The sequence below is a fragment of the Pseudomonas linyingensis genome, assembly GCF_900109175.1.
Taxonomy (GTDB): Bacteria; Pseudomonadota; Gammaproteobacteria; order Pseudomonadales; family Pseudomonadaceae; genus Geopseudomonas; species Geopseudomonas linyingensis.
Map to the genome: position 1 here is coordinate 1 of NZ_FNZE01000024.1, position 55,202 is coordinate 55,202.

Annotated in this window: 56 protein-coding genes, 2 pseudogenes and 1 other annotated feature (1 of these 59 running past the window's edge); of the genes and pseudogenes, 28 read left to right on the top strand and 30 right to left on the bottom strand. The window is 63.8% G+C overall.

Annotated elements, in window-relative coordinates; translation table 11 throughout:
• Positions 1-39: 39 nt before the first annotated feature.
• Together BMZ19_RS20450 and BMZ19_RS20455 are read right to left on the bottom strand one after the other, a co-directional pair.
• Positions 40-1,268, bottom strand: a protein-coding gene (locus BMZ19_RS20450; RefSeq protein WP_090313436.1) for an IS3 family transposase whose coding sequence is annotated in 2 segments (ribosomal slippage) — positions 40-986 and positions 986-1,268 — 1,230 coding nt in all. Because the reading frame shifts where the segments join, the coding sequence is not laid out codon by codon here.
• Positions 874-990: a sequence feature (AL1L pseudoknot), on the bottom strand. (Overlaps the previous gene by 117 nt.)
• 71 nt (positions 1,269-1,339) lie before the next feature.
• Positions 1,340-1,999 carry a carbonic anhydrase gene (locus BMZ19_RS20455; RefSeq protein WP_090313438.1) on the bottom strand — a complete coding sequence of 220 codons (660 nt, stop codon included), beginning with the start codon at positions 1,997-1,999 and terminating at the stop codon, positions 1,340-1,342.
• A gap of 110 nt (positions 2,000-2,109) precedes the next feature.
• On the opposite strand from BMZ19_RS20455, the gene cynR reads away from it, so the two are divergent.
• Positions 2,110-2,997: a transcriptional regulator CynR gene (cynR, locus tag BMZ19_RS20460; RefSeq protein WP_090313450.1), complete on the top strand. Its 888-nt coding sequence runs from the start codon at positions 2,110-2,112 to the stop codon at positions 2,995-2,997.
• Positions 2,998-3,310: 313 nt separating this feature from the next.
• Here the strand turns inward: cynR and BMZ19_RS20465 are convergent.
• Positions 3,311-3,607 (bottom strand): annotated as a pseudogene (locus tag BMZ19_RS20465) (DUF1348 family protein); the annotation flags it as partial.
• Positions 3,608-3,674: 67 nt separating this feature from the next.
• On the opposite strand from BMZ19_RS20465, the gene BMZ19_RS20470 reads away from it, so the two are divergent.
• Both BMZ19_RS20470 and BMZ19_RS20475 read left to right on the top strand, forming a co-directional pair.
• A complete protein-coding gene (locus BMZ19_RS20470; RefSeq protein WP_090313440.1) occupies positions 3,675-4,655 on the top strand; it encodes an IS5-like element ISPst7 family transposase in 981 nt (326 codons plus the stop codon).
• Between the two features lie 143 nt (positions 4,656-4,798).
• Positions 4,799-5,377 (top strand): annotated as a pseudogene (locus BMZ19_RS20475) (ISL3-like element ISPpu12 family transposase); the annotation flags it as partial.
• Between the two features lie 35 nt (positions 5,378-5,412).
• On the opposite strand, the gene BMZ19_RS20485 reads toward BMZ19_RS20475, so the two are convergent.
• The 10 genes from BMZ19_RS20485 to BMZ19_RS20535 form a co-directional block, all read right to left on the bottom strand.
• A complete protein-coding gene (locus tag BMZ19_RS20485) occupies positions 5,413-5,883 on the bottom strand; it encodes a KfrB domain-containing protein (protein WP_090313442.1) in 471 nt (156 codons plus the stop codon).
• Positions 5,884-6,037: 154 nt separating this feature from the next.
• Complete coding sequence (locus BMZ19_RS20490; protein ID WP_003158660.1) at positions 6,038-8,953, bottom strand: Tn3-like element IS1071 family transposase; 2,916 nt, start codon at positions 8,951-8,953, stop codon at positions 6,038-6,040.
• A 390-nt stretch (positions 8,954-9,343) separates the two neighbouring features.
• Positions 9,344-14,080, bottom strand: a complete 4,737-nt coding sequence (locus BMZ19_RS22730) for a zincin-like metallopeptidase domain-containing protein (RefSeq protein ID WP_012478234.1) — start codon at positions 14,078-14,080, stop codon at positions 9,344-9,346.
• Positions 14,081-14,083: 3 nt separating this feature from the next.
• Positions 14,084-14,476, bottom strand: coding sequence for a hypothetical protein (locus tag BMZ19_RS20505; protein ID WP_012478235.1), 393 nt, complete (start codon positions 14,474-14,476; stop codon positions 14,084-14,086).
• Between the two features lie 24 nt (positions 14,477-14,500).
• Entirely contained in the window at positions 14,501-16,561 is a 2,061-nt protein-coding gene (locus BMZ19_RS20510) for a DNA topoisomerase III (RefSeq protein ID WP_011255183.1), read from the bottom strand.
• Positions 16,562-16,575: 14 nt separating this feature from the next.
• Positions 16,576-17,112: a conjugative transfer signal peptidase TraF gene (gene traF / locus BMZ19_RS20515; RefSeq protein ID WP_012478236.1), complete on the bottom strand. Its 537-nt coding sequence runs from the start codon at positions 17,110-17,112 to the stop codon at positions 16,576-16,578.
• Positions 17,109-19,001, bottom strand: coding sequence for a type IV secretory system conjugative DNA transfer family protein (locus BMZ19_RS20520; RefSeq protein WP_014386464.1), 1,893 nt, complete (start codon positions 18,999-19,001; stop codon positions 17,109-17,111). The genes traF and BMZ19_RS20520 overlap by 4 nt, the downstream gene beginning before the upstream one ends.
• 8 nt (positions 19,002-19,009) lie before the next feature.
• Entirely contained in the window at positions 19,010-21,268 is a 2,259-nt protein-coding gene (gene traI, locus BMZ19_RS20525) for a TraI/MobA(P) family conjugative relaxase (RefSeq protein ID WP_012478238.1), read from the bottom strand.
• Between the two features lie 34 nt (positions 21,269-21,302).
• On the bottom strand, positions 21,303-21,674 hold the full coding sequence (traJ, locus tag BMZ19_RS20530; protein ID WP_011255188.1) for a conjugal transfer transcriptional regulator TraJ: 372 nt from the start codon (positions 21,672-21,674) through the stop codon (positions 21,303-21,305).
• A 4-nt stretch (positions 21,675-21,678) separates the two neighbouring features.
• Positions 21,679-21,900 carry a hypothetical protein gene (locus BMZ19_RS20535; protein ID WP_011798730.1) on the bottom strand — a complete coding sequence of 74 codons (222 nt, stop codon included), beginning with the start codon at positions 21,898-21,900 and terminating at the stop codon, positions 21,679-21,681.
• Positions 21,901-22,263: 363 nt separating this feature from the next.
• On the opposite strand from BMZ19_RS20535, the gene BMZ19_RS20540 reads away from it, so the two are divergent.
• The 3 genes from BMZ19_RS20540 to BMZ19_RS20550 are packed head-to-tail and all read left to right on the top strand — an operon-like array spanning position 22,264 to position 23,848.
• Positions 22,264-22,683, top strand: a complete 420-nt coding sequence (locus BMZ19_RS20540) for a TraK family protein (RefSeq protein WP_012478175.1) — start codon at positions 22,264-22,266, stop codon at positions 22,681-22,683.
• Entirely contained in the window at positions 22,683-23,408 is a 726-nt protein-coding gene (locus BMZ19_RS20545) for a nucleotide-binding protein (RefSeq protein WP_012478176.1), read from the top strand. Before BMZ19_RS20540 ends, BMZ19_RS20545 begins: the two co-directional genes overlap by 1 nt.
• The gene (locus BMZ19_RS20550; protein ID WP_012478177.1) at positions 23,408-23,848 is read left to right on the top strand and encodes a conjugal transfer protein TraM; all 441 of its coding nucleotides are present in this window, start codon (positions 23,408-23,410) and stop codon (positions 23,846-23,848) included. Before BMZ19_RS20545 ends, BMZ19_RS20550 begins: the two co-directional genes overlap by 1 nt.
• Before the next feature lie 193 nt (positions 23,849-24,041).
• Here the strand turns inward: BMZ19_RS20550 and BMZ19_RS20555 are convergent, their stop codons facing one another.
• The 13 genes from BMZ19_RS20555 to BMZ19_RS20615 all read right to left on the bottom strand — a co-directional run bounded on the left by BMZ19_RS20555 (position 24,042) and on the right by BMZ19_RS20615 (position 32,222).
• On the bottom strand, positions 24,042-24,677 hold the full coding sequence (locus BMZ19_RS20555; RefSeq protein ID WP_012478178.1) for an IncP plasmid survival protein KfrC family protein: 636 nt from the start codon (positions 24,675-24,677) through the stop codon (positions 24,042-24,044).
• A 29-nt stretch (positions 24,678-24,706) separates the two neighbouring features.
• Positions 24,707-25,054, bottom strand: a complete 348-nt coding sequence (gene kfrB, locus BMZ19_RS20560) for an IncP plasmid survival protein KfrB (RefSeq protein WP_011255193.1) — start codon at positions 25,052-25,054, stop codon at positions 24,707-24,709.
• A gap of 173 nt (positions 25,055-25,227) precedes the next feature.
• Positions 25,228-26,250, bottom strand: coding sequence for a DNA-binding protein (locus BMZ19_RS22855; RefSeq protein ID WP_012478179.1), 1,023 nt, complete (start codon positions 26,248-26,250; stop codon positions 25,228-25,230).
• A gap of 199 nt (positions 26,251-26,449) precedes the next feature.
• On the bottom strand, positions 26,450-27,508 hold the full coding sequence (locus BMZ19_RS20570; protein ID WP_012478180.1) for a transcriptional repressor gene korB: 1,059 nt from the start codon (positions 27,506-27,508) through the stop codon (positions 26,450-26,452).
• The gene (locus BMZ19_RS20575) at positions 27,505-28,269 is read right to left on the bottom strand and encodes a ParA family protein (protein ID WP_013397098.1); all 765 of its coding nucleotides are present in this window, start codon (positions 28,267-28,269) and stop codon (positions 27,505-27,507) included. The genes BMZ19_RS20570 and BMZ19_RS20575 overlap by 4 nt, the downstream gene beginning before the upstream one ends.
• On the bottom strand, positions 28,266-28,574 hold the full coding sequence (locus BMZ19_RS20580; protein ID WP_011255197.1) for a transcriptional regulator KorA: 309 nt from the start codon (positions 28,572-28,574) through the stop codon (positions 28,266-28,268). The genes BMZ19_RS20575 and BMZ19_RS20580 overlap by 4 nt, the downstream gene beginning before the upstream one ends.
• A gap of 120 nt (positions 28,575-28,694) precedes the next feature.
• Positions 28,695-29,105 (bottom strand): DUF2761 domain-containing protein, encoded by a 411-nt coding sequence (locus BMZ19_RS20585; protein WP_011255198.1) that lies wholly within the window; start codon positions 29,103-29,105, stop codon positions 28,695-28,697.
• A gap of 1 nt (position 29,106) precedes the next feature.
• Complete coding sequence (gene kleE, locus BMZ19_RS20590; protein WP_012478184.1) at positions 29,107-29,433, bottom strand: KleE stable inheritance protein; 327 nt, start codon at positions 29,431-29,433, stop codon at positions 29,107-29,109.
• 209 nt (positions 29,434-29,642) lie between these two features.
• A complete protein-coding gene (gene kleA, locus BMZ19_RS20595; protein ID WP_011255200.1) occupies positions 29,643-29,879 on the bottom strand; it encodes a stable inheritance protein KleA in 237 nt (78 codons plus the stop codon).
• A gap of 157 nt (positions 29,880-30,036) precedes the next feature.
• Positions 30,037-30,294, bottom strand: a complete 258-nt coding sequence (gene korC, locus BMZ19_RS20600) for a transcriptional repressor KorC (protein WP_012478185.1) — start codon at positions 30,292-30,294, stop codon at positions 30,037-30,039.
• A 16-nt stretch (positions 30,295-30,310) separates the two neighbouring features.
• A complete protein-coding gene (locus BMZ19_RS20605) occupies positions 30,311-31,519 on the bottom strand; it encodes a hypothetical protein (RefSeq protein ID WP_012478186.1) in 1,209 nt (402 codons plus the stop codon).
• A gap of 11 nt (positions 31,520-31,530) precedes the next feature.
• Complete coding sequence (locus tag BMZ19_RS20610; protein WP_012478187.1) at positions 31,531-31,749, bottom strand: hypothetical protein; 219 nt, start codon at positions 31,747-31,749, stop codon at positions 31,531-31,533.
• Between the two features lie 44 nt (positions 31,750-31,793).
• Entirely contained in the window at positions 31,794-32,222 is a 429-nt protein-coding gene (locus BMZ19_RS20615) for an antirestriction protein (protein WP_011114069.1), read from the bottom strand.
• 172 nt (positions 32,223-32,394) lie between these two features.
• Here BMZ19_RS20615 and BMZ19_RS20620 point away from each other — a divergent pair, with 172 nt between their 5' ends.
• Entirely contained in the window at positions 32,395-32,658 is a 264-nt protein-coding gene (locus BMZ19_RS20620) for a type II toxin-antitoxin system RelB/DinJ family antitoxin (RefSeq protein WP_011114070.1), read from the top strand.
• Positions 32,645-32,926 (top strand): type II toxin-antitoxin system YafQ family toxin, encoded by a 282-nt coding sequence (locus BMZ19_RS20625; RefSeq protein ID WP_011114071.1) that lies wholly within the window; start codon positions 32,645-32,647, stop codon positions 32,924-32,926. The genes BMZ19_RS20620 and BMZ19_RS20625 overlap by 14 nt, the downstream gene beginning before the upstream one ends.
• A 1,385-nt stretch (positions 32,927-34,311) precedes the next feature.
• Here BMZ19_RS20625 and trfA read toward each other — a convergent pair.
• Entirely contained in the window at positions 34,312-35,535 is a 1,224-nt protein-coding gene (gene trfA, locus BMZ19_RS20635) for a plasmid replication initiator TrfA (RefSeq protein WP_011013257.1), read from the bottom strand.
• A gap of 48 nt (positions 35,536-35,583) precedes the next feature.
• Positions 35,584-35,922 carry a single-stranded DNA-binding protein gene (locus BMZ19_RS20640; protein ID WP_011013259.1) on the bottom strand — a complete coding sequence of 113 codons (339 nt, stop codon included), beginning with the start codon at positions 35,920-35,922 and terminating at the stop codon, positions 35,584-35,586.
• 91 nt (positions 35,923-36,013) lie between these two features.
• On the opposite strand from BMZ19_RS20640, the gene BMZ19_RS20645 reads away from it, so the two are divergent.
• From BMZ19_RS20645 to BMZ19_RS22305, 20 genes are all read left to right on the top strand, one after another.
• A complete protein-coding gene (locus BMZ19_RS20645) occupies positions 36,014-36,391 on the top strand; it encodes a transcriptional regulator (protein ID WP_012478190.1) in 378 nt (125 codons plus the stop codon).
• A gap of 314 nt (positions 36,392-36,705) precedes the next feature.
• Positions 36,706-37,671, top strand: coding sequence for a P-type conjugative transfer ATPase TrbB (trbB, locus tag BMZ19_RS20650; RefSeq protein WP_011013261.1), 966 nt, complete (start codon positions 36,706-36,708; stop codon positions 37,669-37,671).
• A 29-nt stretch (positions 37,672-37,700) separates the two neighbouring features.
• Positions 37,701-38,165, top strand: a complete 465-nt coding sequence (gene trbC / locus BMZ19_RS20655; protein WP_011013262.1) for a conjugal transfer system pilin TrbC — start codon at positions 37,701-37,703, stop codon at positions 38,163-38,165.
• 3 nt (positions 38,166-38,168) lie between these two features.
• On the top strand, positions 38,169-38,480 hold the full coding sequence (locus BMZ19_RS20660) for a conjugal transfer protein TrbD (protein ID WP_011013263.1): 312 nt from the start codon (positions 38,169-38,171) through the stop codon (positions 38,478-38,480).
• Entirely contained in the window at positions 38,477-41,035 is a 2,559-nt protein-coding gene (locus BMZ19_RS20665) for a VirB4 family type IV secretion/conjugal transfer ATPase (protein WP_011013264.1), read from the top strand. Before BMZ19_RS20660 ends, BMZ19_RS20665 begins: the two co-directional genes overlap by 4 nt.
• A complete protein-coding gene (locus tag BMZ19_RS20670) occupies positions 41,032-41,820 on the top strand; it encodes a conjugal transfer protein TrbF (RefSeq protein WP_011013265.1) in 789 nt (262 codons plus the stop codon). Before BMZ19_RS20665 ends, BMZ19_RS20670 begins: the two co-directional genes overlap by 4 nt.
• A 17-nt stretch (positions 41,821-41,837) precedes the next feature.
• The gene (gene trbG, locus BMZ19_RS20675; RefSeq protein WP_014386236.1) at positions 41,838-42,731 is read left to right on the top strand and encodes a P-type conjugative transfer protein TrbG; all 894 of its coding nucleotides are present in this window, start codon (positions 41,838-41,840) and stop codon (positions 42,729-42,731) included.
• A gap of 2 nt (positions 42,732-42,733) precedes the next feature.
• Positions 42,734-43,195, top strand: coding sequence for a lipoprotein (locus tag BMZ19_RS20680; RefSeq protein ID WP_011013267.1), 462 nt, complete (start codon positions 42,734-42,736; stop codon positions 43,193-43,195).
• Positions 43,196-43,198: 3 nt separating this feature from the next.
• On the top strand, positions 43,199-44,578 hold the full coding sequence (locus tag BMZ19_RS20685; protein WP_012478192.1) for a TrbI/VirB10 family protein: 1,380 nt from the start codon (positions 43,199-43,201) through the stop codon (positions 44,576-44,578).
• 16 nt (positions 44,579-44,594) lie between these two features.
• The gene (trbJ, locus tag BMZ19_RS20690) at positions 44,595-45,368 is read left to right on the top strand and encodes a P-type conjugative transfer protein TrbJ (protein ID WP_011255135.1); all 774 of its coding nucleotides are present in this window, start codon (positions 44,595-44,597) and stop codon (positions 45,366-45,368) included.
• A gap of 9 nt (positions 45,369-45,377) precedes the next feature.
• On the top strand, positions 45,378-45,599 hold the full coding sequence (trbK, locus tag BMZ19_RS20695; protein ID WP_011255136.1) for an entry exclusion lipoprotein TrbK: 222 nt from the start codon (positions 45,378-45,380) through the stop codon (positions 45,597-45,599).
• Between the two features lie 29 nt (positions 45,600-45,628).
• A complete protein-coding gene (gene trbL / locus BMZ19_RS20700) occupies positions 45,629-47,329 on the top strand; it encodes a P-type conjugative transfer protein TrbL (protein ID WP_425287192.1) in 1,701 nt (566 codons plus the stop codon).
• Positions 47,330-47,347: 18 nt separating this feature from the next.
• Complete coding sequence (locus BMZ19_RS20705; RefSeq protein ID WP_011255138.1) at positions 47,348-47,926, top strand: TrbM/KikA/MpfK family conjugal transfer protein; 579 nt, start codon at positions 47,348-47,350, stop codon at positions 47,924-47,926.
• 1 nt (position 47,927) lies between these two features.
• On the top strand, positions 47,928-48,563 hold the full coding sequence (locus tag BMZ19_RS20710) for a transglycosylase SLT domain-containing protein (protein ID WP_011255139.1): 636 nt from the start codon (positions 47,928-47,930) through the stop codon (positions 48,561-48,563).
• 29 nt (positions 48,564-48,592) lie between these two features.
• Positions 48,593-48,862, top strand: coding sequence for a hypothetical protein (locus BMZ19_RS20715; RefSeq protein WP_011255140.1), 270 nt, complete (start codon positions 48,593-48,595; stop codon positions 48,860-48,862).
• Positions 48,859-49,557 carry a TraX family protein gene (locus BMZ19_RS20720; protein WP_012478194.1) on the top strand — a complete coding sequence of 233 codons (699 nt, stop codon included), beginning with the start codon at positions 48,859-48,861 and terminating at the stop codon, positions 49,555-49,557. The genes BMZ19_RS20715 and BMZ19_RS20720 overlap by 4 nt, the downstream gene beginning before the upstream one ends.
• Positions 49,558-49,572: 15 nt before the next feature.
• Positions 49,573-50,016, top strand: a complete 444-nt coding sequence (locus tag BMZ19_RS20725; protein ID WP_011255142.1) for an OmpA family protein — start codon at positions 49,573-49,575, stop codon at positions 50,014-50,016.
• 102 nt (positions 50,017-50,118) lie between these two features.
• Entirely contained in the window at positions 50,119-50,535 is a 417-nt protein-coding gene (locus BMZ19_RS20730) for a hypothetical protein (protein WP_012478195.1), read from the top strand.
• Between the two features lie 218 nt (positions 50,536-50,753).
• Complete coding sequence (locus BMZ19_RS20735; protein ID WP_012478196.1) at positions 50,754-53,666, top strand: Tn3 family transposase; 2,913 nt, start codon at positions 50,754-50,756, stop codon at positions 53,664-53,666.
• Positions 53,663-53,842, top strand: coding sequence for a hypothetical protein (locus BMZ19_RS22305; RefSeq protein WP_139214721.1), 180 nt, complete (start codon positions 53,663-53,665; stop codon positions 53,840-53,842). The genes BMZ19_RS20735 and BMZ19_RS22305 overlap by 4 nt, the downstream gene beginning before the upstream one ends.
• 67 nt (positions 53,843-53,909) lie before the next feature.
• On the opposite strand, the gene BMZ19_RS20740 is transcribed toward BMZ19_RS22305, so the two are convergent.
• Complete coding sequence (locus tag BMZ19_RS20740) at positions 53,910-54,773, bottom strand: NgoMIV family type II restriction endonuclease (protein WP_090313444.1); 864 nt, start codon at positions 54,771-54,773, stop codon at positions 53,910-53,912.
• Positions 54,773-55,202, bottom strand: partial view of a DNA cytosine methyltransferase gene (locus tag BMZ19_RS20745; RefSeq protein ID WP_090313446.1) — the 3' portion only. Its footprint extends 527 nt past the window's final position; only the last 430 of its 957 coding nucleotides appear in the window; its start codon lies off the right edge, out of view — the gene reads right to left on this strand; the stop codon is at positions 54,773-54,775. The genes BMZ19_RS20740 and BMZ19_RS20745 overlap by 1 nt, the downstream gene beginning before the upstream one ends.

Here is a 55,202-nt window from a genome sequence, read left to right on the forward strand (position 1 = left end):
TGAACCGCCCCGCGTTTCGCGGAGGCTCGTTGGTTTAAGTCAGGCGGCAATGGCTTCCTGACTGGCGATCTGCCTGTAGTAGTTTGCCTCAGCTTCTGCAGGAGGAATATACCCGAGGGGCTCCATGAGCCTCTGGTGGTTGAACCAGGACACCCATTCCAGCGTAGCCATCTCGACCGCTTCCCGGGATTTCCAGGGGCCGCGGCGATGGATGACTTCAGCCTTGTACATACCGTTGATCGTCTCGGCCAAAGCGTTGTCGTAGCTGTCGCCCCGACTGCCGACCGAGGGCTCTATCCCGGCTTCGGCCAGCCGCTCCGTGTAGCGGATTGAGACATACTGGGAGCCTCTGTCCGAATGGTGGATCAGGCCCTCCTTGCCGGCGGGCTGCCGGGCGTAGAGCGCCTGCTCCAGCGCATCAAGCACGAAGTCCGTGGCCATGCTCCGGCTGACGCGCCAGCCGACGATACTGCGGGCGAACACATCCACGATGAAGGCGACATACAGCCAGCCCTGCCAAGTCGAGACATAGGTGAAATCCGACACCCAAAGCTGATTGGGGCGATCGGCCTTGAACTGCCGATTGACCAGGTCCAGCGGGCACGGCGCTGATCGATCCGGAATCGTGGTGCGAACCGTCTTGCCACGGCGCGCGCCCTGCAGCCCCAGGCGGCGCATGAGCCGCTCCACGGTGCAGCGGGCCACCGGTATCTGCTCGCGGTTCATCTGCTTCCAGACCTTGTCGGCGCCGTAGACTTCGAAATTGGCTTTCCAAACCCGCTGGATCTCCGGCTCCAGCGCCTCATCGCGCTTGGCGCGAGCGCTGCGCAGGTCAGGATCGCGTTGTCGAGCGGCGTGTCGCCGGTACGCAGACGGGGCAACCTGCAATGCCTTGCAGATCGGCTCGACCCCGTAGGCGTCCCGGTGCTGATCGATGTAGGCGTTTACGACTTCAGTTTGCGGTCGAGCTCCGCCTGGGCAAAAAAAGCGCTGGCCGTGCGCAGGATGTCGTTGGCTCGCCGCAATTCCTTGTTCTCACGCTCCAGCGCCTTGAGGCGCTCCCGCTCGCTGGTAGTCATGCCTTCGCGCTGGCCCTTGTCGACCTCGTCGCGCTTGACCCACCCTAGCAACGTCTGAGGCACGCAGCCGATCTTCGGGGCGATGGATTCCACCGCCGCCCATAGCGACGGGTACTCCCCGCGGTGCTCTTGCACCATCCGCACAGCGCGCTCGCGAACCTCAGGGGAAAACTGGTTAGACTTGTTCATGGCTCCATTCTCTCAAGAGTTGGAGCCTCCGCGATACCCGGGGCGGTTCAGTAAAGGTGCAGGTACAGGTTTCAGGCGACGTGCCTGGCTTGCTGGGAAACGGCGTGGACTTCTGGGTTTTCCGCGAGAGACACGAAGGTGCCGGTACTGCCATCAAAGGCGTCGATACGTCCGGTCTCGATGTCATAGATCCAGCCATGCAGGGTCACGCGGCCCTCTTCGAGAGCCAGGCGAACGGATGGGTGGGTCTGGATGTTGGCCAGTTGCGCGATCACGTTCTCGCGCACCATGGAGGCGACTTTGCTGGGCTTATCCACGTGATGACGGGCCTCATTAACTACCTTGGCCGAGTCGGCGTACCGCAACCAGCCGGCCACAGCGGGCATGTGATCCAGACATTTGCAGGTGGCGATGGCGGTCATCGCGCCGCAGTCGGAGTGGCCGCAGATCACGATGTCTGCAACGTTAAGTCCGGCGACCGCGTATTCGACTGAAGCCGAAACGCCACCCGGCTCTGGCCCATACGACGGCACGATATTGCCGGCGTTGCGGATTACAAACAGATCGCCTGGCTCGCGTTGGGTGACCAACTCAGGCACCAGCCGGCTATCAGAGCAGGAGATGAAGAGAGCCTTCGGCGCCTGCTGATTGGCAAGGTCCTTGAACAGTTTGACCCGCTCAGGAAAAGCGTTTTTTTGAAACTTCAGAAATCCGTCGATGATCGCTTTCATGGTTGCTGTCTCAATGTCGCTGGGTGTGAGACAAAGATTAAGCAGTGCATGACATAAAGTAAAAGTCTCATTTATTATGAGTCTGATTAGATTATCTTATGGGTTTAGACATGCTCGCTCGACACATCCAGTACTTCCTAGCCGTTGCGGAGCATCTCAGTTTCACGAAGGCTGCAGCGGCGCTGCATGTCTCTCAGCCGGCCCTTTCTCAGCAAGTAAGGCAGTTGGAAGAGAGCCTAGGAGCCCAGTTGTTTGACCGATCAGGCCGCACGACGCGTTTGACTGACGCGGGGGATGTCTATCTTCTCTATGCGCGCCGTGCGTATCAGGAATTGCAGGAAGCCAAAAGGGCTATACATGATGTCAGCGACCTCAGCCGTGGCTCATTGCGTGTTGCCGTAACGCCGACGTTCACGACCTATCTGGTGGGGCCGCTGATCGAGGCATTTCACTTCAGGCACCCCAAGATCACCGTCAACCTGAAAGAGATCTCCCAGGAGCGTATCGAGGAGCTTCTGTTGGCAGGAGAGTTGGACGTAGGGATCGCATTCGATGAAATACATGCACCGGACATCGAAGCCATCCCCTTGCTCAACGAAACGCTCGCTTTGGTTATGAGCCGCAGACACCGCCTGGCCGAGGAACGCTCCATTACCTCGCACGGCCTGAGTGCTGAGTCGTTGGTCTTGCTCAGCACAGAGTTCGCCACTCGTGAGCAAATCGACCGCTACTGCCGCAAATATGAGATTCGCCCTAAGATTCAGATGGAAGCCAATGCCCTAGGCGCAGTGATTGAGATCGTTCGCCGGACGAATCTCTCGACCTTATTGCCTGCCAGAATTGCGTTGGCCCATGACGACCTGGTGGCCATCACGCTGGAGCCGGAGCGCTTGCAGCGACGGGCAGTCCTTATTCGGCGCAAAGACGCCTTTCTGAGCGCGGCGGTGCGAGTTTTCATTGATCTGGCTAAAGAAGTATCCAGCGATCTTGATGATTAAGGCCGTGCGCGACTGCATGTTGCGCGTGCGCAAAGTGGTGCCCGCCAGTACTCGTCATCTGATGATTATCGGGGGAATGAGTGTTGCCGCTGGGGCTGACGCGCAACATGGCGCAGGGGGGAGTGAAAATGCAACGATGATGCCTTGCCCTCCCGACGACGCGGAAAGACTAGAAGGAAAACAAAGCCCGGTATTGGCTTCCTAACCGCCGACGGCGCGCTGATGTGTATCACAAACCGCAATAGGGATTACGCATCGCTTCTGAACGAAAAAACCTGATCCTTTAAGTCAAAAGGATCAGGTTAACGATGACTTACAGGCCGAGCTCGGTCAGGCCTGGGTGGTCATCCGGACGGCGGCCCAGTGGCCAGTGGAACTTACGCTCGCTTTCCTTGATCGGCATGTCATTTACGCAAGCGAAGCGACGGTGCATCAGACCATCAGCTTCAAATTCCCAGTTCTCGTTGCCATAGGAGCGGAACCAGTTACCGGAATCATCATGCCACTCGTACGCGTAACGGACGGCGATGCGGTTATCGGTAAAGGCCCAGAGCTCTTTGATCAGGCGATAATCCAGCTCTTTTTTCCACTTGCGGGTGAGGAAACCTTTAGGGACAGTCTGAAAAAGACTTTCTGATTTTGACAAAATAGCCGAACGCCACCCACCGAGTTTTCTGATGAAGCAGATGACCTTTCCCGATGCCGAGTACGCCGGCAAGCGCAAGCAGACCCGCAAAGAGCTGTTCCTGATCGAGATGGATCGGGTGGTGCCGTGGAAGGGGTTGATTGCCCTGATCGAGCCGCATTACCCCAAGGGTGAAGGTGGCCGTCCGGCGTACCCGTTGATGGCAATGCTGCGGGTTCATCTAATGCAAAACTGGTTCGGTTATAGCGATCCAGCGATGGAGGAGGCACTGTACGAGACCACCATCCTGCGGCAGTTCGCGGGGCTGAGCCTGGAGCGTATCCCCGACGAAACCACCATCCTCAACTTCCGTCGCCTGCTGGAGAAACACGAACTGGCTGCTGGCATCCTGGCCGTGATCAATGGCTACCTGGGTGACCGTGGCCTGTCGCTGCGCCAAGGCACCATCGTCGATGCCACGCTGATCAATGCGCCGAGTTCGACCAAGAACAAAGACGGCAAGCGCGACCCAGAGATGCACCAGACCAAGAAGGGCAACCAGTATTACTTTGGCATGAAGGCCCACATCGGCGTCGATGACGAATCGGGCCTGGTACATAGCGTGGTAGGTACGGCGGCTAACGTGGCGGACGTCACCCAGGTCGACAAGTTGCTGCATGGCGAGGAAAACGTGGTCTGCGCCGATGCGGGTTATACCGGCGTCGAGAAGCGTGCCGAGCATGATGGCCGCGAAGTGATTTGGCAGGTGGCAGCACGGCGCAGCACTTACAAAAAGCTGGGCAAGAGCAGCGCGCTGTACAAAGCCAGACGCAAGATCGAGAAAGCCAAGGCTCAGGTACGGGCCAAGGTTGAGCACCCGTTTCGGGTGATCAAGCGGCAGTTCGGTTATGTGAAGACGCGCTTCCGTGGCCTGGCCAAGAATACTGCGCAACTGGTGACACTGTTCGCGCTGTCGAACCTGTGGATGGCACGCCGACATTTGCTGACCAATGCAGGAGAGGTGCGCCTGTAATGCAGGAAATGGCCGCCGCGAGGTGTTCTAGGCGGCTAGAAACACCGAAATAAGCGGGTTATCTGATCGTTTTTAATCGGTTTGCCGCTTTCAAAATCGGCGGAGGCTGAAGTCAGCCAGAAATGCATGTCTACTTCAGACCATCCCTAGAGAAAGTGCGCAAGGGCCTCAGAAAGGAGCTGAAACCGTCCCAGAGCCGGACTCTCAAGGGAGACCGGAAAATCCTGCTGAAACGCGCTCACGAAGTCTCAGACCGGGAGCGCCTCATCATGGAGACCTGGACAGGCGCGTTCCCGCAACTGCTGGCCGCCTACGAGCACAAGGAGCGCTTCTACGGCATCTGGGACGCCACCACACGGCTCCAGGCAGAAGCCGCCCTGGACGAGTGGATAGCCACCATCCCGAAGGGCCAAAAGGAAGTCTGGAGCGATCTGGTCAGGGCAGTGGGAAACTGGCGCGAAGAGACCATGACCTACTTCGAGACGGACATGCCCGTCACCAACGCTTACACGGAGTCCATCAACCGACTGGCCAAGGACAAGAACCGTGAAGGGCGCGGTTACTCCTTCGAGGTGATGCGGGCACGAATGCTCTACACCACGAAGCACAAGAAGAAGGCACTGACTGCGAAGGTCTCTCCTTTCTACAAGAAAACCATCGGTTACGGACTGCCGGACTTCGCAGAGGAACTCAACTACGGAGTCGATCTATCAACCATCTGAGGGTGGTATCAGATTGATGGGGTGAAGGTGCCCCATCAACCATTAAATCCGTATACCCTGAATGCTTTGCTTCGGGCTTCCCGCTCTATGCGTTGAACAATTTCCTCAGCAGGAATTTTCCCCTTGTCGTAAGCGTAGGTGATTTGGGCGTAGCTGCCGTTGTCAAAATCCCGCTTGGGGCCGAGCGCTTTGTCGTGAATAACGAATCCGCGATCTTCGGATTCCTGCAGCGCGTGGTGCGCCGTTTGATCAACAACCTTGCCACGATAGCTTCGGCCATGCTGGGCCGCGGCTTCTGAAATCGTGATGTTGGGGGCCGAGCCTTTGGCGACCGCATCCAACTGCTTCAGCGAGGCCTGGCGAGCCCGGTATGGGGCCGCAAACTGCGCCTCCACCCATTGCGGGGCATTGGGCTCAAACACCACGTCCGGGCCGTTCTTTGTGACAACGCGAATGGGCGTGGTGCCCGAATTGTCAAAAATCAGCGCCTTGTCGGAGTGCTCCACTGCAGCCGGTAGGGGTCTCCTCGTTTTCAGTGCAATAAGTGACGGTACGAAAAGCTAGCACTGGCGCGGAGGTGGTGTTGGTAGATCGTTGATTTCATTGACTTTCCTGTTCACTTTCAAATCTGCGATTCGTGGCGTCAAACCGTGGTCGGTTTCATCCATTGGTGCCAGTTATCGATGCATTTGGCCGCGAAGGCAGGATTTGGTCAGCATAGCGGTCAACCGGGAAGCGAAACACACCCCGCAAGTTGATGCTCTCCAGCCTGGTGGGCGCAATCTTCCCGATCAGTTCCGGTGGAATGACCTGGCGGCGGTTCGACCAGCGATCCAGGACCGCCTGCATCTGTGAGGTATTCCACGCCATCACGATGTTGGCCATCAGGCTCAACGCATCGGCCACAGCCTGCATTTCATCGACACGTTTGGCCTGCGCCGGGCTGATCCGGCCGGTATAAATGGCGCGCTTGAGGGCGTTAACAGCCTCGCCCCGATTGAGCACCCGGCGCAACTCGTTCCTGAAAGCGTCCTTGACAAAGTAGTCAGCCAAAAACGCCGTACGCAGCAACCGCCCCAATTGCACGCCAGCCTCATAGATTGGATCGCCCTGGGCGGCAGAACCGAACCGCGCAAGAGCTGCCACCGCACTGGCATGTCCGCTCATGACCGAGGCTGCCAGGTGCACCAGACTATCCCAATGCTTTTCGATCAAAGCGACGTCGACATTGGCTTCGCACACCGCAGCGATTTCTGCGGGCACTTTGGTGCCGCGTGGCACAAAGAGGTGGCGCTGTTTGAGTTCCTTCAACCGCGGGCAAAGATCAAAACCAAGCAAACGGGCATGTGACATGGCAAAGTCGGTGTAGCCATGGGTATCCACAGCAAGCTGGCTGGTCTCCAGCTTTTCTTGGCGGATGACACCTTCAATGGCCACGCCCGCCTGGCGCTCATTGAGCACAAAGGGCTGCGCATGGAAGATGCCCCACCGGTCTTTTACATGGGAGTAGATTCCAATGGAAGGTGTGTTGCGCCGAGGATCAAGCCGGGCTTGCCACACCCGTTTGGTGGTCTCCATGGTCATCATGTCAGAAGATGCCAAATCGGACCGCCCCCAGGTGGCGGCAATCGGGTGTCGCTGCATGAATTCCAGCACAGCCTGGCAGGCCTGGCTCAGACGCCGTTCGTCCCGCGCCCAGCGCATGGCCTGGCGAATGCTGGTGGCAGACAATTGCGGAATCATGCGCGCGCATTCGACCGCAGTCAGACTGGTGCCGTGGGCCATGATGCCGGCATAGACCATCAGCAGCTCGTCGGTAGAGCGCGGCTCACGTCCGAGCATGATCCAGCTAAAGCGCACCTGGGCGTCAACGGCCAGAATCACTTCCGGCAATTGAACCTCACCGATGCGGTGATCCAAAGCCGCGCGCAGCTTGGTCACTTCTGGGTCTTCGTCCTCTGCGGGCAATGGCGACAAATGGAGTTCATCATCCACGCGCAGTACGCCACTGCGGGCTGCAGCGGCCACCGCATCGACACCGGCAGTTACTCTGGCCAGCAAAGGCTTCAAGAAAGTGGCAGCCTTGCTGGGTAACGATAGACGGGCATAGTGTTTCTTGGACTCTGCCTGCCAACGCTCGTCCGTGAAGAACAAGCGCGCACGACCCCGAAAGCTCAGGCTGTGCTCAATCCAGACCGAGCCATTGCGCACCGCGCGGCGCAGGGCAAACAGGGTGGCCACCTCCAACGCCTGAAACGCCCGTTCCCGGTCTGGGCTGGAGATCGAAACCTGCCAGATCATTCCCAGACTTGGTGCCACCACTTCAACTGGCAGCTTTCTGGATCCTTTGAGATATAAAGCTTGCAGCTTGGCAAGGTACTCGATGGCAGGATGCTCGCCGGTGGCCTGCCAGGGCAGCTTTGCAATGGCGACGAGCAACGACCGCACGGGGCGAATTCCATCAATCAATCCCTCGCGGACCAGGGAGGCCCTGCTCGGTGGTTTGCGTTTCTGGGTTTCGGTGATCAAGGCTTCAAGACGGGCACGCAACTCAGCATCTGGCACCGCACCTTGCGCGCTCAAGGCAACAAGTTCGCCGAGCAGCGTTTTGTACATTGCGGCCCAATTGACGGTAGCGGGGACATCGGCGGCAGCCTGACGCCACAGATCGGCGATCCGGCGCTGCACCATAAGGATCAACTGGTCTGTGGTGGTGAACAGGCAATACCGAAGAAAGCATGCGACCTCCACGGTGCGCGCTGGCTCTTTGATCTTGGCTCCGGCTGAGGGCGGCCTGGAGACAAGTCGGCGCGCGTAGCGGCGCAAGATGAGATCGGGGATGTCTGCCAGGTGCTTATGAACGTCCAGCGTGTAAAGCAGGTCGATGCGCTCCAGTACCTCGCTGATTTGGCGGGTTGAGTGTTTCGCCGGTGCAGCCCATAGCCAACTCTGCTGGGTTTGTCCATCTGGGCGCAGCTCTGAAACTGAGGCTCGCCAGCGATCAAGTGTTGCTGGATCAACGCTGGCGGCGATGGCGGTGCCTGTTTCAACTTCAAGCTGGGCAAGTGCCGCCGCAATCAGTGTCCGAATTGCCCGCTCGTGCACGATCACCAGCTTGTTCTTGTACAGCCATTGACGCGCCCGCACGAGTAGCTGATCGCGGTCGGCGCAGCGCGCCACTTCGTCGCGCAGTTCACGTACCAGTGAGCGGCGCTGGTGCTCGCTCATCCACTGGAATCCAAGGACCGTGCAGGCTACTTGTTGGTGATCGAATAGCGTGCGCCCGCGTTCATACATGGCTCTCAGCGAGGCGACTTCTGGTGCTGCAATGCCAAGCTCGTTGCCAAGGTGGCGCCACAAGGCTACTGGAATTACCCGAAAGGCACCGAGCAAACGCCCACTCATGCGCAGGAAACCAATATGGAGCGCCAGACCAAGCTTGTGGGAATCACCTCGGCGTGCATTGATTGCGTCGCGCTCGGCACCATCGAAGGTGAAAAATGCCTTCATCTCGAAGTCGCTGATATCGCGGGGGAGCCCACGCATCCCCAAAAACGTTGTGTGCCAACCCTGCATCGTGAACCTCAAAAGTGGGAGGCCACCATACCCGTTTACAAAGCGAACAGGAAAGTCAATGAAATCAACGGTCTACCCAGACCACCCCCGCGCCAGTGCTAGCTTTGCGTACCGTCACTTATTGCACTGAAAACGAGGAGACCCCGAAATGGCGATGCGAGATCCAGGCGGGCAGGGCGGCCGCCATCGTCGGAACTGGCGATGGTCGACCGCGCCGGCGTGCATCGCCGGAAATGGCGATGCTGCAGCTCGACGTGCGCGGGCCTGGTGGCATCGTCGGATGCGGCGATGCTCGAGCAAAAAAAAGCCGCCTCGGGGTGCGAGGCGGCGATGACTGCCGGCGGCCAGGGAGGGAGGAAACCGCGCGTGTGGTTGCAGCCCTCCGGGACTTTAGCCGATGCGTGCCGCGCGGCGCGGGCGTTCCGGCTGCTGCTGTTGCTTCTCCGCACGCTCCTGGCGCTGCTCCTGCTGCTGTCGGCGGCCTTCCTCGATCAGCACCTGGCCCACGGCTGCGCCGACCTGGCGCTTGAGGCCGTCGCGGCCCAGCTCGCTCTTGTTCGCCAGGTCGTTGAAGTCGGTGAAGCCCTTGGGGTTCGCCTGCTGCTCGCCCGGCGCGAAGATCGGGAAGATGGCCTTGCCGCCTACGGCCTTCGCGGCTTCCTCGGCCTTGGCGCGGCCGGGGTTGTGGCCGCGCTCGATCTCCTGGGCCTTGTCGTCGTCGCCGGCGATCACGATGGGCTTGTCGGGGAACTTCTCGCGCAGGGCGCGGGCCACGTGCGGCAGGTTGCCCGAGTCGAACGCGGCCACGGTGGCATGCCCCAGCCCTTCGGCCAGGCTCGCGGCCGTGGCATAGCCCTCGGCGATCACCAGCGCCGGCGCTGCGGCCAGCGCATCCATGCCGCCGACCGGGTGGAAGCATCCTTCCTTCTTGCTGTCCTTGGCGAACCGCTTGGTGCCGTCCTCCTGGATGTACTGCATCGTCCACTGCTTGCCGTCCACGTCGAAGGCGGGGATGTAGGTTTTCTGGCCCTCGCGGTCGGTGAACACGCCGGCGTGGGCCTCGATGCCCTTGGCTTGCAGGTAGGGCGTCGGCTGCTCGACCGGCACCAGGTCGGGCATCTGGCGGCCGACGCGCTGCGCGGTGGCTTCCTGGAGCTTGTCTTGCTCGGCGGCACGCTGGGCCAGCTTCTCGGCCGCCTCGGCCTGGAGCTTGGCCTTCTCCTGGTCGCTCAAGGCGTAGCCCTTGCTCTTCCAGGTAATGTCCGTGCCGGTCTTGTTGTTGATGATCCGGCCGGCCGGGTGGCCGTCCAGGTGGCCGACATAGAAGCCATCGAGCGTGCCCTTCTTGCCGCCCTCGACCGGCACGCGATGCCGCTTGCCGTCCATGATCGGGTGATCGCCCTGGGCGTTGCTGCCGGTGAACAGGCCGGCGCTGCGCATGGCCTCGGCGAACTCTTCCCTTGGCGTCATCGCTGGCCCCTGCTGGGCCTGCACGTTCTCGGGCTTCCACTGTTCCAGCTTCGCCATGTCGGCGCGAGGGCCGGCATACCAGGACTTCGCGGCCTTGTCCCAAAGCGCGCCGGCGGCCTTGGCGGCGTTGCGCTGCTCGTAGGGCACGGCAAGGTACTGCCGGGCCTGCTGGACGGCCTGTGCGGCCTTCTGGCCGCCGTCCTGGGCCTCGGGTGCCTGCTGGGTCGGCTTGGCCTCTACGGCCGGCGTAGCGGCTCCCTGCGACCATTTGGCGAAGGGGGCCGCATCCACTCCCGCCGGCACGTACCAGGACTGTTCCTTGCGATCCCAGCGCGCTCCGAGCTGCTTGGCCTCGTCCTTCTCTTTGAACGGCACGCTGATGTACTGCCGTTCGGTTGCCTGGCTGGCCTGGGCCGGCTGCTGGTCGGCCGCAGCCACGCGCTGTTCCTGCGGTGCCTGGTGCTCCACGGAGTCGCCGCGCTCGTCATCGACCCGCTGGGAGTTCTTGGCTTCCTCGGCCGCGACGAACGCTTTGGCCTCCAGCGCCTTCCGGGCTTCTTTAGCCGCTGAAATGTCCTCGTCGGTGCTGTTCGGGTCGCGGCGGACGCGATCCTCTTGCACGCGGGCAAGCCGGGTCGCCTTCTCGTACTCGTCCGTCTGCGAATTGGCGTCGATCAGCGCCAGGCGGTCGGCCAGCTCGTCGGCCTCGCCCAGCGTGCGGGTGGCGGTGAGGTAGGCAAAGGCATCCTCGCCGAACTGCGCTTCGCCCTTCCGGGCGTACAGGTGGTACGCCTCCGGCGTCTCCGTGGCCAGGTCGGCGGCCCGCGTCTCGCCGTCACGCTCGACCACGCCGACAACCCGCACTTCACCCGTCCAGTCGTGGGGCAGGGGGAAGCCCAGCGCATCGTCGGCCGCCAGGTGGAAGGCTTGGCGGTCGCGCTCGCGTGAATTGGTGTTGCCGGTTGCCAGGTCAAGCCGCGTTGCAGCGACTACGGCATCCGGCCGGCGCTCTTCGACCAGGTGATCTATTGCGTCGTTGATCTTCGCTTCCAGCGGCTCCAGGTCGTAGGGCAGCTCGTGCCGCGTCCAGAACTCGTTTTGCGTGTTCATCGGCTGCATGCGATCCAGCACGTCCAGGGCGCGGTCGATCTGCTCCAGGGTCGCGCCTTCGAGCGCACGGCCCACCGTGCCCAGCTCGACGTGCTTCAACATCCAGGCTTCGGCCTGGTCGGTCTGCTGGGGTACTTGCATCGTGGCCTCCTGACTCGCAACGGTTTGACGGGCATCGCGCACGGCCTCACGCCAGGCGTTCGACGCGGCCACGAAGGCATCGCCGGCCTTCTGCACGGCCTCATCGTCGTGCTGGGTCTTGTAGCGGGCATCGCCGGCGTTGTTCTCGCCATAGGCGCGCACCAGCTCGCGCTGGAAAGCATCGTCGGCAGCCTTCATGGCCTCGTGCTGCTCGGCCGTGCGTTCGGCCACGGACAAGGGCTTTGCCTCTTGCTCCTGGGCCAGCGCCGGCAGGGCCAGCAGTTGATCGGGCGCGTAGCTCTCCAGCTCGGCCAGGCTTCTGACCTGGTGCGGTTGTTCGTCTTGTTCGTGGAAGGCAAAGATGCGCTCGCCATCCGCCCACCGCGATTGCGCGTCCAGGTGAGAAACGATCTCCTGGCCGTGCTCGCGCAGCTCATCATTGAGCTGCTGGGCCTCGGCCTGCTGCGAGGCGATGCTGTAGATCGGCTCCAGGCCGTTCTTGACGCGCCGCTCGTCGGCGTACTGCTCGGCCTTGGCGTTGATCTGGCGGGCGATCTCTTCCGGCTTCTGGTCGCGGCCATCGGCATCGCCGATCACCTGGTCGCCCAGCTTCAACGTGACGTAGCGCCGGCGCTCGGCGTCGTCGTGGTAGCCGGCCGACAAGCGCCGCTCGCCGTTCGGGGTGGTCATGGTGCCCAGCGGCCCGACACCTTCAAAGGTGCGATGGACGGAATCCACACGGCCAGGCTCTTGCAAGCCGCTGTAGGCAACCTCCCAGCCGTGTTTTTCGACCAGGGCCTGGAGCGTCAAATCGGAGTAGTGCTGCTCGGGCTGCTGCACCTGGGCCTGCTCTTGTTCCTGAACCTGCTTCTGCTCGAAGGCCAGCACGTAGTCGTGAATCTTCTCGGCGTCGGCAGCGGCGCGGAACACTTCCAGCGGCTCGTCTTGCAGGGCCTTGATCCAGGAACCGACATAGGCGGCGTGCTGGCCCGGATCGTGGCCGATGCCCAGCTCGTCGCCGACGATCATGGAAGCGATCTCGGCGCGCAGCTCTTCCTTGGCGTACCCCTCGGAACCGAAGGGATGGGCCAGGTCGCGGTCAAGGCGGGACGGGTGGCCCGTCCAGTGGCCCAGCTCATGCAGGGCGGTCGCGTAGTAGTTGTCGGCGGTGGGGAACTGGCCCCGGTCGGGAAGGTGGATGCTGTCGGTCGCGGGCCGGTAGAACGCGCGATCACCAGGCGCGTGCGTGATCGACGCACCGGACGCTTTCAGGATGTGCTCGGCGCGCTCGACGGCGCTCCAGGTCTGTTCCTTCTTCTGGATCGGCGGCAGGCCGTCGATCTGCTCGGCGTTGAACACCGTGGCGAAGAACACGCGCGGGCGTTCGAGCTGCACGGTTTCCTTGACCGGCTCGCCCTTCGCGTTGAGAACGGGCCGGCCGCTCTCATCGACCTTGTTCTGTTCCTCGCTGAACTTCCAGTATTGGACAGGCGTTCCCTTCTCGCCCTTGCGAACCTGCGCGCCCACGGCGGCGGCCTGCTTGTAGGTCATCCAACGGCCATCGCTGCGGCCCTGGGCCATCAAGTGAATGGCGTTGATGCCCTTGTACCGCTTGCCGGTGGTCGGGTTCATCGGCAGGTAGGCGTTCGGCTCGCCAGGCTCCCACGGCCGTTGCCACGGCGCGGTGCCTGCCTTGAGCTGCTCGATCAGTTTTTCGGCAACGACTTCATGAAATGGCTTCTTGGGTTCCATTGCTTCATCCCTTCGGAATAGTTCGTTGATCTGCGGAAAGGTCTGCTGCGTCCTGGAACGGTCGTGAAGGCCATCCGCGACCATGCACACGATGTTGTGCAGGTCGGCGACTTGCATGGGCCGCACGCGGGCGATGCAGGTTTCCATGAATGACTGCTGGCCGCGCTCCAGCACCTGGGCCTGGCCCGCGTGCTGGCCGGGCGCGATGCTTTCGCAATGCAGCGCCCAAACCTCTTCCGCGCGCACGTCCATCGAAGCGCCGGCATAGCGGCGGTTGATGTCCTCCCAGCGTGGTTTCAGGCTCGGTTCCTCGCGGGCGGCGATCAGGCCGTCCAGCAGGGCGCGTTTCTCGGCCGGCTTGAAGGTGTTGGCCCCGTAGTGGCCCAGCACTTCATGCCGCAGCGTCAGCACCAGGTCGGCGGCGTCGTCCATGTTCGCCAGGGGCACGTCCACGCGGCCACGGTAGGCCCGGCCGTTGTGGATCGTCTCCTTCGGGACATAGCCGCCCTTGAGGTCTGCCGGGACTTCTGCTGCCCGGTGGCCGTACAGCTCGCCGGTGTTGTCGCGGAACCGATAGGCCAGCTCCAGCGCGCCGGGATAGTCTCGGACGAACGCCAGGGTGACGGCTTGCGCCTCGGCCTGGTTGATCGGCATGGGTTAGCCCTCCTGCGCCTTCTTGCGCGCGATGGCCTCGTCCAGCGATTCGCCCGGCTTCCAGTCGTACAGCTCGCGGATGTTGGTCGTATTGACGAAGGGCGGAAGGTCGTCGCTCGGGCCGCCTTCGGTGATGAAGGCCGGGGCCTGGTCGTCGCCCTGCGAGGCCAGGGCCGCCAGGTCGTCGCCGCTCTCTGCGGCGTCCTGCTCGCTCAATGCGTCCTCCACGAACGCGCCGGCGCGCTCGGCTTCCTCGGGGTCGAACTCGGCCTGGTAGCCGGGCGTCGCCGCGTCGGCCAGCTTCTCGCGCAGCGCGCCGGCGGCGGCCGCGTTGTCGTCAATGGCGGGCAGCTCGGGCAGCACGTCATCGGCCTGGGTGGTGTTTTGCTGGTTCATGGTCATGCTCCTTCGTCTTGGTGGTTACTCGGCTGGGCCATTGCGGCCCTTGCTGTAGTCGGGCCGGCCTTTCAGGTCGGGATAGGTCTGCTTGCACGTGGGGAAGTTGCTGCATCCCCACCAGAATTGCCCCTTGCGCTTGGCCGGCCTGCGCGACAAGCCATTGCCGCAAGCCATGCACTTGTGCAGGGACGAAACCGGCGTGGCTTCCTTGCCGCCGGCGATGCTCACGGCTCCGCTGTTGGCCTTCGCCACCTGGTCGCGGATGAACGCCTCTTGCTTCGTAATGAAGGCGTCCAGGGCCGCCGTGCCCAGCTCGACGCCCTTCAACATGCGTTCGTAAAGGGCGGTCAGCACCGGGCTTCGCACCACCTCGGGCAGCGCGTCGATGACGCTGCGGCCCAGCGTCGTGCTGACGATCTGCTTGCCCTTGGTTTCCAGGAACTCGCGGCGTTTCAGCTCGGAAATGATGGATGCGCGCGTGGCGGACGTGCCGATGCCATCGCCTTCGCGCAGCATCTTCTTGTGCTCCGGGTCGCTCACGAACTTGTGGATGTTCTCCATCGCGCGAATCAGCGTGCCCTCGGTGAAGCGCGCCGGCGGCTTGGTTTTCGCATCGCGTCGGGTGGCCTCGGTGCAGGTCACACCGTCGCCTTGCTTCATCGGTGGCAGGGTCTGCGCGCCGTTCTCGTCGTCGCCTTCCTTGGCGTCCTCTTCGTCGGCCTGCTCGAACACGTCACGCCAGCCGTTGCGCGTGACCACCTTGCCGGACGCGGCGAAGTTCTCGCCGGCGATCTCCACGCCGACCGTGGTTTGCATGTACTCGTGCAGCGGGTAGAACTGCGCCAGGTAGGCGCGGACGATCAGCTCGTAGATGTTGCGCTCGCGCTCGCTCAAGCCGGCCTTGCTGCCTTTCTGCATGGTCGGCACGATGCCGTGGTGGGCGGTGATCTTCGAGTCGTCCCACGTCTTGGACTTGATGCGCGGGTCGGCAGCATCGACCAGGCCGGCCAGCTCGGGGTTCACGTGCTTGACGGCCTCCAGGACGCGCGGCGCGTCGGCGTGCTGCGACTCCGGCAGGTAGGCGCAGTCGGTGCGCGGGTAGCTGGTCAGCTTGTGCGTCTCGTAGAGCGCCTGGCAGGTGTTCAGCACGTCCTCGGCGCTGTACCCGTAGCGCGCGGACGCCAGCGCGGTAATGTCGGACAGCGCGAAGGCCAGCGGCTGGTTCTTCTTCTTGGCTTCCTGCTTGTAGGTGGCGATGGTGCCCGGCTGGCCCTTGACGGCGGCCACCAGGGCATCCGCGACGGCGGTATCAACAAGGCGGCCTTCGCTGTCCAGGCCGGCTTGATCTTCCTTCGCTTTCCAGGCGGCGGCGAAGCTGCCGCCGGCGTGCTCGACCACGGCCTTGATGGTGTGGTACGGCACCGGCTTGAACGCCTCGATCTCGCGGTCGCGGCCGACAACAAGCGCGAGCGTCGGGGTCTGCACGCGGCCCACGGTCAGCAGGGCGCGCGAACCGCCGCGCTGCGCCCGCAGGGTGTAGGCGCGACTTAGGTTCATGCCGATCAGCCAGTCGGCCCGCTGCCGCCCGCGTGCGGCATCGGCCCAGCCCTTGTACGTGGTGTTTTCCTTCAAGGCGGCCAGGCCGCGCTTGACGGAAACCGAATCCTGGGCAGACACCCAAAAGCGGCGCGCCGGCTTGCTGCTCTTGAAGTGCTCCAGCACTTCATCGACCAGCAACTGGCCTTCACGGTCGGGGTCGCCGGCGTTGACGATCTCCTTGGCTTCTTTCAGCAGCTTGCCGATCACGGCGAGCTGCTTCTTGGCATCGTCCTTCGGGTGAAGAACCCACGTCTGCGGGATGATGGGCAGCTCATCGACGCGCCATAGCTTCTTGCCTGATTTGCCGGTCGGCACGTCATCGGGCGTGTACTCGTCCGGGTCGGCCTGCTCCAGCATGTGCCCAAAGCACCAGGTCACTTTGTCGCCGCCGCACTCGATGAAGCCGTCGCCCTTGCCGGTGATGCCCAGCTCGCCGGCGATGGCTTTTGCGACGGATGGTTTTTCCGCGATGAACAGTCGCATGGTGGTTTCCTCCCCTACCAGGTGATGACCGGACGGATCACGGTCTGAACTTGAGAACGATTGATCGGGCCGAAGTAGCGGCCGTCGAAAGACGTGTCGCTCACGTCCGACATAAGCAGCAGCTCGGCATTGCCCAGCGTGTAGGTGCTGGCCTGGAAGCGCGGCAAGGGCCGACCGGACTTGTCGGCCTGGATGGGCTTGCTATGTGGCAGCAGCTCGCCATTGACGCGCACGCCGTCATCGGCCACCGATACGGCATCGTCTTTAGCGGCTAAAACGCGCTTCATCATGTAGCCGTAGTCGCCTGGGCAGAACCCGGCCCCGATGTAGCCCCTTTCCTTGGCGTCATCGAACACGCCGACCTTCGGCGGGCACCAAAGCACGTAAGCGCCCCGCTCCACCGGCGCGCTGCTCGTCCAGTACAGGCCGACCGGAATGCTCTTGGTGGTGTTGATGCGGGCACCGGCGGCATAGCTGCCGGCGGCCAGCACCAGGGCGGCCAGGCCGGCGACGGCTACGCCTTTCGTGATGCGTTTCAGGATGCGGCTCATATCGTGATGCCCTCCCCTGCCTCGACAACCTGGCGCAGCCGGTCGGTGGCCTTCGGCGCGGGGATCGAGGCCCGCGCCTGAAACACCGGGTCTTTGAAGTACAGCGGCTGCTTGCCGTAGATGGCGGGGTAGCCCGCGACGTAGATCACCATGTCGCCGGCTTCCTCGATCTCGCCCTTGTCGTTCTTCTTCGGCCCCGGCATCCGCAGGCATTCATCGGGCGTCAGCAAGGGGCGCTGCACTTCCTGGTAGGTGCGCGACACCTGGCCCAGCATCGCCGCCGTGCGGCGGCCGCTGGTCGTGATCTGCTCCTTCACCACGGTGGTCTGCCCGGTCAGTCGGGACAGGTGTTCGGCTGTCTCGACGCGGTTGGGCGGGTAGGCGTTCTGCACGTGGCAGTTCGACGTGATGCTTTCGTCGTGGCCGTAGCCCGTCTCGCGGCTTCGGAGCTGGTTAATGTCCTGGCAAATCAGGTAGCACTTGATGCCGTAGCCGGCGACGAAGGCCAGCGACTCTTGCATGATTTCGAGCTTCCCGAGGCTCGGGAACTCGTCCAGCATCATCAGCAGCCGGTGCTTGTAGTGGGCCACCGGCCGGCCGTTCTCGAAGTCCATCTTGTCGGCCAGCAGGCGCACGATCATGTTCACCATGACGCGCACCAGCGGCCGCAGGCGGGCCTTGTCGTTGGGCTGCGTGACGATGTACAGGCTCACCGGGTCGTCGGAGTGCATCAGGTCTTTGATGCGGAAGTCCGACCGGCTCACGCTGCGCGCCACCACTGGATCGCGGTACAGGGCCAAATAGGATTTGGCCGTGGACAGCACCGATCCGGCTTCTTCCTCTGGCCGATCCATCATGTCGCGGGCGGCCGATCCGATGGCGTGGTGGTTCTGACCGTCCACGTGCCCGTAGGTGGTCATTTCCATCCATAGCTCGCCAATGTCCCGGTTCGGGTCGGCCAGCATGGCATCGACCGATGGCAGCGTGGCCGTGCCGCCGTCGTTCCTGGCCTTGTAGAGCGCGTGCAGGATGACGCCGACCAGGAGCGCGAAGGCGGTCTTTTGCCAGTGGGAATCCAGGCCCTTGCCGTCCGGGTCAACTATCAAAGTTGCTAGGTTCTGCACGTCGCCGACTTCGGCCTCGGTGCCGACGCGGATTTCGTCCAGCGGGTTCCAGCACACGCCGCCCGAGCTGCTGGCCGGCTCGAAGCGCAGCACCTTGTTCTTCGCGTGCTTCTGCCGCCAGCCGGCGGTCAGCGCCCACAACTCGCCCTTCAAGTCGGTGATGACGCTGCTTGCGCCCCACGAAAGCAGCGTCGGCACCACCAGGCCGACGCCCTTGCCGCTTCGCGTCGGCGCGTAGGTCAGCACGTGCTCGGGGCCGCTGTGCCGCAGGTAGTAGAAATTGCCGTCCTTGTCCTGCCAGCCGCCGACATAGACGCCGGTGGCGGTGGGTGCGTCCTTGCCGGTCACGATCTCCAGGACGTTCCGCTCGCGCGGCAGCAGGCCGGCCGCCTGAATGTCCTTCTTTTCGGCCCAGCGGGCCGAACCGTGCAGGTATTCGTTCGCCTTCGAGCTGTTGGACGTGACGACTTTCGCCACGGCCACACCCAGCAGGCCCACGGTGGCAGTCACCATGCCGATGCTGCCGGCCCGCATGATCTCGTCGGGGTACTGGCTGTACCACTTCGCCGACCAGTTCAGGATCGACCAGGGCGCGTACACGTGCCCGAGGTTGGCCCCGAGGCTCGCGTGATACTGGAACGTGTAGGCGAAGAACTGTGTCGCGGCCTGGAGGCCGCCGACCAGGGACACCCCGCCGAGGATCGGCAGCAACTTGCTGGGCTTCGGCTTCGCGCTGCGAACCTGCGGCCCCACGGCGTTGTTCATCTTTATTTTCATCTACTCCTACCTTTCGACGTTTTGATGGAGCCTTTTGGCGTGATCGTCACGGCATCGCCGACCGCGATGCGCGACATGCGCCGGGCCGTGGCCTGGTCAATGGGCATCACCATGACCTCATCGCCTCGTTTCAACAGGGCCAGCGCCTGGCCCTCGATGTTGCGGACACCCTCGAAAGCAAGGCCACCTTCACCGGCAGTATATCGCGCGTGCTTCGGTATATCGAAACCTTTCGAGCGTTTCGACTCGCGTTCGGCGATGTATTTATCCGCCGCCGCGAGGCCCGGCGGGGCCGCTGCTACTCCTGATCCTGGCCGAGAAATATCCCGTCGCAGTTGGTGATCTGGTTGGGTTCCTTGCTGCTCCAGGTGACGAGGAACATCACGCGGCAATAGCACTTCACTTCCGCCGGCGATGCGAACCACACCGAGTTGGGACAGTGTTCGCAAACGGTGCTGGCTTTGGGGCGGCGGGACTCGTCCAATGCGTCCAATGTCGGGCTTCCGGTGGACGGCTCCGGCGTGAACGCCGGCGGTGCCGGCTCGCCCGCCACCTGGTCGCCCGAAGCCTGCTCGGGCGACGGCGATGGGTCGGGCAGCGTCGTCGTGGGTAGCGGCGCGCTGTCCAGGGCCGCCAGGGCCGCGTCCAGCTCGTCCTCGATGCTCTGCGGGTCGCTGGTCGGCTCGCTCGGTTCGGTCGGGTCGCTCATGGGTGTTCTCCTTCTTCAATAGCGCAAGCCGCCGGCTCTCCAGGGCCGGATCGGCGAACGTGATGGGTAGCTGGGAATCAACGGCCGCGCGAATGATCTGCGCCTGAAACTGCGTGGTGCCGTTGACGGTGATGCGGCTGCCGTAGCGTTCCATCGCCAGCCGTAGAGCTTCTTGCAAGCCCTCGCGCGTGGCCTCGCGCGAGACTTGCAGCTTGTCGCCATCGTCCCGAACGGCCGTCAGGCCGGCGCGGAAGATGATGGTGCCCTTCTTGGTGATGTTGTCCGTCACCGGGGCATGGCCGGGGCGCGGATCGCCCCGGCCCTGGATGGTGTTGCCTTTCAAGCCCTGCGCCGCCTCGCGGGCGCGCAGGGCGGTCAACGCCTCCGCGTTGCCGTGGGTCGCTTCCTTCTTGAGCCAGTCGGCCCACGTGCGGCGGCTGTGGCTGTCGTAGAGGGCCTGGCGGTCTTGCTGGTACTGCTTGTTGATCGCCTGGATTTCGTCGCGCAGGGCCTTGCTGGCCTGGGCATACAGCAGCTTCTTGTTCGGGCCGCTCTCGCCGATCACCTTGATCGTCGCGCGGCGCAGGCGGCCGGAACGCTTCGCGGCCTCGACCAGCCGATCCTTGCGCCGGCGGGCCTGCTCCAGCGCCTGCCCACGTGTCGCGGTCAAGGTCTGCTGCTCGGCCTTGTACCGGGCGTACAGCTCGACCGTGTTCACGCGCAAGCGGATCGGGTCTTTCTGGTACTGCCGCTTCGCTTTGGTTCGTGTCTGCCGTTCGGGCGAAGCCTCGAACGGGCCAAGCCGCGCCTCCAGCTTCGGCTTGGAAAGGTCGCGGGCTAGGGTGCTCGCCTTGACCATCGTTCCGTCGCCGGCCTCGATCACCAGGCCGTTCGCACGCTCGCGCAGTTCCAGGCCGTTGTCGCGCATGACCTGGTGCAGCTCCTGCCAGGACTGCGCGCCCTTGATCTCGTCCAGGCATTCCCGCTTGATCCAGCCGACCAGGCTTTCCACGCCCGCGTGCTGCTCCATGTCGGCCGCCCTGCCCTCGGCACCGCGCTGGCGTGGTTCGTGGTTGTCCCGCTCCAGCCCGTAGTCGCGCTCCAGGGCCGTGCAAAGCTCGGCCAGCGCCCGATGCGAGTAGTACGGCTCGTGCATCGTGTTCCGGGTCGGGTGAATCTTGTTGATGGCGATGTGGATGTGCAGGTTGTCGGTGTCGTTGTGAACGGCACTGACGCGCTGGTGTTCGCCGTAACCCAGCCCGGCGCAGATACGTTCCTCAATCGCCCGCAGGGTGTCGGCGCTGGGCTGCTCGCCGGCCCGGAAGCTGACGATCAGGTGATAGGTCTTGTCGCCCTTGGCCCGCGTGTTCGTGTGCTGGGTCGCCAGAACCTCGGTGATGGCGTCCTGCACGGACACGGCATCGCAGTTCGTGATCTGCACCTGGCCCAGCCGGTGATCCTTGCTCTGCGCGTCGGTGACGTAGTTCACCAGGCCGGCGAAGTCGGACTTGCCCAGCGAGCGCATGGGTACGTGCTTGGCGATCATCGGCCAGCCCCTGGCTTTTTAGCCGCTAAAAAGCTCAAGGCTCGGCCCTCGGCTGCACCACGGACTTCATGAGTCGGCTCATTTCGTCCTGGGTGGCTTCGATCCGGCCCAGCAGGGCAAGGATCGTGGCGTCTCCGAAGCGGGCCGTGCGCGGGTCGTCGGTGAGCCATAGCTTGAGCAAACCGCCCAGCCGGCCGAGGTCGCCATTCACCCGCACCAGCTCGCGCACGTACTCGTAATCCATGACGCCCCTGATCTGGTAGCCCTGGCCCACGTCGCGCAGGTAGCGCGCCACGCTGACCCCGGCCCTCTTGGCGTTCGCCTCGATCTGTTCCTTCTCGTCGGGGAACACCGGCACCCGTAGGTGCTGCCGCCGCTTCGCGGTCGGCTGTTCGTCGGCTTCCATGTCGCTACCCCTTGAGCGCGTGCGCCGTGTGTCGCGCGTAGGTCGCCACGGCTCGCCAGTAGGCGGCCATCGGCCCCTTGCGGCGTGCCCATGCCTTTTCCGCCTCGTCGTTGGCCTGCGTGCGCAGCTCGCGCAGCACGCGGGCAAGGCGCTGCCGGTCGGCAACCGGAAGCGCCTGGAGTTCGCGGCCTGCTGGAAGCTCCAGCAGCGGATTGATGTAGCCCATGTCGTTCGTCTCTCGCTTCTTGGCCGGCGGTAGCCGGCAGCCTCGCAGAGCAGGATGCCCGTTGAGTGCCGCAGGCGCGAATAAGGGACAGCGAAGATAGATAACCGGCCCGCCGGTTAGCTAACTTCGCACATCCTGCCCGCCTTACGGCGTTGATAACACCAAGGAAAGTCTATACCGAAACCTTCGCATCTGTCTGCATTTAGCGCGAAAAGATGGCGGATATATCGAATGAAGGCGTACAATGCCCGGAAAGCGCGCTAGATGCAGCGGTGTCAAGCTGCTATCCACGCGCTTTACATAGACTTTCCACGAGTCGATACATGAAAATGACGGCTATTTACAAACCACGGAAGCGAGGCGATGGCAGAAAGCAGCTACCCCCAAGAGCTGGCCGCGCGGATCGAGAAACGGGCCGCCAAGAAGCGCCGACAGGACGCGACGGCCGTTGCATTCCTGGCCGTGCGCGTGGACGTGAAAGCCGCGATGGATGCTGGCTATGCAGTGACGACGATCTACGAGGACATGCGCGAGATCGGCCGGGTCAAGTGCAGCTACGAGACGTTCCGCAAGCACGTCCAGCGGTACATCAAGGCCGCACCAGCAGCACCCGCGCCGGTGCCTCCCCCGGCGGCCAACCAGGCCAAAGGGGAGAAGCCGGCGCAACAGGAAGGGGGGTCGAAGGCGAGGAAGCCGAAGGCACCCGAGCCGAAGAAACCCGAGTCGGCAGGGATCGCCGGCTTCAACTACAACCCGAAACCGAATAAAGAGGATTTACTGTAATGGCGAAAATTCACATGGTCTTGCAGGGCAAGGGCGGCGTCGGCAAGTCGATGATCGCGGCCACCATTGCGCAGTACAAAGCGAGCAAGGGGCAGACGCCGCTTTGCATCGACACCGATCCGGTCAACAGCACGTTTGAGGGTTACAAGGCCCTGAACGTGCAGCGCCTGAACATCATGGACGGCGACGAGATCAACACCCGGAACTTCGATGCCCTGGTGGAGCAAATCGCCTCGACCAAGGGCGACGTCATCATCGACAACGGGGCCAGCTCGTTCGTGCCGCTGTCCAGCTACTTGATCGGCAACCAGGTTCCGGCGCTGCTCCAGGACATGGGGCACGAACTGGTGGTGCATACGGTCGTCACCGGCGGGCAAGCCTTCCTGGACACCCTGAACGGCTTTAGCACGCTGGCCCGGCAATTCCCGGCCGAATGCGTGTTCGTGGTGTGGCTGAACCCGTATTGGGGGCCAATCGAGCACGAAGGCAAGGGCTTCGAGAAGATGAAGGCGTACACCGACAACAAGGCGCGGGTGTCGGCCATCATCCAGATTCCGGCGCTCAAGGAAGAAACCTACGGCCGCGACTTCTCGGAAATGCTCCAGGAGCGCCGGACGTTCGATGAGGCCCTGGCCGACTCGGCGCTCACGATCATGACGCGGCAGCGGCTCAAGATCGTGAAGTCGCAACTCTTCCAGCAGCTCGACAACGCGGCGGTGCTCTGATGGCGAGCGATGACAAGATCGAAGAGCTGATACGGGAAATCGCGGTCAAGCACGGCATCGCCGTTGGCCGCGACGATCCGATCTTGATCCTCCAGACGATCAACACCCGACTGATGCAGGACAGCCAGGCCGCGCAGCAAGAAATCCTGGATCGCTTCAAGGAAGAGCTGGAAGCCATCGCACACCGTTGGGGGGATGACGCCAAGGGGAAGGCCGAAAGGACGCTCAACGCGGCCCTGGCGGCCTCCAAAGAGGCGATGGCGAAGGGGATGCAGGACGGCGGCAAGGCCGCCGCCGAGGCGGTGCGGCGCGAGCTGGAAGCGGCCGCCGCGCAGCTCGCCGCGCCGATCCGCGAAGCGCGGCGCGTGTCGTACATGAACATCGTGGCGGCCGGCATGGCGGTTTTCGCGGCCGCCCTCGCGTTGTGGGCATCGCTGTAGATGGCGATGCGGGATCTCATCGTCAGAAATGGCGATGGTCGACCGCGCCGGCGGCATCGCCGGAACTGGCGAGGCTGGCCAGCCCCTTGCATCGTCGGGAATGACGGTGCTGCAGGATGCCGCCAGCGGCGGGCCTGCATCGCCGGAAACGGCGAGGCTCGAGGAAAAAGCCCGGCAGTGCCGGGCTTTCGTTTTAGACGGGCCGCGTGAGGCCCAAGCTCTGCGACCGGCCTGGTCGCTCCAGGGCCTGCGCCTGCTTTCGCTCCTGCTCTTCGCGGCGTTGCAGCGCCTGGTGCCGGCGTGCCGCCTCGCGCATGGCATCCCAATCGGCCGCCAGCTCGGGTTTCTCGGCGCGCATCTTGCGGGTCGCCAGCTCTTCGACCTTCGGTGAGTGCAGGCCCATGCCTTCCTTGATCTCGCGGACGGCTTCCAGGCGCACGTGCAGGGACTGCAAGCGCGCCTGCTGCTGCATCTGCTGGTTCTGCCAAGCGCGTTTCGCGCCAGGCCGGGACAGTAGGCCCGGCTGGTTGGCCTGGGTCTGCTGCAAGCGCGCCTGCTGACGGTCGATCAGGTTTTCAAGCCGATCCTCGATGCGCTCCACCTGGTCGTGCTTGGCCTGAACGTACAGGGCAAGGGCTTCCTGGTAGGTCTGGTCGAGCGGGGCGGCCTCCAGGGCCGCTTGCTGCTCGGCCTCTGTGGCTTCGGCAGCGGCCAGCAGGCCGTCGCCGGCGGCGTCGGTTCTGCTGGTCGTGCTTGTTGCGAAGCCGGCGGATGCCGGCTGGATGCGGCGGGCGTCTGCCCGGCCGGCGGTGGGTGTGAGTCGTCTCAAGGCGTGGCCCTCCTTTTAGCCGCTAAAAGCTATCGGGACCGGCCTCGCGTGAGTTTCGGGGCCTCGGCGGCAACGGTTGCTTTGCCTTGCGCGCTGTAGCTGATGCTCTTTGCGCTCCCGATTTCAGGTACTTTATCGAAATCTGACCGGGCGTGCATGACAAAGTTCTTGCCTACCTGCTGGTACACCTGGTTGTTGTCGGCGTGAACGATCACGCCGTCATGGGTCTGCTTCTTGTCGGCCTGCTGGGCCATGTACAGGTTGTAGATGCCGGGCTTCAATGCGCCAGCCTTGTCAACCTTCTGGTTGGCCCATGCCCCTTCTTGCTCGGTCTGAACGATGCGTTGGCCGTTCATGACCAAGAGGCGCTGTTTCATCGGGCGCTCCTTATCGTCGGTGTGGTCATTTCAAAATGTGGAATAGATGGGCCTCCTTGCCAGTCCAGCAAGAAAAAAGCCGACCTCGGCATGCGCGAGGCCGGCTTTCCTCTCGTGGCCGGATGTGTAGTTCCAGGTTACACCCTCGATTTTATTGAAAACCGACCGAAATATCAGGTCTTTTTCGCGCCGCCCGTCTTGCCCTTCTCCTGGGCCATGACGGTTTCCAGGGCTTCGAGCCGGCCGCGCAGGGTCGCGGCGTCCTCGCGGGCCTGGCTGGCCTCCTTGCGCGCGGCATCGCGCTCGGCCTGGGTGGCCGTCAAGCGTTCGGCCTGGCGGTGCGCTTCGGCCGCTGCTGCCTTGCGCTGCTCCTGGTGCGCCTCGCGCTCGGCTTCGGCCTTGGCCTGCACCTTTGCCAGCTCGCCCCGCACCTGGTCAAGCTGCCCGGCCGCCGCCTCGGTGGCCTTCTGCTGCTCGGCCAGCGCCGCCCGCGCCTGGTCGGTGGCCTGGTTGGCTCGCTCCAGGTCGGCGCGCAGCTCGCCGGCCCGGCGCTCGATCTCCGTTGCCCGGCTGTTCGCGGCCGCCAGGTCGGCCCGCAGGGCCTCCGCCTGGTCGGCGCTCGCGGCGGCCTTCTCCTGGGCTTTGTCGCGCTCCGCTCGGGCTTGGCGGGCCTCCTGGTGGGCGTGATCCAGTTCCGTGCGCAGCTCGCCGGCTCTGGCCTCGGCCGTGGCCGCCCGCTCGCTGGCCGCTGCCAGCTTCTCGCGTAGCGCCCCAGCTTCCCCCTTGGCGTCGGTCTCTGCGGCCTCCAGGGCCTCGATACGGCCCTTGGCCTCGTCCAGCTCGCCGGTGAGCTGGTCGGCCAGCTCTGCGGCCTCCTGGCGCGCTGCCTCCATTTCCTGCCGGACGGCCTCCAGCGCCTCGCGCTCGGCGGCCAGCCGGTTGTTCGCCATTTCCAAGGCCACGGCCCACAAGTCGCCGCCCAGCTCGGCCAGCTTCTCGGTGATCGCCGCCGGTGCCGGCTCGCGGATCGGGGCCGCCTGGCTGGCCTTGCGTGCCCGCCATTCGTTCATCGCCTCGGAAATGGTCGTGAAGCTCCCGCCGCCGAGCTGCTTGCGCACGCTCGCCAGGGTCGGGTTCTGGCCGGCGGCGTCCAGCTCGTCGGCGACCGCAAATATCTGCTCTTTCGTGATTGCCATGATCGGGCCTCCTTTCGGCCGGTGTTGTATGTTGTAGCGTGTAGCATACTACAACATACAACATAGCGCAAGTGTTTAGCTGAACTTTTTTAGCGGCTAAAACGGGCCAGCCCGGCGCTGGGCGCGCAGGCAAAAAAAAGCCCCGCTCGATGGCGGGGCGCAGGGGTGCGGGGGCGGCGGGGTCTGGTGCAGGGGGGGTCTAGCCCTCCAGCAGCGCGACAAGCTGCACTTTGCCAAGGTCGGCCTCGAACTCCTGGCCGTCATCCTCGTACTTGAGCCAGGCCCAGCCCTCGGCCGGCGGCCGGCGGTTGAGGATCAGGCGGGCCGGGCGGTCGTCGTGCGTGACCTGGATGATCGCTTTCTTGAGCTTGTCCGGGTCGGGTTCCTTCGGCTCCTTCTTCTTGGCGTCATCCTCCGGGCCTTGCCCGTCGCCCTCGGCCTCGCCATCCGTCTTGCCGCTGAACGCATCGACGGTGTTGGGGTCGCGGTCGCCTTCCTGGTGGCGCTTGTCCTCCAGGTACTCGCGCAGCAGCTTGACCGATCCGCGCGTCAGCTCCTGGCTGTCGTCGGCCAGCCACGCACCCACTTCCTCGGGGTTCTTCTTGAACGCCGTCACCAACTCGTTGATGACGGTCACATCCTTGGCGCGGCCAGTGTTGAACGCCTCGGCAATCGGTTCGGGCAAGTCCAGCAGCGTGACGTGCTGTGTGACGAACGCCGGCGACTTGCCGATCTCCTTGGCGATCTCCGACTTCTTCTTGCCCTTCGCCAGCTCGCGGCCGATGAAGTCCGCGATCTCGCGGGCCGTCAGTTCGTTGCGTTGCAGGTTCTCGATTACCTGGTCGGCCTCGTTGTAGTCGTTGTCGATGAAAGCCGGGATGGTGGTCTTGTCGGCCCATTTCGAGCCACGGTAGCGCCGCGCACCGTGGTTGATGAGGTAGCGGCCCGGCGCGTCCGGGTTCTCGCGCACGCTGATGGGCGACTTCACGCCGCGCAGCTTGATCGTCTCGCCGATCTCGGCGATGGACTCCGGCGAGAAGCCGGGGTTGTCCGCCGTGCGCGGCTGGTGCGGGTCTTCGTCGATGAGGTCAAGCGGCAGCTCCTGCGGGCCGCCAGGGGCCGCATTCGCGGCCTGTGGCTCGTCCAGCAAGCTCGACAGGTCGCCGAGGCCATCCAGGCCCAGCCCGCCGCCCTTGGGCTTCTCTGCGGCCGCTTGCGGGGCCTTCTTCTTGGCGTTGGTCTTTACGGCGCTGGTCATTGCGCGATCTCCATCTTCGTGAACACGTAATCCGCCAGGGCGCGCACTTCCTGGGTGGCCTTGCGCGCAGCGGTTTTCTTGATCTTCCACACTGGCATCTGCTCGCCCAGCGCCTCCGCGATACTGTCTCGCGCGCCGACACTGAACGGCAAGATCAGTTGCGGATATGCCTGCTGCAAGGTCGCCAGGTTGCTGACGTGGCGCGGCTTCCGCGCGTCCACCTTGTTCGGCACCATGCCGAGAAAGCGCAGCTTCGGGTTTTGCTTGCGCAGGTTGCCGATGACGGCAACCATCTTCTTCATGCCTTGCAAGCTGTACGCCTCCATTTCGACCGGCGAAAGCATGTAGTCGGCGGCCAGCACGGCCGCCGTCATGGCAACGCCAAGGGAAGGGGCGGTGTCGATCAGGCACACGTCGAAGAACTCGCCTAGCGCCGCGATGCTGGCCCGCAGCGCGCCGGCGGCCTGGGCCAAGTCCATCTTGTCCAGGTTGGCCAGGCTGGCATCGGCCGCGATCAGCGCCAGGCCGTCATCCTCCCGGCCAGCGAACCAGGCGCGCAGCTCGTCGCCGCCGGCGGTGAACATGCGACTGGCGGGATAGCCCGAGTCGTGGCCGGCCAGCGTCCAGCTTGCATTGCCCTGGGTGTCCAGGTCGATCACTGCAACCCGAAGGCCGCGCTCCTGGAAGTCGAACGCCAGGTGGCAGGTTGCGAAGGTCTTGCCCTGTCCGCCTTTCTGAATTGCCGTGACCAGTGTTTTCATGAGTTGGGTTCCTGTTTCCTCTTTCCCTTGGCGTCGGCTTCCCAACGCTTGACGATGAACGCTTGATGCTCCGGCAGTACCGCCGTCACCCGCGCGAAGCCCTGCGGGAGCACTTCCCCCGCCGCTGCCCACACGCGACTGACCGCTTGCGATACCGCCCCCTTGGTCAGCCCCAGCGAGGCCACAAACTCGGCCTGGGGCCTTCCATCGACCAGCACGCCGCGCGCTATGTCGATGGTCTGTTGCCCGATCTCCAGGCCCTTGATCGCCGCCTGGAATTGGGCTTCGGTTAGCCGTTTCTTCATGGAGAACACCCATATAAACTCCACACCCGGTTGTTGAACAAAAGGCGGTGCCAGCCGCCGACCATGTGCAGAAGTTTAGCTAAACTCGCCGGGCGCGTCAAGCCTTTTAGCGGCTAAAAATCACCCCTTCTTGGCGTCATCCGAATACAGCGCGGCTAGGCGCTTGAGGTCGTCGGGGCCTTGCTGAACCTCGACCACCCGCATTCCGTAGCGCCCCATCTGCGACGCGGCGCGCGAAACTGCGAGCTGCTGCGCGTGGTCGGCGCTCACGAAGAACGTCATCAACGGCCCCACGGTGCGCGTGCCGCCGCTCGCAAAGCACACGTCGAACGAACCGCCATGCACATGCGGATCGACGCCTTCAACGAGCCGCCAGGGGTCAAGGCCCCATTCCTCGGATTGCGCGCTGTACCAATAGGCCGGCGCATCGCCGTTCAAATCGCTGGCCGCGTACTCGCGCACCAGGACGGCCACGCGGCCCGTGGTTGGCTCCACGAATCCCGGCGGGTAGGGCAGGGTCTGTTTTTTCATGTCAAAGCCCCTTCGGCTTGTAGATCGAAACGAAGTAGGTGATCGCGGTCAGCACCGCGAAGTACACCAGGAACGACCAGCCGGCATACACGCCAGGCGTGTTCCAGTGGTAGAGCATCCGCACGAACTGAAAGAAGGTGGCAATCGACAGCACCCACTTGAGGATCGGCCAGACCAACACGGTCGCCACCCATACGAACTTGACCAGGCCGGCCAGCAGGCCAGCACCGGGGGCCTTGTTGGGGGCAGCAGGCGCGGCGGCAGGCTCCACCGGCGCGGGCGCGGCGGGCTGCTCGATCTCCTTGGGGAACTTGATGATGTTGGACATAGCTTGACCCTCCACGCGCTTACGTGTTGAATGCTGGGTGCTCCCACTCGGAAGCATGGTTACGGTGTGCCAGCACCAGGCCAAGCGCCCCGGATCACTCCGGGGCGTTCCTCCACCTGGGGCCGCCCTTGATCTTGCCTCGGCTCACGCAATACTCCCTTCTTGGCGTCCTCGATAGGCCCGGCCGTTGCCGACCGGGCCATGTGCTCTTACCAGCCGGCCCGGCGCTTGGCCTGCTCGACGGCTTCCATCGACCAATGGCCCTTGGCCTGCCCCTCCAGGGAGCATCCGGCGAAGTACGCCTTGCCGCGCAGTTCCTCGGCTTTGCGCACCAGCTCGGCCGCCTCGGCCATCATGGCCGCGATCTCGTCACGGCGGGCCGGGAAGTCGGTCGCTGCCGCGCCCTCCAGCTCGTCAATCCAGGGCATGATCTTGTTGTCGCTCATCGGACTTTCTCCGGTAGTTGACCTGGGCGATGTGCCCGGCCTTCAAGTGCTATATTAGGGCAAAATGCCCTAGCCTGTCAAGCACTTTAGCTAAACTTTTTTCGCTTTACCGGAATCCGAAGGCTAAACTTTAGCCGCTAAAACCTTTCCCTTGGCGTCAATCCTCTTTCCAGATCACGCCCAGCCCGGCCAGGTCGCACAGGATCGCCCATGCCGCATAGGGAATCGGGGTGTCCTCGCCGATCCAGCGGCGGATCGTGCGGTCGCCCTTCGCGCCCAGCCCCAGCGCCTTCGCGGCCTTGCTGCCGCTGAACCCGGCCAGGCGCAGCACCTCGCGGACTTCCTCGCCGGTCGGTTGTGCCCAGCGTTCGGCCGGCTTCAAGCACTCCAGCCGGATATTGGCGTCGTTCGTCATTCGTTCGTTCTCCTGGTCAAGTGATAAGCCGCAACTGGTCGAAGCCGTAGATCGACTGGATGCAGCTCGGGTCTGAATCGACCACGCGCCGGCCTGCGCGATTGGTCTTGTACGTTACCGGCCTGTCGTCGTGCGCCCACACCTGGCGGGTGTCGGGATGCACCTTCACGATGATGATGCGCTTGCCGATGTAGCGGTCGAAAACCGGGTGATGGACGCTCACGATCTCGCACCGCTGGCCGGGCTTGAACTCCACCCGGTCGGCCGGGCCTCCATCGCCATTCCTGGCGATGCTGCAGGTTGCCGCGCTCGCTCCCGGCATCGTCGTTTCCGGCGATACAGGCCCGCCCTCGACCGGCTCGGCATCGTCGGCTTTGACGATGCTGCAGGTCATCGTCGTTTCTGGCGATGCGGGATCTCGCTCCGGGCCTGCGCCGGTGATTTTTCCCTTGGCGTCCAACCCGGCGGCCCTGGCCGCCTTGATCCTGGTCGCGGCCTCGGCCGCCCAGCGCCTGGCGATGAAGGCCCGATGCGAGGGCAGCACCACATCGACCAGGACGAACCCCGGCGGCACCAGGACGGTCGCCGGTTCGCGCCGCGCCGGCGGCTCCAGGCCGGCCAGCCAAGCGGGCAGGGGAGCATCGGCCAGGCGGTCGCGGTAGCTGGCCTCGACCATCACCGGGCGCTTCTTCTCGGCTCGCTGCGCAGCCAGGATGCCGCGCGCAACCTCGTCCACCGTCATGCAGCCCTGCGCCGTGTCGAAGTGCGAGCGGTAGCCCGTTTCGGAGATAAACGGCCTGTCCAGGTCGATGACGTGGAACTGGAAGTGGGCACCCAGCGGCCCGCCGTAGCCGGCCTCGTACTCCACCAGGGCGCGCATGTCGCCATCCGCGACCAGGAACTGGCCGCGCTGGCCCCACAAGGGCACGTCGCCAGGCACCGCCGCGCAATGGCGCTCGATGACCTGGCCGGGCGCGTCGTGGTCGGCCATGCTGCCCACGTGCGTTCCGCCGTTCATCTTCCAGATGACGGCCTCGTATCGGTCGCTGGCCGCCTCGGCGGCCGCACCGTCGCCGCGCATGATCGCCGCGTCGATCTCCACCACGGCCGCCACGGCGGCGGCCAGCAGCTCGTCGCGTTCGGTGGGCAGCTCGGCCAGCAGCTCGGCCGCCGGCGCGTTCCAGTCCTGGCCCGGCTGGGCCGGCGTCTTGCGTTTCTTCGCCATCGGCCGGCCCCTCAAGTGTCAGCACGCCGCCACGCGATCACGTCGCGGGCTTCGTAGCCGTGGCGCTTGCAGTCGTCGCAGAATCCCGAGCTGAACCCCTTGTGGTTCGTGCCGATCCATGCGGCCGGCTTGCCGCATTCGTGGCCGTAGGTGCCCGGCTCGGCGTTGTGGCACTTGCCGTCCGTCGCGTAGCTGTTCGTCGGTGCCTGGGGAGCGTTGTTCCTGGTCATGGTCGCCTCCTGGAAGCCCCGGCCGAAGCCGGGGCCGCCCCTCATCAGTCAATAGCCCGGTAGATCGCGGCCGCCTCGGCGTGGCTGGCTGCGAAGCCGCGCAGGAAGTGATAGCGGTCGATCAGGGCATCGCCGGCGTCCGTGTCGGCGGCCTCGGCCGCGAGCTGGCCCAGCGCGAACAGGGTTGCGACAATGCCGGCGGCGTCGGCCGACAACTCGCCTCGGAAGCCGTTGCCGTCCACCTCGATCTCCAGGCGGTCGGCCAGGTCGGGGGCCATGTAAAAACCGCCGTCCGACAAGGTGTAGTAGTGCCAATACGCGCCGCTGTAGCGTTCGCAGAGCCGGCGAAGCCAGGCATACACCAGGGCCTCGCCGCGCATCATCAGACGCGGGCCGAAGTAGGCGGGCAGGAAGTCGAGGCGCTGGGCCTCGGCGACCAGGGAAGCGGTAACGGGTTGCTCTTGGGTGTTCATCGGACTTTCTCCGGTAGTTGACCTGGGCGAAATGCCCGGCCTTCAAGTGCTATATTAGGGCAAAATGTCCTAATCGTCAAGCACTTTAGCTAAACTTTTTGGCCGCTAAACCTTGCCCTTTCCCTTGGCGTGCATTACAATGTAATTCACGAACCCAACCGGAGAACCAATCATGGCTGCAAACCAGCTCGTACAAACGCGCATCGACGGCGCGATCAAGGAAGAAGCGGCGGCCGTCCTGGCCGCGATGGGCCTTACCGTGTCCGACGCGGTGCGGCTGCTGCTCACGAAGGTGGCCCAGGACAAGGCGCTGCCCTTCGAGCCGCTGATTCCGAACGCCACCACCATCGAGGCGATGAAGGAAGCCCGCAAGGGCAAGCTGCCGCGCTTCGCCACCGTCAACGATCTGATGGCCGATCTGCATGCGGCAGATTGAGCGCACCGGCCAGTTCAAGCGCGACTACAAGCGCGAGGCGAAAGGGCAGCACCGGGCCACGCTCGACGCCGACCTGGTGCCCGTCCTGGTCGCGCTCGCCGACGACCAGCCGCTGGAACCTCGGCACCGCGACCACGCGCTGACCGGGGACTGGAAGGATCACCGGGATTGCCACGTCAAGCCCGACCTGGTGCTGATCTACCAGAAGCCCGACGCCGACACGCTGCGCCTGGTGCGCCTCGGCTCTCACTCCGAACTCGGCTTGTGATCGGCGCGGGCCTGGCCCCGCGTCTCACGTTTCATTGACACTTGAGGGGCGCTTTCCGCGCCACCGGCCGAGCTGGCCGACCCCCTTCCTTGGCGTAAAACCTGCGGCGGTGGAGCTGCTGCGATGCTTGAGGATCGCGCGGCCGGTCGAACCGCGGCGACCTGGTTGGGGAGTGTGAGGGGGCTTTGCCCCCTCGCAAGCTCTCGAACTTACTGCCTTCCGCCAGGCGCTTGCGCCTGGCTCTCCTAAGCCGTAGCGCCGAAGGCGCTCCATTGTGGGGTGAGGCCGCAAGGCGGCCGAGGGGCGTAGCCCCTGGGGGGATGGGAGGCCGCTTGCGGCCGGGTGGGATCGAGAAGGGGGGTTTCCCCCCTTCGGCGGCCGGTCATGCTGCGCGGCAGCTTGGGCCGTGTTGCCGTTTTTTTCGCCAGCCTCTGGTTAAAACTACCTGGTTATATAAAAAGGTTATAAAGACGGTTAAAAACCTGGTTAGCATGACCGAAAAACGCGCGTAAACCGTTGTCACGCCAAGGAAAAGTGCGAAGAGGCCGCCCCTCAAGTGTCAATGGATAAGCCCCCCATGTGTCAATACGCTGCCCCTCAAGTGTCAAGAACCGCGCCCCTCAAGTGTCAGTAGGGCCGCCCCTCAAGTGTCAATACCGGGGCAGGGTTCCTAACAGGGTTATCCACAACTTCGGTGGATAACTCCATGCCGATCAGGCACTTAGGCCGCCTCGGCGGCCGCCTGGACGGCTCGACCAGGCCGAAATCGGCCGCTGCCCCCCAAGTGTCAACATCGCGCCGGCCCCGCTGCCCCTCAAGTGTCAACGTCAGGGCTGCGCCGGCCGGCCTCGGCCGACTTGTCCCGAAACTGTCCACAACGGCCGCGCCGGTGGGGCAGGGCAGGGAAGGCCCCGGAAACGGGCCAGGAAGGCCCGTCAGGGCCGCAAAGCCCAGCGGCGAGGGCCACCGGCCCGGTGAGCGTCGGGAAGGCGCTGGAAGCCCGCCAGGGGCGAGACGGGCGGCTCTGCCGCCTGGCTCGATGCGCAGCACGACATAGCCGGTTCTCGCGGCCGCCGGCCGGGAGAATCCCCCGCAGCTCGGCCCCTCAAGTGTCAAAGGGTGGATCTCATCGTCAGAAGCGGCGATGCGAGATCCAGCGCCGGCGTCGGCCGTCATCGTCGGAACTGGCGATGGGGCCCTCGGTTCATCGTCAAAGGTGGCGATGGTCGACCGTGGCCTGGACGTGGCCAGCCTCGCCGGAAATGACGATGCTGCAGCTCGACGTGCGCGCGACCAGGTGGCCGGAACTCCCTCGTCAGAAGCGGCGATGCTCGAGAAAAAAAGCCGCCTCGATCTCGGGCGGCTCTCCAGGGGCAGGGCGGCGGTCATCGCTTGCAATGCACCAGGTCGTCATTGATCCAGGCGCTGTCCACCAGGCCGTTTTCGCGCAGCTCGTCGCATGCCTCGCTGACCTGCTCGCGCCACTTCTTCACGCGGGTGGAATCCGAACCGCACATGAGCCGGAACGTCTCCAGCTTGAGCGGGTACGGCTCCTTGTGCGTGGCAAAGTAGTCGAACATCCGCCGCGCGGTGGGCGACAGCTTGCGGTACTTCTCCCACACGAATTTCGTGTAGTGGTCGCCGGCGAACAGCACCACCATTTCGGTGTCGATCTCGACCTGGCAGCGCGACGTGCGCTTGCCGCGATCCAGGATGCGGAAGCGCCGGATCAGCGACACGGATTCCAGGCGGCCCAGCCGCTGGGAAGAGAACTGCATCGCGGACGCTTGCAGCCGCGAAAGGCAGTCCTCGGCCTGCTTGTAGTAGCGGCCATTGATCGACCAGCCCAAGTCCTGGCAAATCTCGTAGAACGTGAACGTGACCGGCTCGCCCAGCGGCGTGCGCTTCGCGTATTCGAGCACCTGGGCAAACACCAGCTCGTCGCTGTCGGCGCGTAGCTCGATGCCGGTAAAGGTGATCTCCACGTCCTTGCTGATGTGGTAGATCGCCTCGCGCTGCAAGGCGGCGCGGGGCACCTTCTTGTTCCTGGTCGTGAAGATCGCCGACCGGCCGAAGTCGTTGGGCATGGCCCGCATGTGGTCGGGCCACGGCGCGAGGTCGAACAAGGAAAGCTGCATGTCCTTGATCTGCTGCTTCGTGTGCTTGAGCAAGGCGGCCTGCTTGGCCTGGCTGACCTGCTCGGCCAGCTCGCCGGTGGCACTGGCCGGCTTCTCGGTCGTTTTCTTGGTCGCCATCTGTTGCGTTCTCCGTTCGGCGGTCACGCCGCTGACTTTCTCGGCCAAGGTGTTGACCACGGTTCGCGGCTCGGGCGGAAGGCCCATAGTCCGCGCCAGCTCGGCCGACTCGGCCGCCATCCGCTCGGAGCGCGCCACGGCCGCGCTGGGCGGCGGTGGCGGTGGCTCCGGCGCTGCCGGCCCGTCCGGCAGCTCGAAGAGGGAACCGGCGGGGCGGAAAGCCCCGCCGGCGGTGCCGGCCTGCGCGTTGCGCTCGGCCGCGTAGCGGCGGGCAAGCGCCGTCGCGTCGGCCTCACTCAACCCGCCGTCGATGAGCTTGCGGCGGTAGCCCTGCTCGTCGAAACTGTCCGGCATATCTTCGTCCTCCTAGCATAACGCCCGGCCTGTGGCCGGGCGCGTTTCTCATTTGCCGCCTGGTTCCTTGGTATCCAGGTACTCGATCACGTCGGCGATGAAGTCAAAGCCGTACTCGGTCTGGCCGTCCTTCTCGAACTTCGTCGGCTCGATGCGGCCCTGGACGAACACCTTGGAGCCTTTGCCAAGGTACTTGCCCGCGTTCTCTGCCAGGCCGGCAAACGACTTGATGCGGAAGAAGTCGGTTTGCTCTTTCTTCTCGCCGGCGCGGTCGCGCCACACGCGGTTCACGGCCAGGTCGAATACGGCGCGGGCGCTGTTTTCGCTATGGCGAACATCAGTATCACGGGTAAGATTGCCGATAAACTGGAATTGGTTATGGCTCATGCGTAGCTCTCCAGGCTGTGATGAAGCCTAGAGTTTAGCTAAACCTAATTCCGAGGTCAAGAACTTTAGCGGCTAAAATTTCGAGCCGCCCATGCGCAAGGCGACGCCTTTGTATAACTACATCTTCTTCACGAACGTGCTGCGGCTGCTTGATGAGCGCCACATGACGAAAAAGGAGCTATCGGACAGGTCGGGGGTTTCGATCTCCTTCCTGTCCGATCTCACTACGGGCAAGGCCAATCCGTCCCTCAAGGTCATGCAGGACATTGCCAAGGCCCTTGATGCGCCGTTGCCCCTTCTGCTTGAATCAACCGACTTGGACAAGGACACGCTCGATGCCCTGGCCGGCGGCAAGGCTCCGCAGAGCCTTCCTGCCGGTTTCGAGCGAGTGGCGGCGGTGCTACCGTCGCATCAGGCATTCATCGTCAAGAAGTGGGGCGAGGCCGCCCGCAAGAAGCTCCGGGGGTAGGACGCCAAGAAAGAAAGCAGGGAAGGGACGCGGCAAGGAACTGAGCCAGCAGAAGCCAGCACTTTTTAGCCGCTAAAGCCCGCCGGGGTGGCTCAACCCCCGGAACACCCACAACGCAAGCCATAGGTTCGGTGCGAGGCGCACGGAGCATGCGCCGCGTTGTTTCTATTGCGATCAGCTCGGGACACGATTGAAAACACTCAATCCGTCATTCCGTTTGCTTGCTCGTCAAAAGACTTCGGTATATCGTATGAACCTGTGTAGAATGCGTGCGGTCAGGGCAGCACGCAAATCACATACATGGGATACACGGAATGACCGAACAGAAGCTGGAACACAACACGATCAAGGAACGGGCGAAGAAGAAGCTCGAACGCGACATGGGGCCGGAGCTGTTGGCAGCTCTGAACGATCCCAAGACCGTTGAAATCATGCTCAACGCGGACGGCAAAGTCTGGCAGGAGAAGCTGGGCGAGCCGATGAAGTGCATCGGCACCCTTCGCTTCGCGCAGGCCCAAGCCATGATCGAAACCATTGCCGGCTACCACGGCAAGGAAGTCACGCGGCAGCGGCCGATCCTGGAAGGCGAGTTCCCGCTAGACGGTAGCCGCTTTGCCGGCCAGCTCCCCCCGGTCGTGCCCGCACCGACCTTTGCGATCCGCAAGAAGGCGGTCGCCATCTTCACCCTGGCGCAGTACGTCGAGCGCGGAATCATGACCGCGCAGCAGCGCGATTCCTTGATTGCCGCCGTGCGTGCCCACCGGAACATCCTGGTGATCGGCGGCACCGGCTCGGGCAAGACCACGCTGGTGAACGCGATCATCAACGAGATGGTGCTTCAAGACCCGACCGAACGGGTTTTCATCATCGAGGACACCGGCGAAATCCAGTGCGCCGCCGAGAACTACGTCCAGTACCACACCAGCATCGACGTGACCATGACGGCGCTGCTCAAGACCACGCTGCGCATGCGGCCCGACCGCATCCTGGTCGGCGAAGTGCGCGGCCCCGAAGCACTTGATCTGTTGATGGCCTGGAACACCGGGCACGAAGGAGGAGCCGCAACCCTGCACGCAAACAACGCCAAAGCGGGCCTTGATCGGCTCGCCATGCTCATCAGCATGCACCCCGATTCACCCAAACCCATTGAACCGCTGATAGGCGAGGCGGTTCACGTGGTCGTTCATATCGCCCGCACCCCTGACGGCTCGCGGCGCATCCAGGAAATCCTTGAGGTTTCCGGCTACGCCAACGGCCAGTACGCAACCAAAACCCTGTAACCCTGTAACCCTGTAAGGAGCTTAGACCCATGCAATCGACCCTTCCCGCGTTCCGCTTCGACAGCCGCGCCGTGTTCTACCTGGGCATGTTCGCCCTCTTGGCGTTCTTCCTGCTGGCCCCCCAGCACGCTTTCGCCTCCGAAGGCACCGGCGGTTCCCTGCCGTATGAAGGCTGGTTGACCAACCTGCGCAACAGCGTCACCGGCCCGGTGGCCTTCGCGCTGTCGATCATCGGCATCGTTGTCGCCGGCGGCATCTTGATCTTCGGCGGCGAACTCAACGGCTTCTTCCGCACGTTGATCTTCATCGTCCTGGTCATGGCCCTGCTGGTCGGCGCGCAGAACATGATGAGCACCTTCTTCGGCCGTGGCGCGGAAATCGCCGCCCTGACCGATGGCGTGCTGCACCAGGCCAAGGTCGCGGCGCTGGACATGGCCGGCTTCCCTGGTGAAGCCATCGCACGCTGGGCCGAACGCGGCCACATCGCGGGGTAAGTCATGGCACTGCGCGCGATCCCCATCCGTAGGGCCGGCAACCGAGAAAACCTGTTCATGGGTGGCGACCGCGAGCTGGTGATGTTCTCGGGCCTGCTGGCCGGGGCGCTGATTTTCAGCGCCCAAGAAGTGAGGGCAACGGTGTTCGGCATCGCCTTGTGGTTCGGCGCGTTATTCGTGCTGCGCCTCATGGCGAAGTCCGACCCGAAGCTGCGACACGTGTACCTGCGGCACCGCCGGTACAAGCCGTACTACCCGGCTCGCAGCACGCCCTTCCGTGAAAACACGCCGAGTCAAGGGAAGCAATACAAATGATCGAAGCAATCGCAATTGGCATTGCTGTACTCGGTGCGGTTCTGTTGCTCATCCTCTTTGCCCGTATCCGTCAGGTCGATGCCGAGCTGAAGCTCAAGAAGCATCGGTCGAAGGACGCGGGCCTGGCCGACTTGCTCAACTATGCCGCCGTGGTCGATGACGGCGTGATCGTGGGCAAGAACGGCTCCTTTATGGCCGCCTGGCTGTACCAAGGGGATGACAACGCCAGCAGCACCGAAGAGCAGCGGGAAATGGTGTCCTTCCGCATCAACCAGGCCCTGGCGGGCCTGGGCAGCGGCTGGATGGTTCATGTCGATGCCGTGCGCCGGCCGGCACCCAACTACTCCGAGCGCGGCGTCTCCACCTTCACCGATCCGGTGTCGGCCGCCATTGATGAAGAGCGCCGGCGGCTCTTCGAGGGCCTGGGCACGATGTACGAAGGGCACTTCGTATTCGCCGTGACCTGGTTTCCGCCAGTGCTGGCCCAGCGCAAGTTCGTTGAGCTGATGTTTGACGATGACGCGGTGACGCCCGACCACACGGCCCGCACCGTGGGCCTCATCGAGCAGTTCAAGCGCGAAATCCGCAGCCTGGAATCGCGCATGTCCTCGGCCGTCAAGCTCACGCGCTTGAAGGGCCACAAGATCGCCACGGAAGAGGGCAGGGAAGTCACGCATGACGACTTCCTGAGCTGGTTGCAGTTCTGCGTGACCGGCAACTATCACCCGGTGCAGCTCCCCAGCAACCCGATGTACTTGGACGCCGTGATCGGCGGGCAAGAGCTGTGGGGCGGCGTCGTTCCGAAGATCGGCCGCAAGTTCATCCAGGTGGTGTCCCTCGAAGGCTTCCCCTTGGAGTCAACGCCTGGCCTGCTGTCGGCCCTGGCCGAGCTGCCGAGTGAATACCGCTGGTCGAGCCGCTTCATCTTCATGGATCAGCACGAGTCCTTGAAGCACCTGGACAAGTTCCGCAAGAAGTGGAAGCAGAAGATTCGCGGCTTCTTCGACCAGGTTTTCAACACCAACACCGGCAGCGTCAACCAGGACGCGGCAACGATGGTGGCCGATGCCGAGGCGGCCATCGCCGAGGTCAATAGCGGCCTGGTGGCCGCCGGCTACTTCACGTCCGTGGTCGTGTTGATGGATGAGGATCGGGAGCGCCTGGCGGCCGCCGCGCTGTCGGTCGAGAAGGCCATCAACCGGCTGGCCTTCGCGGCGCGCATCGAGACGATCAACACGATGGACGCCTACCTGGGCAGCTTGCCCGGCCACGGCGTCGAGAACGTGCGCCGGCCGCTCATCAACACGATGAACCTGGCCGACCTGCTGCCGACAAGCTCCATCTGGACGGGCAGCGCCACCGCGCCGTGCCCGATGTACCCGCCGCTGGCCCCGGCGCTCATGCACTGCGTCACGGTCGGCGCTACGCCCTTCCGGCTGAACCTGCACGTGCGCGACCTGGGCCACACCTTCATGTTCGGCCCGACCGGCGCGGGCAAATCGACGCACCTGGGCATCATCGCCGCGCAGCTCCGGCGCTATGCCGGCATGTCGATCTACGCCTTCGACAAGGGCATGTCGATGTACCCGCTCGCGGCCGCAATCAATGCCGGCTCGAAGGGCAAGACTGGCCTGCACTTCACGGTGGCCGCCGACGATGACCGCCTGGCCTTCTGCCCGCTCCAGTTCCTCGAAACGAAGGCGGATCGGGCTTGGGCGATGGAGTGGATCGACACGATCCTTGCGCTCAACGGCGTGGACACCACGCCAGGGCAGCGCAACGAGATCGGCCACGCGATCATGAGCATGCACGCCAGCGGCGCGCGCACGCTCTCCGAGTTCTCGGTGACGATCCAGGACGAAGCGATCCGCGAGGCCATCAAGCAATACACGGTGGACGGCTCGATGGGCCACCTGCTCGATGCCGAAGAGGATGGCCTGTCGCTCTCCGACTTCACGGTGTTCGAGATCGAAGAGCTGATGAACCTCGGCGAGAAGTTCGCGCTGCCGGTGCTGCTGTACCTGTTCCGCCGCATCGAGCGCGGCCTTAAAGGCCAGCCGGCCGTCATCATCCTGGACGAAGCCTGGTTGATGCTGGGCCACCCGGCGTTCCGCGCCAAGATTCGGGAATGGCTCAAGGTCTTGCGCAAGGCGAACTGCCTGGTGCTCATGGCTACGCAAAGCCTTTCCGACGCGGCCAACTCGGGCATCTTGGATGTGATCGTGGAATCGACCGCGACCAAGATTTTCCTGCCGAACGTCTATGCCCGCGACGAGGACACGGCGGCGCTCTATCGCCGCATGGGCCTCAACAAGCGGCAAATCGAAATCCTCGCCACGGCGGTTCCGAAGCGGCAGTACTACTACGTCTCCGAGAACGGCCGCCGCCTCTATGACCTCGCCCTGGGGCCGCTGGCCCTGGCCTTCGTCGGCGCGTCCGACAAGGAATCGGTCGCCGCCATCAAGAGCCTGCAAGCGAAGTTCGGCCATGAGTGGGTCGATCACTGGCTGGCCGGCCGCAATCTGAATCTCAATGACTACCTGGAGGCCGCATGAGCTTTGCCGACACCCTCAAGGGCTTGATCTTCAAGAAGCCCGCCACGGCCGCAGGACGCGACAAGCGCGACCCTCGGCAGACCGATGAACCGCTGGAAGGCGGCCGACGCCAGGGCGAGGCCGAGAACCCCTATCTGGCCGCTCGTCGCACCTGGAACGATCACGTGGGCGGCGTCGTGTCGTCTCGCCAGACCTGGCAAGTGATCGGCATCTTGTCGCTGTTGATCGCGCTCGCCGGCGTCGGCGGCGTGATCCACATCGGCAGCCAGTCGAAGTTCATCCCCTACGTGGTGGAAGTGGACAAGCTCGGCCAGACAGTGGCCGCCGGCCCGGTGCAAGCGGCCTCGAAGGCCGATGCCCGCGTCATCCATGCGACGGTCGCCGAGTTCATCACCGACGCCCGCACGGTCACGCCGGACGTGGCCTTGCAGCGCCGCTCTGTGTTCCGCGTGTACGCCAAGTTGTCGCCCAACGATCCGGCAACGCCAAAGATGAATGAGTGGTTGAACGGCACCCCGGATGCCAGCCCGTTCCGTCGCGCTGAAAAGGAAATGGTGAACGTCGAGATCAAGACGGCCATCCCGCAGACGCCGGACACCTGGCAAGTCGAGTGGGAAGAAACCGCCCGCGACCGTCAAGGCACACCGAAGGGCAAGCCCGCGATCTGGCGTGCGCTGGTCACTGTGTACGTCGCGGAAGTCACGCCGCAAACCACGGATGAGCAACTTCGGAACAACCCCCTAAGCGTGTACGTGCGGGACTACTCCTGGTCGCGCGTTCAATGAACCCAAGGACATTCACCATGAAGAAAATCTTTTCCGTTGTCGCCTTGGGCGCTGCGCTGCTGTCGCCCACCCTGGCCCTGGCCGCCGATGACCTGGCCGACAAGTATTTCACCGGCAAGAACCCGACGCTGACGCCTCAAGAGCGCGCGGCCATCGACATTGCGAAGCGATGGAACGCGGGCGCTGCCACCGGCATGAAGCCCGTCGCCGGCTCCAATGGCGCGATCAAGTTCCTGTTCGGCGCGCAGCAGCCCAGCATCGTGTGCGCGGTGCTCCAGGTGTGCGACGTGGCCTTGCAGCCAGGCGAGCAAGTCAACTCGATCAACCTGGGCGACACGGCCCGGTGGACGGTCGAGCCGGCCATCACCGGCAGCGGCCCCAACGAAGTGCAGCACCTCATCATCAAGCCGATGGATGTTGGCCTGGAAACCAGCCTCATCGTGACGACGAACCGCCGCGCCTATCACCTGCGCCTGCGCTCGCATCGCACCGAGTACATGCCGCAAGTCTCGTTCACCTACCCCGAGGACGCGCTTGCGAAGTGGGACGCGATCCAGCGCCGCGAAACGCAAGAACGCACCGACCGCACCATCCCGCAGACCGGCGAGTACCTGGGCGATCTCAAGTTCGACTATGACCTGTCCGGCTCGGCGAGCTGGAAGCCGGTGCGTGTGTTCAACGATGGCCGCAAGACCATCATCGAAATGCCCGGAACGATGGAGCAAACCGAAGCGCCGACGCTCCTGGTCGTGCGCCGCGAGGGCGGCATCTTCCGCGACGAGGAAACCGTGATGGTGAACTATCGCGTGCAGGGCAATCGCTACATCGTGGACACGGTGTTTGACCGCGCGATCCTGATTGCCGGTGTTGGTGGAAGCCAAGACCGCGTGACTATCTCCCGGAGGAAGTGACCATGCGCAAGATCATCTTTGCTGCGCTGTTCGTCCTCGCCCTGGGCGGCTGCGCGACCACCGGCCAATACGGCAACTTCGTCCCGCCGACCGCAACGGTCGATCAGCAGCAGCTCGCCCGCGAAGCGGTGCAGCAGCTCGCTGTGCTGTACCCGCCGGCCAAGACGCGCCTGGAGCTGCAACAGGCCACGCCTGATGCCTTCGGCCAGGCCCTGGTGCTGACGTTGCGCGAGCGCGGCTATGCCCTACTGGAGTTCAACCCGGCCAGCGCGAAGGCGCAGGCCACGGCGGCCAGTGAGCCGGCATCGCCGGCGGCCCTGCCGCTGCGGTACGTGCTCGACCAGGCCGGCGACTCGAACCTGTACCGCCTGACTCTGTTGGTCGGCCATCAATCCATCACCCGCCCGTACCTGGTGCAAGACGGCAGCTTTGCGCCGGCTGGGTATTGGGTGCGCAAGGAGTGACCTATGAGTGACCAAGCCGATCAAATGGCACCGGACGCCTCGCCGGGCGCGGTATCGAAGAAGTCCGGCGTGCGGCGTGTCAACAACATGCCGATGTACATCCTTGCGGCCGCGCTGGGTGCCTTCCTGCTGGTGATGATGCTGGTCGCGGCGGATCGCGCTGCGAAGCAGAACGCACCGGCGCAAGGCGCGGCCGAGAAGGCGGGTAACACGTCGATGTTCGCCAAGGAGATCGTCGGCGACAGGGATGGCGGCACGGTAGAAGCGGCCTCGCCGCTCAAGCCGCCGGAGCTGGCGACCGGGCCAGAGGCTGCGCCGGTGCTTGTCGCGCGCCCCGACCTGGACGCGCCGCCGCCACCGCCCAGCGGCAACCTGGGCCAGCCGGTGCATGACGATGAAGCCGACCGCATCCGCATGGCGAAGCTGCAAATGTTCCAGGAAGCGGTCAAGGCCAAGACGGGCGTTCGTGTCGATGCGCCGCGCAGCAGCGGGTCATCGGGCGCGCAGCCGGGCACGCCGCAGACGCGCGACGAAATGCTGTCCCGCCTGGCGGCTGTGCGGCAGCAAATCGGTGCGCAAGCATCGGGCGATCCGACCGCCGCCTATCAGGCCCGGCTCGCGCAGCTTCGCGCCTCGGGCGTCGGCGGCCAGCAGGCCGGCGGCGGCGTGGGTGGTGGTGCGCCGCAGCTCTTGCAAACCGCCGGTGGCGGCCAGGGCAAGAACTACGCGCAGTTCGCGGGAAGCGGCCAGGGCGACCGTTGGCGGCTGGACTCCCAGCCCGAAGCGCCGCGCTCGCCCTTCGAGCTGCGCGCCGGCTTCGTGGTGCCGGCCACGCTCATTTCGGGCATCAACTCCGACTTGCCGGGCCAGATCATGGCCCAGGTCGCGCAGAACGTGTACGACACGCCGACCGGCAAGCATCTGCTGATTCCGCAAGGCTCGCGCCTGGTCGGGTCGTATTCGAGCGATGTTGCCTACGGTCAGTCGCGCGTGCTTGTGGCTTGGCAGCGCATCGTGTTCCCCGATGGCAAGGCGATGGACATTGGCACGATGCCGGGCGCGGATAGCGCCGGGTACGCGGGCTTCAATGACCAGGTGAATAACCACTACCTGCGCGTGTTCGGCTCGGCCTTCCTCATGTCGGGCGTCATCGCCGCCGTGAGCATGAGCCAGGACAACAGCGGTTCCACCGGCAATCAGCAGCGCGCCAGCGATGCTTTGAGCGAAGCACTTGGGCAAGTGCTGGGCAACACCATCGCCCAACTCGTTTCCAAGAATCTGAACATTGCCCCGACCTTGGAAATCCGCCCCGGCTATCGGTTCAACGTCATCGTGACCAAGGACATGACGTTCTCGAAGCCGTACCAATCGTTTGACTACTAACGCCAGGAGAAAGCAAATGAAGCAGAAGTTTTTAGCCGCTAAAGTCGCTCTCGCCGTCACTCTGATGGCCGGGTCGATCACCACCATGTCGCCCGCGCAGGCCGGCATTCCCGTCATCGACGGCGGGAACCTGGTGCAGAACGTCATGACGGCCATCGAGTCGGTGGCGCAGACGCTCAAGCAAATTGAGCAGTACCAAACCCAGCTCCAGCAGTACGAAAACATGATCCAGAACACGGTCGCGCCGGCGGCCTATATCTGGGATCAGGCGCAGTCCACGATCAACGGGCTGATGAATGCGGTCGATACGCTGAACTACTACAAGACCCAGCTCGGCAGCATCGACTCGTACCTGGGCAAGTTCCAGGACGTGGCCTACTACCGCAGCTCGCCGTGCTTCAACGGCACCGGCGGCTGCACGCCCGCCGAACAGGCCGCAATGGCCGAGAACCGCCGCCTGGCGAGCGAGAGCCAGAAGAAGGCCAACGATGCCTTGTTCAAGGGCCTGGATCGCCAGCAGGACGCCTTGAAGTCCGACGCGCGCCAGCTCGAACGGCTCCAGTCGGCCGCGCAGGGCGCGAACGGGCAAATGCAGGCCATCGGCTTCGCCAACCAGCTCGCGGCCCAGCAGGCAAACCAGCTTCTGCAAATCCGGGGCCTCATGGTCGCGCAGCAGAACGCCATCGCCACGCGGATGCAGGTCGAAGCCGACCGTGAAGCGCAGCAGCAAGCCGCCGGCGAGGCGCTGCGCAAGGGCGAGTACAGGGCCAGTCCGGCCCGTAATTGGTAAGGGGGATACATGCGCCTATCCAAACCCTCGATCCTGGCAGCGGCCGCCCTTGTGGCGGCCCTGCTGGCCGGCTGCGAGAAAAAGCCCGAGCCGGTGACGCTGCCCGAAGTGAATGCCGAGAACTGCAAACCCGAGAACATCGCCAAGCTCGATAAGAGCGTGCAAGAGGCGTTTTCATCGCAGTGCCTGCGGGCCGGCTCGTTCAAACCTAGCGAACCTAAGTCCTGGTGAGGTACTGACGAATGAGAATGCCAGCCAGCTTGAAACTCGCCCTGCCGCTGCTCGTTTGGCTGGCGTTCTTTTCTACGGACGCTTCCGCCCAAATGAACAGCTCGGGCCTCTTCGATGACGTTCTGAACCGCTACAACGCCGCCGCCAGCGGCTGGGCCGGTGTCATCACCAACGCCGCATCCTGGTTGTTCTGGCTGCTGGTGACGATCTCGATGGTCTGGACGTTCGGCATGATGGCCTTGCGCAAGGCCGACATTGGGGAGTTCTTCGCGGAGCTTGTCCGCTTCACCATCTTCACCGGCTTCTTCTGGTGGTTGCTGACGAACGGCCCTAACTTCGCCTCGACCATCTATGCGTCGCTACGCCAAATTGCCGGCAACGCGACGGGCTTGGGTCAAGCCTTGTCGCCTTCCGGCATTGTCGATATTGGCTTTGCCATCTTCTACAAGGTGATGGATCAGTCCTCGGTGTGGTCGCCGGTGGACAGCATGGCCGGCATCCTCATGGCCGTTGCCATCTTGATCGTGCTCGCGCTCATCGGCGTGAACATGCTTCTTCTCCTGGCGTCTGGTTGGGTGCTCGCCTATGGCGGCGTGTTCTTCCTCGGCTTCGGTGGGTCGCGGTGGACTTCCGACATGGCGATCAACTACTACAAGACCGTGCTGGGTGTGGCCGCGCAGCTCATGGCAATGGTGCTGCTGGTCGGCATCGGCAAGACCTTTCTGGATGACTACTACGCGCGCATGAGCGAGGGGATCAACCTCAAGGAAATGGGCGTGATGCTCATCGTCTGCGTGATCCTGCTGGCACTCGTCAACAAGATTCCGGCGCTCATCGCCGGCGTCATCACCGGCGCGAGCGTGGGCGGTGCCGGCATCGGCAACTTCGGCGCAGGCGCGGCCCTCGGTGCCGCTGGCATGGCGGCCGCAGCAGCGGCAACCGGCGGCGCTGCTCTGGCGGCCGGCGCGGCCTCGGCCGCCGGCGGTGCTTCTGCGGTCATGGCCGCGTTCTCGAAGGCCAATGAAAACGTCTCGTCCGGGTCGGATGTCATGTCCATGCTGGGCGGTGGTGGTGGCGGCGACTCTGGCGGTGGTGGTGGCGGTGAAGCCGGCACCAGCACGCCCCTGGGCCAAGCCGCCGGCTTCGGTGGCGGCGGTGGCGACTCTGGCGGCGGCGGCAGCAGCGGCGGCGAGTCGAAGGGCGGCGACAAAGGCGGCGACAAGGCCGGCGGCGATAAGGCCGGCTCCAGCTCGAAGGGTGGCGAAGGCGGCGGCCAGAAGGCCAGCGGCGGCGGTGACGCCGGCGGCGCGAAGGCCGGCCAGGGTGGCGGCCAGGGCCAGGGAGCGGGGCAGGGCGGCCAGCAGGACGCACCTGGTAGTACCGGCCCCGGCATGCTGGCCTCGGCCGCTTCCGCGCTTGGCAAGGCCGGCCGCGTCACGGCCGACGCCGGCGCGAACTTGGCGAAGGGTGTAGGTGCGGTGGCGGCCGCGAAGGCCGCCAGCATGCGCGACTCGGCGATGGAACGCATCGCCGACACCACCGGCGGAAAGATCGCGGCCGCGATCAAGGCGCAGGGCGGCAGCTCGGCCGACACGAGCATCGACGTGCCCGATCAACAACCCTCGCCGACCTTCGGCGACAACAGCCTGGCCGGAGCTGACAGCTCTGCCGATCCCGAGTCCGAAGTAGCCGCGTTCCGTGACGGCGGCCGCAACGACAAATCTGCGTAACCCAAAGGAGTGTTCATCATGAAGAAGAAGTTGCTTTCCATCGTGGCCGCTGTGGCGGCCCTCTGCTCGGTCGGCACGGCCAGCGCGCAAGACGTGCTGACCGGCGACACCCGCCTGGCTTGCGAGGCGATCCTGTGCCTCGCAAGCGGCACCCGCCCGAGCGAATGCGCGCCGTCGCTTCGCAAGTATTTCAGCATCACGGCGCGGAAAATGTCCGACACGATCAAGAAGCGCAAGAACTTCCTCGATCTGTGCCCGGTGTCGAACCAGACGCCGGAAATGTCCGCGCTGGTGTCGGCCATGTCGCGCGGCGCTGGCCGTTGCGATGCGCAGGCCCTGAATCAAACGCTGGTGTTCTGGCAGGGCTACGAGGACGGGACGACGTACATCAGCAACCAGATGCCCGACTACTGCGCGGCCTACACCAACCACGCTTACACCGATTTCAGCAGCACCAAGCCGCGCTATGTCGGCACGCCAGAAAGGGGCGGGTATTGGGTCGAAGCGGCCGACTATGACCGGGCGCTGGCCGAGTACAACGAACGCATCCGGCGCGAGGACGAAGAGCGCCGCCGCGCTTCCTGGGGGGGTTACTGACATGCCCTTTGCTGCCGACCTTCCGCCGCAGCTCCAGGAGCGCGTCGTGTGCGCCGTTTCGGCGGCCGTGAAGTACGAAGTGCCGGCCAACATCGTGTTGGCCGTCGCGGAGAAGGAAGGCGGCAAGCCGGGCCAGTGGGTGCGCAACTCGAACGGCACTCATGACGTGGGGCCGATGCAGTTCAACACGGCTTACCTGCGCGACCTGGCCCGCTACGGCATCACGGCGGACGATGTAGCGGCCGCTGGCTGCTACTCGTTCGACCTCGCCGCCTGGCGCTTGCGGATGCACATTCGCAACGACAAGGGCGATCTCTGGACGAAGGCCGCGAATTACCACTCACGCACGCCGCAGTACAACGCGGTGTATCGCGCCGACCTGATGCGCAAGGCCGCCAAGTGGGCGGATTGGCTCGAAGCTCGGTTCGTCACGCTGGACGTGACGAAGGCGGGGGCCACGCCCTCGATGCCGACCGGGCCAGCGCCGGCGGTGCAAGCCGCCCAGCAGGCCACGGCAGCGGCCCCAGCGGCCGCGCCGGCGGCCAGGCCGGCAGCAGCTCCATCCATCAACGTCGCGGGCGGCTACGTGCCGCGCTCGATCTCCTTCAACAACAGAAGCGAAGGCTCGCCGGAGTAGGGCGGGCCTTCCGATTTAGCGGCTAAAACATGGACAAATTCCACGCCTTCATGATGCGCTACACGCTCGGTTTCGGCCGGGTGCTGACCGCCTATTGCAACTGGGCCGAATCGCAGGCCAAGGGGCAATTCGATCTGCTCTTGCTGGGCCTCGGCCCGATCTTCGCGCTGGGTCTGCTGCTGTGGGCGCTGCCGGCATGGATCGGCAAGCCCATTGCCTTCGTGCTGTCGCTTCCTGCGCTGTACATCATCTTCCTGGTGCTGCGCGCCTATGCCTCACGCGGGGGCAAGCGCGGATGAAGCCCTTGCACGTGCCGGATGGGACGGTCGAAGCGTTGAAGTGGCTCGCGCTGGCCCTGATGACCGGCGATCACGTCAACAAGTACCTGTTCAATGGCACGCTGCCGTTTCTCTTCGAGGCCGGCCGCCTGGCGCTGCCGATCTTCGTTTTCGTGCTGGCCTACAACCTGGCTCGACCTGGTGCATTCGAGCGCGGCGCGTACACGCGCACGATGAAGCGCCTCGCGGTGTTCGGCGCTGTGGCCTCGGTGCCCTTCGTCGCCCTGGGTGGCCTGTCCGCCGGGTGGTGGCCCCTCAATGTCTTGTTCACGCTCCTGGTCGTGACGGCGTGCGCCTACCTGGTGGAAAAGGGCGGCCCGCTGCACCTGGTCGGCGCCGGCCTGGTGTTCCTGGTCGGTGGCGGCCTGGTCGAATACTGGTGGCCGGCCGTGGCCTTCGGCCTGGCGGTGTGGTCGTACCGCAAGCGGCCCACCTGGGCCGCCGCGGCCGTCGCGCTGCTCGCCTGCGCGGCGCTGTGGTTCATCAATCGCAACCTGTGGGCGCTGGCCTCGCTGCCGCTGCTCCTGGTCGCTTCCCGCGTCGATCTGCCCATGCCGCGCCTGCGCTGGGCGTTCTACGCCTATTACCCGCTGCACCTGGCCGCTCTGTGGTTGATCCGCATCCCCATGAGCAAGGCCGGCTACCTGTTCTTCTGATTTGGAGTCCGCACCATGCGCAAAGCCCTTTTTCTGACCCTCTCCTTGGCGTCCCTTGCCTTCGCGCCTGGCGCGATGGCCGCCGGCGCTGCCGGCATGGCGGCCGTGAGCTATGGCGAGCCGGTCTTGACCGCTGTTTCGGTGTCCTTCTCCGACAGCAGCACCACGTTCCGGCCGGACGCTTCCACGGCCGAGCTGCTGGCCGAGGCGAAGGGGGCCACGATCATCTACGTCAGCGGTCGCACCAGCACGCTACGCCCCAGCGCGGCCGATGAGGCCCTGGCCTTGCGCCGGGCCTTGTCGGCCCGCCAGTACCTGATTGCGCGCGGCGTGTCGCCGCTCAAGATCATGGTGAACTTCGCTTCGGCATCCGACTTCGTGGCCGACAACTCGACGCCAGAAGGGCGGCACCAGAACCAGCGCGTGGACATTGAAGTCATCTACGTGCCTACGTACTAAAAGCCGCTCGCTTCGGTCTAGCGGCTGCGTCACCTGCCTAGTGGTGAGCAGTCGGGGGCATCCCGACACCCAATTTCCTAACCAACCCTCAAGGTCGTGTCTATGCAATCAACCAAGAAGTGTCTAGCCCTCGTTATTCCATTGCTCGCCCTCGCGGGCTGCGCTGCGTTGGATCAAGTCGCCAAGGATGTGCAGAAGGCCACCGCCCCGGTGATGCTCACGGAATCCCTGCCGCAAATCTGCCAGGCCGCGAAAGACAACCAGGTGCGAGCAAACGGCCTCTATGCCAACAAGGGCCTTGCGGTCAGCGGTGAAGTGCGCTCCGTCACCGAAGGCTTCCAGCCTCGCTATCGGGTGTTCCTGCGCTCCGGCCAGGTTTCGGTGCATGCCGGTACAGACAACAAGCTCAACGTCACCCAGCTTTCAACCGGGAAAACCGCTCGGGTGTCGGGTGTCGTGTCGGACGTGAGCTACGACTACAACGGGTGTTCGATCTCGCTGAAAGACGCGACGTTTTAACTGCGCTGCTGGCGTCCCCTAGCGGGCCTCCATCGCCGTTCCTGGCGATGCTGCAGGCCCGTTTTCCTTGACAGGGGTCGATTTGTTTTCGTTGTCAAAAGTGACGGTAGGAGATCGAGCACTGGCGTAGGGGTGGTCTGATAAGCCCTTGATTTCATTGGTTTTCCTGTTCACTTTTTCAGGCGTATTGTGTCTGCCCCAATCACCGGAGACACAAGATGCAAAGCTGGCACACAACCTACCTTGGCCTGCGAGAGCTGCCAAGGGAAATCAGCACCTTCGAGCTTCAGTCGTTTTTCACGTACAGCCGTACTGAGCGCGAGCTCATCAACGCCCGCCGAAGCAACGCCCACAAGCTGGGTCTGGCACTGCACATAGGTTTCTTGCGCTTGAGCGGGCGCCTGCTGAATTCGGTGCGCATCGTTCCGACAACCCTGTGGCGCCATCTGGGTGACGAAATCGGCATCACTGCTGTTGAACTGGCATCCCTGCGAGCCCTGTATGTTCGCGGTCGAACCCTCTTTGACCATCAACAACTGGCCTGTGATGTCCTGGGGTTTCATTGGATGACGGAGCACCAACGTCGCGCCCTGGTACGCACCCTGCGCGATGAGGTGGCCCGCTGCGCCGATCGGGATCAATTGCTCGTATTCGCTCGGCGCTGGTTGTATCAAAGCAAGATCCTGATCCTGCGCGACCGTGACATCCGTGTCCTGGTCACAGCGGCGCTGGGACAACTCGAAGAAGAAACAGCCAAAACGATTGCGGCATCTGTGCTGCCCGAACAACTGGTGCGCTGGCGGGATGCCATGGCCGCATTGCGCCCGGATGGGCAAACCCAGCAGAGCTGGTTGTGGTCGGCACCGGCCAAACACTCAACCAAACAAATTGGCGAGGTGTTCGAGCGAATCGAACTGCTGTACGCCCTGAATGTCCACAAACACCTGGACGACCTGTCCGGTCTCATTGTGCGGCGCTATGCACGCCGCCTGGCTTCAAGGCCTCCCTCGGTGGGGGCCAGGATCAAAGAACCCGCTCGCACAGTGGAGGTTGGCTGCTTTTTACGGCACTGCCTGTTTACCAGCACAGACCAAGCTATCTTGATGGTTCAGCGGCGCGTTGCCGATCTTTGGCGCACGGTCGCAGCAGGTGTCACGGAGACGGTCAATTGGGCTGACCTGTACAAGACATTGCTGGCAGAGCTGGCTGGTTTGGTCGCCCAGGGTGAACTTCAAGACGCGGAGTTGCGGGCTCGAATTGTTGCCCTGCTCAGTGCCAGCCAGCAAGGCAAACCACCCAGCCGGGCCTCGGTGGTGCGTGAGCGTTTGTTTGACGCCATACGTCCCGTGCGCTCTTTGCTGGCCGAAATCACCAAGCTGCCCTGGCAGGCCAATAGCGAGCACCCGGTGACCACAGCCTTGGCCCAATTGACGAAACTGTACGCGGGCAAACTTCGCGAACTACCTGCTGATGTCAGCGCCCCTCGCTTGGGTTCGGTCTGGAGCGGCGCGATTGCGGGTGCCGACCGGGAGCGCGCGTTTCGGGCCTTGGAGGTGGCCACCCTGTTTTCATTGCGACGTGCCGTGCGCAACGGTTCGGTGTGGATTGAGCACAGCCTGAGCTTTCGTGGCCGCGCACGCCTGTTCTTCACTGATGCGCGCTGGCAGGAAGAAGCCAAACGGCACTATGCCCGACTGTCACTGCCAGCCAATGCATCCACACTTTTGAAGCCGTTGCTGGCCAAGGTACGCGCCGGCGTGGAGGCAGTGGCCGTCGCCGCGCGCAGCGGTGTGCTGCGCGTGGACGAAGAACTCCACCTTTCAGTATTGCCGGCAGAGGATGAAGATCCAGAGGTGATTAAGTTGAGGGCCAAACTTGACCTGAGGATCGGTGAGGTGCAACTCCCAGAAGTGATCCTGGCCGTTGACGCTCAGGTACGTTTCAGCTGGATCATGCTTGGCCGCGAGCCACGTTCGACAGAAGAGCTGCTGATGGTCTACGCCGGCATCATGGCCCACGGCACCAGTCTGACGGCGGCCGAATGCGCCCGTATGATTCCGCAGTTGTCTGCCACCAGCATCCGTCAGGCCATGCGTTGGGCCGGGGACGAGCGTCGCTTGAGTCAAGCCTGCCACGCGGTGCTGGAGTTCATGCAACGGCACCCCATTGCAGCGACATGGGGTCGCACGGACCTGGCGTCGTCCGACATGATGAGCATGGAAACCACCCAACGGGTGTGGCAGGCCCGACAGGATCCAAGACGCAACACGTCCTCGATTGGCATCTACTCCCATGTGCGTGACCGATGGGGGATCTTCTACGCGCAGCCTTTTGTGCTCAATGAGCGCCAGGCAGGGGTCGCCATTGAGGGTGTCGTGCGCCAAGAATCCATCGAGACCAGCCAGTTGGCGGTGGACACCCACGGCTACACCGACTTTGCCATGGCGTTGGCCCGGCTACTGGGGTTCGATCTATGCCCACGACTGAAGGAATTGAAGCAGCGTCATCTGTACGTGCCGCGTGGCACGATCATTCCACCGGAGATCGCAGCAGTTTGCGAGGCTACCGTCGATACCGCTTTGATTGAGAAGCACTGGGACACCTTGGTCCATTTGGCAGCCTCGGTGATGAGCGGCAACGCCAGCGCAGTTGCAGCGCTGGCCAGATTTGGATCGGCGGCGCGGGGAGACCCCATCTACGAAGCGGGTGTTCAGTTGGGGCGCTTGCTGCGAACTGCGTTCCTGGCCGACTACTTTGTCAAAGACGCCTTCAGGAATGAGCTGCGTCGGGTACTCAACCGGGGTGAGGCGGTCAATGCCTTGAAGCGGGCGATTTATACCGGCAGAGTGAGCCCGGCTCAGGCCAAGCGGGCCGAGGAAATGCAGGCGGTGGCTGACGCCTTGAGTCTGTTGGCCAACATCATCATGGCCTGGAACACAACCCAGATGCAGGCCGTTCTGGACCGCTGGGCCAACCGGCGTCAGGTCATCCCGGCGGAGCTCACGGGGAAAATTGCGCCGACGCGGCTGCAAGGTATCAATTTGAGGGGCGTATTCCGCTTTCCAGTGGAGCGTTATGCCAGTGAAATCCTGCCGTCACAGACCACGCCGAAAACCGGGACCGGCGGTTGAAACCGAGCACGCTTTTGCGCCCTCAAACGGCGATCAAAAAAATCAACAGGAAACCCAATGAAATCAATGGCTTGGCAGGCCACCCCTACGCCAGTGCTCGATCTCCTACCGTCACTTTTGACAACGAAAACAAATCGACCCCAACCATCAACGAAGGGGCGCAGCGCCTGCGCTGAAACAGTCTTGCGTGGTGACAGCTTCACGACCTGGCCAGCTCCTTTTTGTCGCCAACCGCTGGGCGCTTTACACGGCCAAATCTAACGGCAAGTCGGAAATGTCTTTCAGGCGCTTGCCATCGACCATAACGGCCAGCATGTCGGCCGCGTCAGGCATGCCCAACGCTTCGACCGTGGCTTGCAGCTCATACAGGGCGAAGTGATACACGCAATCAATGTCCCCGGTGCCCAGAGCGATAGAAGCAAGACGGCTTGGCGTTGGTTCAGCCGTGACGACCATGACATGCGGCAAACGACCCTTGCGGTTGCGTACCAAATTCAACGCTTCGGAACGGGCGTTTTGCGCTCGGTCACTGCGAATCGTCCATTTGCATGAAATGCTGGCATGTAGCAGAGGCAGACCGCCGTTCTTTTTTCGCAGACTGGCAAGCGTGGTTACGCTGTCATCAACCAAGAAGGCCGGGGCGTTGATGGTGCTGTCGTCCTCAGTGTCGCGCACCACCACGATATCCGGTGTGATGGTGTAGTCGCTGCCGAGAGCTGCCGCCAGTTCTGGATCGGCCTTGGCGGCCCGGTCAAGCGCGACCAAGTGCGCGTATTGCTCGTATCTGGCGATTTCCAGACGGTTGCGGCCTGAAACTTGATGAACATCCCAAATGCCGGGGCGTAGGTGTCCGAGCTTGAGGAAGGTTTCACGCACGAAACCCGCGCAAATGCCTTCAAACTGGTTGCCCGAAGTCTGGCCCGCGATGCGTTCGCCGATGGTTTCAGCTTTGAGCAGATCGGCAATGCCCTTGGCAATCGCCTTGCTAGTGGTGTTGCTGCTGTCGGCGTTGCTCACCACGCCTGCGCCGTTGGTGGTTAACGTTGCTTCCAACAGCTTTGCATGGAATGCCTTGCGGGCTTCCGAGAACTCAGCGGGCACACTCATCAGGCCACCTTATAGATGCGTTTGACGGACAGCGCGGCGAAGATTTGCCGGGCGACAGCGGCGGCCACTGGCGGCGGGAAAGCGTTACCGATCTGGCGATAGGCAGCCGTCTTGCGGCCAGAAAATTGCCAATCGTCAGGGAATCCCTGAATGCGTGCGGTCATGCGCGTTGTCAGGCGCGGCATTCCCACAAAGTCACGCGGCGGGGCATCGTCCCATATGCCCATGCCATCGACGCCCAAAGCAGCCCAAGCGCGTTTTGCACGAGTCGGGCCGAGGTCAGGCCCGCCGTGTTTCTTTGAACCGCCTACCAAGGTTGGAGCGATGGCGTTTGCCTGTTCGCGCCATCGGTCAGCCCCGCGCCAGCCATCGGCGGCCAAGAGGTCATGAAGCAGTTCGCCGACAGTCGGCGGTTCAGTTTTAAGGGGG

Bases quoted from the DNA above. Each gene is read 5' to 3' on its own strand.
- BMZ19_RS20740 (WP_090313444.1), bottom strand. From the start codon at position 54,773: ATGAGTGTGCCCGCTGAGTTCTCGGAAGCCCGCAAGGCATTCCATGCA.
- BMZ19_RS20585 (WP_011255198.1), bottom strand. From the start codon at position 29,105: ATGAAAAAACAGACCCTGCCCTACCCGCCGGGATTCGTGGAGCCAACC.
- BMZ19_RS20580 (WP_011255197.1), bottom strand. From the start codon at position 28,574: ATGAAGAAACGGCTAACCGAAGCCCAATTCCAGGCGGCGATCAAGGGC.
- kleA (WP_011255200.1), bottom strand. From the start codon at position 29,879: ATGAGCGACAACAAGATCATGCCCTGGATTGACGAGCTGGAGGGCGCG.
- BMZ19_RS20570 (WP_012478180.1), bottom strand. From the start codon at position 27,508: ATGACCAGCGCCGTAAAGACCAACGCCAAGAAGAAGGCCCCGCAAGCG.
- kleE (WP_012478184.1), bottom strand. From the start codon at position 29,433: ATGTCCAACATCATCAAGTTCCCCAAGGAGATCGAGCAGCCCGCCGCG.
- BMZ19_RS20685 (WP_012478192.1), top strand. From the start codon at position 43,199: ATGAGTGACCAAGCCGATCAAATGGCACCGGACGCCTCGCCGGGCGCG.
- BMZ19_RS20625 (WP_011114071.1), top strand. From the start codon at position 32,645: ATGCGGCAGATTGAGCGCACCGGCCAGTTCAAGCGCGACTACAAGCGC.
- BMZ19_RS20615 (WP_011114069.1), bottom strand. From the start codon at position 32,222: ATGAACACCCAAGAGCAACCCGTTACCGCTTCCCTGGTCGCCGAGGCC.
- trbG (WP_014386236.1), top strand. From the start codon at position 41,838: ATGAAGAAAATCTTTTCCGTTGTCGCCTTGGGCGCTGCGCTGCTGTCG.
- korC (WP_012478185.1), bottom strand. From the start codon at position 30,294: ATGACGAACGACGCCAATATCCGGCTGGAGTGCTTGAAGCCGGCCGAA.
- BMZ19_RS22855 (WP_012478179.1), bottom strand. From the start codon at position 26,250: ATGGCAATCACGAAAGAGCAGATATTTGCGGTCGCCGACGAGCTGGAC.
- traJ (WP_011255188.1), bottom strand. From the start codon at position 21,674: ATGGAAGCCGACGAACAGCCGACCGCGAAGCGGCGGCAGCACCTACGG.
- BMZ19_RS20610 (WP_012478187.1), bottom strand. From the start codon at position 31,749: ATGACCAGGAACAACGCTCCCCAGGCACCGACGAACAGCTACGCGACG.
- BMZ19_RS20550 (WP_012478177.1), top strand. From the start codon at position 23,408: ATGGCGAGCGATGACAAGATCGAAGAGCTGATACGGGAAATCGCGGTC.
- BMZ19_RS22730 (WP_012478234.1), bottom strand. From the start codon at position 14,080: ATGCCGATCAACCAGGCCGAGGCGCAAGCCGTCACCCTGGCGTTCGTC.
- BMZ19_RS20520 (WP_014386464.1), bottom strand. From the start codon at position 19,001: ATGAACAACGCCGTGGGGCCGCAGGTTCGCAGCGCGAAGCCGAAGCCC.
- BMZ19_RS20505 (WP_012478235.1), bottom strand. From the start codon at position 14,476: ATGAACCAGCAAAACACCACCCAGGCCGATGACGTGCTGCCCGAGCTG.
- kfrB (WP_011255193.1), bottom strand. From the start codon at position 25,054: ATGAAACAGCGCCTCTTGGTCATGAACGGCCAACGCATCGTTCAGACC.
- cynR (WP_090313450.1), top strand. From the start codon at position 2,110: ATGCTCGCTCGACACATCCAGTACTTCCTAGCCGTTGCGGAGCATCTC.
- BMZ19_RS20705 (WP_011255138.1), top strand. From the start codon at position 47,348: ATGAAGAAGAAGTTGCTTTCCATCGTGGCCGCTGTGGCGGCCCTCTGC.
- BMZ19_RS20725 (WP_011255142.1), top strand. From the start codon at position 49,573: ATGCGCAAAGCCCTTTTTCTGACCCTCTCCTTGGCGTCCCTTGCCTTC.
- BMZ19_RS20710 (WP_011255139.1), top strand. From the start codon at position 47,928: ATGCCCTTTGCTGCCGACCTTCCGCCGCAGCTCCAGGAGCGCGTCGTG.
- BMZ19_RS20665 (WP_011013264.1), top strand. From the start codon at position 38,477: ATGATCGAAGCAATCGCAATTGGCATTGCTGTACTCGGTGCGGTTCTG.
- BMZ19_RS20715 (WP_011255140.1), top strand. From the start codon at position 48,593: ATGGACAAATTCCACGCCTTCATGATGCGCTACACGCTCGGTTTCGGC.
- BMZ19_RS20640 (WP_011013259.1), bottom strand. From the start codon at position 35,922: ATGAGCCATAACCAATTCCAGTTTATCGGCAATCTTACCCGTGATACT.
- BMZ19_RS20545 (WP_012478176.1), top strand. From the start codon at position 22,683: ATGGCGAAAATTCACATGGTCTTGCAGGGCAAGGGCGGCGTCGGCAAG.
- BMZ19_RS20470 (WP_090313440.1), top strand. From the start codon at position 3,675: ATGAAGCAGATGACCTTTCCCGATGCCGAGTACGCCGGCAAGCGCAAG.
- trfA (WP_011013257.1), bottom strand. From the start codon at position 35,535: ATGCCGGACAGTTTCGACGAGCAGGGCTACCGCCGCAAGCTCATCGAC.
- BMZ19_RS20605 (WP_012478186.1), bottom strand. From the start codon at position 31,519: ATGGCGAAGAAACGCAAGACGCCGGCCCAGCCGGGCCAGGACTGGAAC.
- BMZ19_RS20670 (WP_011013265.1), top strand. From the start codon at position 41,032: ATGAGCTTTGCCGACACCCTCAAGGGCTTGATCTTCAAGAAGCCCGCC.
- BMZ19_RS20535 (WP_011798730.1), bottom strand. From the start codon at position 21,900: ATGGGCTACATCAATCCGCTGCTGGAGCTTCCAGCAGGCCGCGAACTC.
- BMZ19_RS20490 (WP_003158660.1), bottom strand. From the start codon at position 8,953: ATGCAGGGTTGGCACACAACGTTTTTGGGGATGCGTGGGCTCCCCCGC.
- BMZ19_RS20510 (WP_011255183.1), bottom strand. From the start codon at position 16,561: ATGCGACTGTTCATCGCGGAAAAACCATCCGTCGCAAAAGCCATCGCC.
- trbB (WP_011013261.1), top strand. From the start codon at position 36,706: ATGACCGAACAGAAGCTGGAACACAACACGATCAAGGAACGGGCGAAG.
- BMZ19_RS20730 (WP_012478195.1), top strand. From the start codon at position 50,119: ATGCAATCAACCAAGAAGTGTCTAGCCCTCGTTATTCCATTGCTCGCC.
- BMZ19_RS20455 (WP_090313438.1), bottom strand. From the start codon at position 1,999: ATGAAAGCGATCATCGACGGATTTCTGAAGTTTCAAAAAAACGCTTTT.
- BMZ19_RS20575 (WP_013397098.1), bottom strand. From the start codon at position 28,269: ATGAAAACACTGGTCACGGCAATTCAGAAAGGCGGACAGGGCAAGACC.
- BMZ19_RS20680 (WP_011013267.1), top strand. From the start codon at position 42,734: ATGCGCAAGATCATCTTTGCTGCGCTGTTCGTCCTCGCCCTGGGCGGC.
- trbC (WP_011013262.1), top strand. From the start codon at position 37,701: ATGCAATCGACCCTTCCCGCGTTCCGCTTCGACAGCCGCGCCGTGTTC.
- BMZ19_RS20735 (WP_012478196.1), top strand. From the start codon at position 50,754: ATGCAAAGCTGGCACACAACCTACCTTGGCCTGCGAGAGCTGCCAAGG.
- BMZ19_RS20645 (WP_012478190.1), top strand. From the start codon at position 36,014: ATGCGCAAGGCGACGCCTTTGTATAACTACATCTTCTTCACGAACGTG.
- trbK (WP_011255136.1), top strand. From the start codon at position 45,378: ATGCGCCTATCCAAACCCTCGATCCTGGCAGCGGCCGCCCTTGTGGCG.
- traF (WP_012478236.1), bottom strand. From the start codon at position 17,112: ATGAGCCGCATCCTGAAACGCATCACGAAAGGCGTAGCCGTCGCCGGC.
- BMZ19_RS20660 (WP_011013263.1), top strand. From the start codon at position 38,169: ATGGCACTGCGCGCGATCCCCATCCGTAGGGCCGGCAACCGAGAAAAC.
- BMZ19_RS20720 (WP_012478194.1), top strand. From the start codon at position 48,859: ATGAAGCCCTTGCACGTGCCGGATGGGACGGTCGAAGCGTTGAAGTGG.
- BMZ19_RS20620 (WP_011114070.1), top strand. From the start codon at position 32,395: ATGGCTGCAAACCAGCTCGTACAAACGCGCATCGACGGCGCGATCAAG.
- BMZ19_RS20540 (WP_012478175.1), top strand. From the start codon at position 22,264: ATGGCAGAAAGCAGCTACCCCCAAGAGCTGGCCGCGCGGATCGAGAAA.
- trbJ (WP_011255135.1), top strand. From the start codon at position 44,595: ATGAAGCAGAAGTTTTTAGCCGCTAAAGTCGCTCTCGCCGTCACTCTG.
- traI (WP_012478238.1), bottom strand. From the start codon at position 21,268: ATGATCGCCAAGCACGTACCCATGCGCTCGCTGGGCAAGTCCGACTTC.